The sequence below is a fragment of the Infirmifilum sp. NZ genome, assembly GCF_022693705.1.
Classification (GTDB): domain Archaea; phylum Thermoproteota; class Thermoprotei; order Thermofilales; family Thermofilaceae; genus Thermofilum.
In genome coordinates this window covers 263,185-319,549 of sequence record NZ_CP094288.1, presented here as the reverse complement: position 1 = coordinate 319,549, position 56,365 = coordinate 263,185, and the positions used below count along the sequence as shown (strand labels likewise).

57 protein-coding genes (1 of these 57 cut by a window edge) are annotated in these 56,365 nt (G+C 58.1%); 29 read left to right on the top strand and 28 right to left on the bottom strand.

Annotated features, from left to right (window positions below):
• The 5 genes from MOV14_RS01705 to MOV14_RS01690 all read right to left on the bottom strand — a co-directional run.
• Positions 1–140: the 5' portion of a hypothetical protein gene (locus tag MOV14_RS01705; RefSeq protein ID WP_318537503.1), read on the bottom strand. 415 nt of this gene lie to the left of the window's left edge; 140 of the gene's 555 nt are visible here — the first part of the coding sequence; it begins with the start codon at positions 138–140; the stop codon falls past the left edge of the window.
• Between the two features lie 476 nt (positions 141–616).
• Positions 617–766: a hypothetical protein gene (locus MOV14_RS01700; protein WP_318537502.1), complete on the bottom strand. Its 150-nt coding sequence runs from the start codon at positions 764–766 to the stop codon at positions 617–619.
• Between the two features lie 182 nt (positions 767–948).
• Entirely contained in the window at positions 949–1,071 is a 123-nt protein-coding gene (locus MOV14_RS09925) for a hypothetical protein (RefSeq protein WP_326403748.1), read from the bottom strand.
• 55 nt (positions 1,072–1,126) lie between these two features.
• Entirely contained in the window at positions 1,127–1,603 is a 477-nt protein-coding gene (gene bcp / locus MOV14_RS01695; protein WP_318537501.1) for a thioredoxin-dependent thiol peroxidase, read from the bottom strand.
• A gap of 50 nt (positions 1,604–1,653) precedes the next feature.
• Complete coding sequence (locus MOV14_RS01690) at positions 1,654–2,712, bottom strand: SPFH domain-containing protein (protein WP_318537500.1); 1,059 nt, start codon at positions 2,710–2,712, stop codon at positions 1,654–1,656.
• Positions 2,713–2,809: 97 nt separating this feature from the next.
• Here MOV14_RS01690 and MOV14_RS01685 point away from each other — a divergent pair, with 97 nt between their 5' ends.
• Together MOV14_RS01685 and MOV14_RS01680 are read left to right on the top strand one after the other, a co-directional pair.
• Positions 2,810–3,799 carry a 2-hydroxyacid dehydrogenase gene (locus MOV14_RS01685; protein ID WP_318537499.1) on the top strand — a complete coding sequence of 330 codons (990 nt, stop codon included), beginning with the start codon at positions 2,810–2,812 and terminating at the stop codon, positions 3,797–3,799.
• 77 nt (positions 3,800–3,876) lie between these two features.
• Positions 3,877–4,704 (top strand): hypothetical protein, encoded by an 828-nt coding sequence (locus MOV14_RS01680; protein ID WP_318537498.1) that lies wholly within the window; start codon positions 3,877–3,879, stop codon positions 4,702–4,704.
• Here the strand turns inward: MOV14_RS01680 and MOV14_RS01675 are convergent.
• Positions 4,701–5,636, bottom strand: coding sequence for a metallophosphoesterase family protein (locus MOV14_RS01675; protein ID WP_318537497.1), 936 nt, complete (start codon positions 5,634–5,636; stop codon positions 4,701–4,703). The two genes, MOV14_RS01680 and MOV14_RS01675, sit on opposite strands and share 4 nt — an antisense overlap.
• A gap of 8 nt (positions 5,637–5,644) precedes the next feature.
• Positions 5,645–7,240 carry an APC family permease gene (locus tag MOV14_RS01670; protein ID WP_318537496.1) on the bottom strand — a complete coding sequence of 532 codons (1,596 nt, stop codon included), beginning with the start codon at positions 7,238–7,240 and terminating at the stop codon, positions 5,645–5,647.
• Between the two features lie 295 nt (positions 7,241–7,535).
• Between MOV14_RS01670 and MOV14_RS01665 the strand changes: the two genes are divergently transcribed.
• Positions 7,536–9,005 (top strand): xylulokinase, encoded by a 1,470-nt coding sequence (locus MOV14_RS01665; protein WP_318537495.1) that lies wholly within the window; start codon positions 7,536–7,538, stop codon positions 9,003–9,005.
• Here the strand turns inward: MOV14_RS01665 and MOV14_RS01660 are convergent.
• From MOV14_RS01660 to MOV14_RS01630, 7 genes are all read right to left on the bottom strand, one after another.
• Entirely contained in the window at positions 8,979–10,004 is a 1,026-nt protein-coding gene (locus tag MOV14_RS01660) for an alcohol dehydrogenase catalytic domain-containing protein (RefSeq protein ID WP_318537494.1), read from the bottom strand. The genes MOV14_RS01665 and MOV14_RS01660 overlap by 27 nt on opposite strands.
• Complete coding sequence (locus tag MOV14_RS01655) at positions 10,001–10,792, bottom strand: class I fructose-bisphosphate aldolase (RefSeq protein ID WP_318537493.1); 792 nt, start codon at positions 10,790–10,792, stop codon at positions 10,001–10,003. The genes MOV14_RS01660 and MOV14_RS01655 overlap by 4 nt, the downstream gene beginning before the upstream one ends.
• Before the next feature lie 204 nt (positions 10,793–10,996).
• Complete coding sequence (locus MOV14_RS01650; protein WP_318537492.1) at positions 10,997–11,302, bottom strand: nucleotidyltransferase domain-containing protein; 306 nt, start codon at positions 11,300–11,302, stop codon at positions 10,997–10,999.
• A complete protein-coding gene (locus MOV14_RS01645; protein ID WP_318537491.1) occupies positions 11,286–11,681 on the bottom strand; it encodes a HEPN domain-containing protein in 396 nt (131 codons plus the stop codon). The genes MOV14_RS01650 and MOV14_RS01645 overlap by 17 nt, the downstream gene beginning before the upstream one ends.
• Positions 11,682–12,118: 437 nt before the next feature.
• The gene (locus MOV14_RS01640; RefSeq protein ID WP_318537490.1) at positions 12,119–12,769 is read right to left on the bottom strand and encodes a cyclase family protein; all 651 of its coding nucleotides are present in this window, start codon (positions 12,767–12,769) and stop codon (positions 12,119–12,121) included.
• Positions 12,770–12,884: 115 nt separating this feature from the next.
• On the bottom strand, positions 12,885–15,047 hold the full coding sequence (locus tag MOV14_RS01635; protein ID WP_318537489.1) for an alpha-amylase family protein: 2,163 nt from the start codon (positions 15,045–15,047) through the stop codon (positions 12,885–12,887).
• 3 nt (positions 15,048–15,050) lie between these two features.
• Complete coding sequence (locus MOV14_RS01630) at positions 15,051–16,064, bottom strand: TrmB family transcriptional regulator (protein WP_318537488.1); 1,014 nt, start codon at positions 16,062–16,064, stop codon at positions 15,051–15,053.
• A gap of 285 nt (positions 16,065–16,349) precedes the next feature.
• Between MOV14_RS01630 and MOV14_RS01625 the strand changes: the two genes are divergently transcribed.
• The 5 genes from MOV14_RS01625 to MOV14_RS01605 all read left to right on the top strand — a co-directional run bounded on the left by MOV14_RS01625 (position 16,350) and on the right by MOV14_RS01605 (position 20,076).
• Complete coding sequence (locus MOV14_RS01625; protein ID WP_318537487.1) at positions 16,350–17,660, top strand: ABC transporter substrate-binding protein; 1,311 nt, start codon at positions 16,350–16,352, stop codon at positions 17,658–17,660.
• Positions 17,661–17,764: 104 nt separating this feature from the next.
• Positions 17,765–18,523: a carbohydrate ABC transporter permease gene (locus MOV14_RS01620; protein WP_318537486.1), complete on the top strand. Its 759-nt coding sequence runs from the start codon at positions 17,765–17,767 to the stop codon at positions 18,521–18,523.
• Positions 18,524–18,530: 7 nt separating this feature from the next.
• Positions 18,531–19,334 (top strand): carbohydrate ABC transporter permease, encoded by an 804-nt coding sequence (locus MOV14_RS01615; RefSeq protein ID WP_318537485.1) that lies wholly within the window; start codon positions 18,531–18,533, stop codon positions 19,332–19,334.
• Positions 19,335–19,519: 185 nt separating this feature from the next.
• On the top strand, positions 19,520–19,678 hold the full coding sequence (locus MOV14_RS01610; RefSeq protein ID WP_318537484.1) for a hypothetical protein: 159 nt from the start codon (positions 19,520–19,522) through the stop codon (positions 19,676–19,678).
• 146 nt (positions 19,679–19,824) lie between these two features.
• Positions 19,825–20,076: an AbrB/MazE/SpoVT family DNA-binding domain-containing protein gene (locus MOV14_RS01605; RefSeq protein WP_318537483.1), complete on the top strand. Its 252-nt coding sequence runs from the start codon at positions 19,825–19,827 to the stop codon at positions 20,074–20,076.
• Positions 20,077–20,270: 194 nt separating this feature from the next.
• Here MOV14_RS01605 and MOV14_RS01600 read toward each other — a convergent pair whose 3' ends face one another.
• The 3 genes from MOV14_RS01600 to MOV14_RS01590 all read right to left on the bottom strand — a co-directional run bounded on the left by MOV14_RS01600 (position 20,271) and on the right by MOV14_RS01590 (position 22,929).
• On the bottom strand, positions 20,271–20,858 hold the full coding sequence (locus MOV14_RS01600; protein ID WP_318537482.1) for a hypothetical protein: 588 nt from the start codon (positions 20,856–20,858) through the stop codon (positions 20,271–20,273).
• Between the two features lie 49 nt (positions 20,859–20,907).
• Positions 20,908–22,197, bottom strand: a complete 1,290-nt coding sequence (locus tag MOV14_RS01595; RefSeq protein WP_318537481.1) for an SLC13 family permease — start codon at positions 22,195–22,197, stop codon at positions 20,908–20,910.
• Positions 22,198–22,287: 90 nt separating this feature from the next.
• Positions 22,288–22,929, bottom strand: a complete 642-nt coding sequence (locus MOV14_RS01590; RefSeq protein ID WP_326403757.1) for a metallophosphoesterase — start codon at positions 22,927–22,929, stop codon at positions 22,288–22,290.
• Between MOV14_RS01590 and MOV14_RS01585 the strand changes: the two genes are divergently transcribed.
• Positions 22,862–23,125: a hypothetical protein gene (locus MOV14_RS01585; RefSeq protein ID WP_318538163.1), complete on the top strand. Its 264-nt coding sequence runs from the start codon at positions 22,862–22,864 to the stop codon at positions 23,123–23,125. The genes MOV14_RS01590 and MOV14_RS01585 overlap by 68 nt on opposite strands.
• Positions 23,126–23,367: 242 nt before the next feature.
• On the opposite strand, the gene MOV14_RS01580 is transcribed toward MOV14_RS01585, so the two are convergent.
• A complete protein-coding gene (locus MOV14_RS01580) occupies positions 23,368–23,583 on the bottom strand; it encodes a hypothetical protein (protein ID WP_318537480.1) in 216 nt (71 codons plus the stop codon).
• A gap of 566 nt (positions 23,584–24,149) precedes the next feature.
• On the opposite strand from MOV14_RS01580, the gene MOV14_RS01575 reads away from it, so the two are divergent.
• The 11 genes from MOV14_RS01575 to MOV14_RS01525 all read left to right on the top strand — a co-directional run bounded on the left by MOV14_RS01575 (position 24,150) and on the right by MOV14_RS01525 (position 35,280).
• Positions 24,150–24,389: an AbrB/MazE/SpoVT family DNA-binding domain-containing protein gene (locus MOV14_RS01575; RefSeq protein ID WP_318537479.1), complete on the top strand. Its 240-nt coding sequence runs from the start codon at positions 24,150–24,152 to the stop codon at positions 24,387–24,389.
• Entirely contained in the window at positions 24,376–24,795 is a 420-nt protein-coding gene (locus MOV14_RS01570) for a type II toxin-antitoxin system VapC family toxin (RefSeq protein WP_318537478.1), read from the top strand. The genes MOV14_RS01575 and MOV14_RS01570 overlap by 14 nt, the downstream gene beginning before the upstream one ends.
• A gap of 129 nt (positions 24,796–24,924) precedes the next feature.
• The gene (locus tag MOV14_RS01565; protein ID WP_318537477.1) at positions 24,925–25,389 is read left to right on the top strand and encodes a pyrimidine dimer DNA glycosylase/endonuclease V; all 465 of its coding nucleotides are present in this window, start codon (positions 24,925–24,927) and stop codon (positions 25,387–25,389) included.
• Positions 25,390–25,689: 300 nt separating this feature from the next.
• The gene (locus tag MOV14_RS01560) at positions 25,690–26,400 is read left to right on the top strand and encodes an RNA ligase family protein (protein WP_318537476.1); all 711 of its coding nucleotides are present in this window, start codon (positions 25,690–25,692) and stop codon (positions 26,398–26,400) included.
• A 143-nt stretch (positions 26,401–26,543) separates the two neighbouring features.
• Positions 26,544–28,655 (top strand): FAD-dependent oxidoreductase, encoded by a 2,112-nt coding sequence (locus tag MOV14_RS01555; protein WP_318537475.1) that lies wholly within the window; start codon positions 26,544–26,546, stop codon positions 28,653–28,655.
• Between the two features lie 67 nt (positions 28,656–28,722).
• The gene (locus tag MOV14_RS01550; protein ID WP_318537474.1) at positions 28,723–29,385 is read left to right on the top strand and encodes a DUF3782 domain-containing protein; all 663 of its coding nucleotides are present in this window, start codon (positions 28,723–28,725) and stop codon (positions 29,383–29,385) included.
• A 340-nt stretch (positions 29,386–29,725) separates the two neighbouring features.
• Positions 29,726–30,550 (top strand): CPBP family intramembrane glutamic endopeptidase, encoded by an 825-nt coding sequence (locus tag MOV14_RS01545; protein WP_318537473.1) that lies wholly within the window; start codon positions 29,726–29,728, stop codon positions 30,548–30,550.
• 228 nt (positions 30,551–30,778) lie between these two features.
• Positions 30,779–32,257, top strand: coding sequence for a hypothetical protein (locus MOV14_RS01540; RefSeq protein ID WP_318537472.1), 1,479 nt, complete (start codon positions 30,779–30,781; stop codon positions 32,255–32,257).
• A gap of 183 nt (positions 32,258–32,440) precedes the next feature.
• Positions 32,441–33,343: a hypothetical protein gene (locus MOV14_RS01535; protein ID WP_318537471.1), complete on the top strand. Its 903-nt coding sequence runs from the start codon at positions 32,441–32,443 to the stop codon at positions 33,341–33,343.
• Between the two features lie 108 nt (positions 33,344–33,451).
• Positions 33,452–34,762 carry an AAA family ATPase gene (locus tag MOV14_RS01530; RefSeq protein ID WP_318537470.1) on the top strand — a complete coding sequence of 437 codons (1,311 nt, stop codon included), beginning with the start codon at positions 33,452–33,454 and terminating at the stop codon, positions 34,760–34,762.
• The gene (locus tag MOV14_RS01525) at positions 34,729–35,280 is read left to right on the top strand and encodes a hypothetical protein (RefSeq protein ID WP_318537469.1); all 552 of its coding nucleotides are present in this window, start codon (positions 34,729–34,731) and stop codon (positions 35,278–35,280) included. The genes MOV14_RS01530 and MOV14_RS01525 overlap by 34 nt, the downstream gene beginning before the upstream one ends.
• Positions 35,281–35,415: 135 nt before the next feature.
• Here MOV14_RS01525 and MOV14_RS01520 read toward each other — a convergent pair whose 3' ends face one another.
• The 3 genes from MOV14_RS01520 to MOV14_RS01510 form a co-directional block, all read right to left on the bottom strand.
• On the bottom strand, positions 35,416–37,197 hold the full coding sequence (locus MOV14_RS01520; protein ID WP_318537468.1) for an ATP-binding protein: 1,782 nt from the start codon (positions 37,195–37,197) through the stop codon (positions 35,416–35,418).
• Positions 37,187–37,684, bottom strand: a complete 498-nt coding sequence (locus tag MOV14_RS01515) for a hypothetical protein (RefSeq protein WP_318537467.1) — start codon at positions 37,682–37,684, stop codon at positions 37,187–37,189. Before MOV14_RS01515 ends, MOV14_RS01520 begins: the two co-directional genes overlap by 11 nt.
• Positions 37,685–37,922: 238 nt before the next feature.
• Positions 37,923–39,080, bottom strand: coding sequence for an MFS transporter (locus tag MOV14_RS01510; protein ID WP_318537466.1), 1,158 nt, complete (start codon positions 39,078–39,080; stop codon positions 37,923–37,925).
• Positions 39,081–39,180: 100 nt separating this feature from the next.
• On the opposite strand from MOV14_RS01510, the gene MOV14_RS01505 reads away from it, so the two are divergent.
• Positions 39,181–39,561 (top strand): hypothetical protein, encoded by a 381-nt coding sequence (locus MOV14_RS01505; RefSeq protein WP_318537465.1) that lies wholly within the window; start codon positions 39,181–39,183, stop codon positions 39,559–39,561.
• A gap of 124 nt (positions 39,562–39,685) precedes the next feature.
• Here MOV14_RS01505 and MOV14_RS01500 read toward each other — a convergent pair whose 3' ends face one another.
• Both MOV14_RS01500 and MOV14_RS01495 read right to left on the bottom strand, forming a co-directional pair.
• Complete coding sequence (locus tag MOV14_RS01500; RefSeq protein ID WP_318537464.1) at positions 39,686–40,063, bottom strand: class II SORL domain-containing protein; 378 nt, start codon at positions 40,061–40,063, stop codon at positions 39,686–39,688.
• Between the two features lie 84 nt (positions 40,064–40,147).
• Positions 40,148–40,525: a 2-oxoacid:acceptor oxidoreductase family protein gene (locus tag MOV14_RS01495; protein WP_318537463.1), complete on the bottom strand. Its 378-nt coding sequence runs from the start codon at positions 40,523–40,525 to the stop codon at positions 40,148–40,150.
• A 283-nt stretch (positions 40,526–40,808) separates the two neighbouring features.
• Between MOV14_RS01495 and MOV14_RS01490 the strand changes: the two genes are divergently transcribed.
• Positions 40,809–42,044, top strand: coding sequence for an MFS transporter (locus tag MOV14_RS01490; protein ID WP_318537462.1), 1,236 nt, complete (start codon positions 40,809–40,811; stop codon positions 42,042–42,044).
• 485 nt (positions 42,045–42,529) lie between these two features.
• Here the strand turns inward: MOV14_RS01490 and MOV14_RS01485 are convergent, their stop codons facing one another.
• Complete coding sequence (locus MOV14_RS01485) at positions 42,530–44,308, bottom strand: alpha/beta hydrolase family protein (RefSeq protein ID WP_318537461.1); 1,779 nt, start codon at positions 44,306–44,308, stop codon at positions 42,530–42,532.
• A gap of 677 nt (positions 44,309–44,985) precedes the next feature.
• On the bottom strand, positions 44,986–45,504 hold the full coding sequence (locus MOV14_RS01480) for a hypothetical protein (RefSeq protein ID WP_318537460.1): 519 nt from the start codon (positions 45,502–45,504) through the stop codon (positions 44,986–44,988).
• 411 nt (positions 45,505–45,915) lie between these two features.
• Here MOV14_RS01480 and MOV14_RS01475 point away from each other — a divergent pair, with 411 nt between their 5' ends.
• The 5 genes from MOV14_RS01475 (at position 45,916) to MOV14_RS01455 (ending at position 50,417) form a co-directional block, all read left to right on the top strand.
• Positions 45,916–46,338: a DUF3782 domain-containing protein gene (locus tag MOV14_RS01475; protein WP_318537459.1), complete on the top strand. Its 423-nt coding sequence runs from the start codon at positions 45,916–45,918 to the stop codon at positions 46,336–46,338.
• A 24-nt stretch (positions 46,339–46,362) separates the two neighbouring features.
• On the top strand, positions 46,363–46,611 hold the full coding sequence (locus tag MOV14_RS01470) for a hypothetical protein (RefSeq protein WP_318537458.1): 249 nt from the start codon (positions 46,363–46,365) through the stop codon (positions 46,609–46,611).
• Between the two features lie 124 nt (positions 46,612–46,735).
• On the top strand, positions 46,736–48,535 hold the full coding sequence (locus MOV14_RS01465; RefSeq protein ID WP_318537457.1) for an NEW3 domain-containing protein: 1,800 nt from the start codon (positions 46,736–46,738) through the stop codon (positions 48,533–48,535).
• Positions 48,535–49,470, top strand: a complete 936-nt coding sequence (locus MOV14_RS01460; protein WP_318538112.1) for an ABC transporter ATP-binding protein — start codon at positions 48,535–48,537, stop codon at positions 49,468–49,470. Before MOV14_RS01465 ends, MOV14_RS01460 begins: the two co-directional genes overlap by 1 nt.
• On the top strand, positions 49,464–50,417 hold the full coding sequence (locus MOV14_RS01455; protein WP_318537456.1) for an ABC transporter permease: 954 nt from the start codon (positions 49,464–49,466) through the stop codon (positions 50,415–50,417). The genes MOV14_RS01460 and MOV14_RS01455 overlap by 7 nt, the downstream gene beginning before the upstream one ends.
• A gap of 476 nt (positions 50,418–50,893) precedes the next feature.
• Here MOV14_RS01455 and MOV14_RS01450 read toward each other — a convergent pair whose 3' ends face one another.
• Positions 50,894–51,427: a hypothetical protein gene (locus tag MOV14_RS01450; protein WP_318537455.1), complete on the bottom strand. Its 534-nt coding sequence runs from the start codon at positions 51,425–51,427 to the stop codon at positions 50,894–50,896.
• Between the two features lie 48 nt (positions 51,428–51,475).
• Here MOV14_RS01450 and MOV14_RS01445 point away from each other — a divergent pair, with 48 nt between their 5' ends.
• A complete protein-coding gene (locus tag MOV14_RS01445) occupies positions 51,476–52,858 on the top strand; it encodes a hypothetical protein (RefSeq protein WP_318537454.1) in 1,383 nt (460 codons plus the stop codon).
• Here the strand turns inward: MOV14_RS01445 and metG are convergent.
• The gene (gene metG, locus MOV14_RS01440) at positions 52,851–54,353 is read right to left on the bottom strand and encodes a methionine--tRNA ligase (RefSeq protein WP_318537453.1); all 1,503 of its coding nucleotides are present in this window, start codon (positions 54,351–54,353) and stop codon (positions 52,851–52,853) included. The two genes, MOV14_RS01445 and metG, sit on opposite strands and share 8 nt — an antisense overlap.
• 97 nt (positions 54,354–54,450) lie before the next feature.
• The gene (locus tag MOV14_RS01435) at positions 54,451–55,608 is read right to left on the bottom strand and encodes a serpin family protein (protein WP_318537452.1); all 1,158 of its coding nucleotides are present in this window, start codon (positions 55,606–55,608) and stop codon (positions 54,451–54,453) included.
• Between the two features lie 263 nt (positions 55,609–55,871).
• Here MOV14_RS01435 and MOV14_RS01430 point away from each other — a divergent pair.
• The coding region (locus MOV14_RS01430) for a hypothetical protein (RefSeq protein WP_318537451.1) at positions 55,872–56,365 on the top strand (494 nt) is incomplete at its 3' end.

Below are 56,365 nucleotides of genomic sequence, written 5' to 3'. Positions count from 1 at the left end.
CGCTTTTGCGCGTCTGCCTCGCTGCGCGCCTTTGCTAACTCGTCGAGCGAAGCCTCGTAGAAAAGCTCGGCTTCCTCTAACAGGATGCTCATGGCTTTATCACGCCTCGACTCCGACGTAAATCTTGTAGCAGTAGTCATTACGACATTATATGCGTTGAAACATATAAGCCTGACACGTGGTATGGCTCCTCCTTTTCTGCCCCCACTGGCCCCCCTTAAATTTTTCGTCATCCTTCTTCGGCCTCGGGGTCGCCCCACGGGGGCGGCGCATCGCCCGCTGCGGGCCTGCCCCCTCTCGGGGCCTCCGGGGAGGAGCAGCCGGCGGCCGCCACGCCTCAGCGGCAGCGGCGGCCAACAGCCCTACCCGTTACAGGCGGTGCTTCAGGGGTTTATCTCCCTTTCGCTGTGAACGCTGAAAGTGACCCACTCGAGCACCTCCCAGGAAGGTGCAGAGGGCTTAAAAGCGGGCACCGGCTGGTGAAGGCGTTGCCGGAGGTGGGACACCTACCACTGGTACAACGTGTGGACAAGCAAAGGGAAATATGGGTGCGACTGCCTCTTCCGCGCCTACGGCTACGTGCGCAAGGCGAAAATATGCTCGCACATCGCCACCGTCATGCTGCACCGGAGGCAGCTGAGGCTCCGCGCCGAGTGAGCCTCAAAGCGGCATCGCCGCAGGCCAGCTCCTCGAGGCTGTAGCCGAGCAGCACAAGCAGTCCGCAGGCCCTCTCCGTCAGGTAGACGTAGCGCGCATCGCCGACCACCGCCTCCCTGACGAGGCCAGCCGTGCGGAGCCTCTCCAGCGCAGCGGCGATTTGCCTGGTGTTTCGGGTGCCGAAGGCCCTGCTGAGGGGCTTCGGATCGCGGAGCTGTGTCAGTGTATCTCAAAAGAAAGGTTCGCTTTTGAGTTACTCGGCGTCGCGCTTGCATCATGGTGGCCTTTCCTTCAGGCGGGCTGCTTCCCGGAGAGGGCTTTCTCCAGCCGGTCGAGGGTTTTCCTCATCTCGTGGAGCTCCCACGCGATCCAGACGGCGACGATGAAGAGGAGCAGGAGATCGCTGCCGTCCACTTCTTGCTCCCGTGTTTCCCGGCGGTGAGGTTCCATATAAACGTTCGCTGCGCGCTCACCCGGGCTTTGAGGCGAGCCTTCTTAGCTCCTCGAGGACTTCCCTGGCGTGGTCGTCGACCTTGACGTTTGTCCAGGTTTTCCGTATGATGCCCTCGGGGTCTATCAGGAATGTGCTCCTTATCGTCCCCTCTGCCTCGCGGCCGGCCACCTTTTTCCTGCCCCAGGCGCCGTACTGCTCGATGACCTTGTGCTGGGGGTCGCTAAGGAGGATGACCTTGAGGCCGTGCTTCTCGCGGAATCTCCTGTGGCTTTGGGGGCTGTCCTTGCTCACGCCGACCACCGCGGCGTTAAGCTTCTCGAACTCCCCGATGAGCTCCGTGAACTCGAGGGCCTCGCGGGTGCAGCCCGGCGTGTTGTCCTTCGGGTAGAAGTAGAGCACGAGCCACCTGCCCCGGAAGTCCGAGAGGCATACCTCGCGCCCCGCGTCGTCCTTCAGGCAGAACTCGGGCGCCTTGTCGCCGGCTTTGAGCATGCTAGCTTAGCTCGCCGGCGGGTTAAAAAAGTTGCCTCGTGCTTCTGGGGCTACCCTCGGGTGGTTGAGCCGCCCTGGCCGGGCTGGAGGATGACTGGGACGGACTGGCCCGCGGGGGTTACAACGATGACGCTCGCTCCGGTCTTCGCGACCTCCTGGAGGCCGAGGAGGTAGAGGTATATCCTCGCCAGCTCGGTGTCGTTGAACTGGGACACGACCAGGAGCATTGCCGCGCGGGTTGCGTTCGCCCTCAGGAGGAGGCTCTTGGCCTCAGCCTGGGCCACGGTTAGGGTTGCGTTCGCCTGGGCCTCGGCCTCGAGCACCCTCCTGGTGTAGTTCGCCCTCGCCAGCTCCTCGATCCTCTGTCTCTCGTACATAGCCTTTATGGCCTGCTGCTGCGCCGCGATCTTCTGGTTGATCGCCGTGGTTATCTCCTGCGGCAGGATGAAGTTGAGGATGTTGACCTCAAGGACCCTGACCCGCCCGGCGAGCTTGCTCTCCCTGCCGACGGCGTCGAGGTATGCCTCCTGGATCCGCCTGGAGATCACGTCGCGGTTCGTGATGAGCTCGTCGAGGCTGACCTTGCTGATCTCGTCCCTGATCACCTGCCTCATCAGCGGGACCATGATCCTGTCGTCGTAGTCCACGTTGGGGAAGTCCCTGACGAGCTGGTCGAACGTGCTGGGCTCGAGCTGGTACCTCACGACCACCTCCACCGTGACGCTGACGCCGTCCCGGGTGAGGACGGTCGGCGGAGCATGCACCCACTCCTTTACGGCCGCCTCGGCCTGGGCGAACTCGATCGTCTCGACGGCCGTTGTGTCCCTGACCGTGTAGGCCCACGGCGCCTTTAGGAACACGGCGGGGCCCTGGATCGGCTTGGAGACCGTGCCGAGGAGGGGGTCGACGACCACCGCCACCTCGCTGACGCCGAGGGTCGAGACGGAGGCCGCGAGGAGGGCGAGCGCGACGACCGCGGCGAAGATGACTACCAGCAGGAGGGTGCTCCTTGGCTGCCTTACCTTGATCCGGACGGGGGTTTCCACGCCTCCCACCGCTATTCCGTCAGAGCGCGCTGTATATAAGCTCGCTTCAGGGCGAGCTCCCATAGCGGGGCAACCGAGCGTACTAAGCTTTAGGCTTTACAGCGCCACCTGGGGGGTGCTTGCTTGAACCTTTAAATTGCTGGGGCGGCTTGGTATCTGCGTGAAGCCGAAGGTTTACCTGTCGTGGAACCCACTGGAATGGGAGCAGGGTATCCTGCGGAAGGTCCTCGGGGACCACACCGTGGTTTCCTGGCCGTCGCTCGAGCCTGAAGGCTACCGCGACGCCGAGGTGGCGCTGATCGTCGGGGCGCCTAGCTTCCTCGGCTCGATGGAGCTCCTGCGCTTCATACAGGTGAGGAGCGCGGGTGTGGAGCCGGGTGTCCTGGAGCTCGCCTGGGCTAGGGGGGTGCCCGTCGCGTCGAGCAAGGGCTGCAACGCTCGCGCGGTGGCGGAGATGGCTTTCGCCCTCCTGCTCGCGCTCGAGAAGAGGGTCACCCTGCAGGACAGGAAGCTGAAGTCCGGCGAGTGGGTTCCGTACGCTCGGGAGACGCTGGTCGGGGACCTGGAGGGCAAAACCATGGTCATCCTCGGCTTCGGGGGAATCGGCCGGGAGGTTGCCAGGATCGCTGAGGCGTTCGGCATCAGGGTGGTCCCGGTCGCCTCGAGGGAGAGGCAGGAGGGGAAGTGGAGGGTGCTGGGCGTCGACAAGCTTGTCGAGGTCGTCAGGGACGCCGACTACCTCGTGGTCACGCTGCCCCTGACGCCTAGGACGAGGCGCCTGGTGGGGAGGGAGGTGCTGTTCAGCATGAAGAGCACCGCATTCCTGGTGAACGTGGGCAGGGGCGAGGTGGTCGACGAGGAGGCTCTCTACGAGGCTCTAGCCACGGGGCGGATAGCTGGAGCCGGTCTCGACGTGTGGTGGAGGTACCCTCCCGACCCCTCAGCCCCGTCCCCGAGGGGTGTCCACAGGCTCGAAAACGTGGTAGCCACCGCGCACAAGGGTGGGTGGACCAGGCTCTCACTCGAGAGGTGCCTCAGGTTCTCAGCCGAGAACGTGAAGAGGTTCCTACTCGGCGTGGAGCCGCTGAACCTGATACGCCCGGGGAGTGGTACTAGTGCGGCTGGTTGTGAACTGTGGCTAGTCGTGTAGCGGGTTCAAGGAGAGAGGTTAGAAAAAGTAATAAGCTGAGCAAGCGCATTTTTGTCCTGACAGGAGGGGGTGAGATTTTGTCGAAGCGAGTATCCCTGGCCCCGCAGGAGTTCGCCGAGTACGTGAAGGGTCTTATCCGCGAGGCCCAGAGTGCCGGGGTGATCTTGCGGGCTATGGGCGCGGTCGCGATTTACATCCGAGTTATGGGGGATCAGCCCTGCCTAGACCTCTACCGTGCTATTGGTAGGTTCTCGGACAAGGAGTTCGCTTTTACTGATCTCGACCTGGTTGGCCTGAAGAAGCAGAAGAGCCTCATTGAGAGGTTTTTCGCGGAGAGGGGCTTTAAGCCGGACTACTACGTGAACGCGTTTTTCAGCGACCGAAGGCTCATCTTCTCCCATCCCGAGAACCTTTTCTCGCTCGACGTCTTCTTCTCTCCGCTTGAGTTCAGCCACGTGGTAGACCTCGGCAAAGACCCCGAGAGCACGCGCCTCCTCCTGGAGGACATCACTCTGTCTCCGGCGGATCTCTTGTTGCTTAAGCTTCAGATCCACGACATTAACAGGAAGGACTTAGCCGATATGGCCGTCTTGCTCGCCTGCCACGAGACCTCTCTCTCCGATGAGCCAGGCAGGCTGAACGCTAGGAGAATAGGGGAGGTCTTAGCGGACGACTGGGGTTTTTGGTACGACGCGACGAACAACATGAACGCTTTGAGGCAGTTTATAGGCGAGTACGTCTCGAGGGCGGACTTCGCCGACCACCGACAGCTTCTCGAGAGGGCGCTGAAGAACCTGGACTTCATCGCGAAAACTGTCGATGAAACGCCTAAGACCAAGGACTGGCTCAAGAGGGCAAAGATAGGGACGAAAAAAAGATGGTATAATGTGGTCGAGGAGGTTTAGCCCTTGATCAGGTTTACTCCTTTAACTCTGTCTTTGTCCAGCGTTATGAGGGCCGCGTAGAGTATTCCCTCGTTGTAAGCGCTCCCGGCGTTCACGATAGTTGTTCTACCGATCTTTTCGATGCTCCTCGACTCGTGTATGTGCCCGTGCAGGCCCAGGAGTGGCTGGTGCCTTTCGATGAACTCCCTTATGCTAGCGCATCCCACGTGCTCCATGACTATGCCTCCTCCGCTTATGACTGGCTTAAGGTCCTCGTCGAGCTTAGGCGCTAGGTCTAGAGTCGTGCCGTAGGGCGGGCAGTGTGCGTTGAAAATAAGTCTGGAGTAGTCGCGCACGCCGCTGAGAAGCTCTGACAGCTCCTGCCTCATTACATCCTCCTCGACGTCTCTAGGGCACTTCCAAGGAGTGATGTTGGTCTTGTCGTACCCGAATAGCAGGTAGTCGCCGAGCTCAACTACCCTCCGAGCGTGGTTGATGAAGACGCCGCTTTTCTCGATAGCGGCGTCGACTGTGTAGGGGTCGTCGTTGCCGGGCATCATGTAGACTTTCACGCCGCTTTCCCCGAGCTTGGCTCGGGCAAAGTCCGCCCATTCGAGGATTCTCTTGGCCATCAGCTCCTCAAGGACTTTGTCGAGCACTTCGTCGAGCTTTTCGAGCTCTGAGGGGTCTTCGACTATGTACTCGTAGAACCCGTAGGATGTCACCTGGTTTATGAGGTTTTTCAGCTCTTCCCCGCTCTTGGCCTCGTATCTTGTGCCGTAGATTTCAGTCTCGTACTTGCCGTCTCGCTTGACGATCGGTGCTATTCCCTTGCCGGTTATGTCTCCTCCGATGACGACGGCATCAGCCTTGTAGATGAGGGATGCATTGATCAGCTTCTTGAACATGAGTGTGGAGCCGTGGAGGTCGCTGGCGTATAGTAGCTTGATCATCTAAACCACTACTCGACCGGTATCTCCTTGTAGAGCGTGGAGATGTCGATGCCCTCCTTCCTTAGCCTGTACCAGCGGACGATGTAGTACCAGGGTATCGGGAGGAGGAACACCGCGAGGTTGAAGAGGAAGGAGAGCCACTGGAGCCCTCCAAGGGCCGGGGCGGTGATGGCCGAGTAGGCTACCCAGGCGTGGAGGACCGTTGCGGTTAAGCCGATAACCGTGATGAAAGGTACGCCTGCGATCCTCCTCTTGGCGAGCGCGGGGAGCGTCTCGAATATCTGCTTGTTCCTGAAGGGTAGCAGGGCGCTGCCCAGTGCGACGATGATGAGTGCTAGTTGCATGAAGAAGAAGGTGTTGACGATCATCACCTGGTAGGAGGCGAGGCCGACAAGGAACATCAGCGGTATGGCAACTATGCTGAGCGCGATGATGTTGTAGATGGGGGCACCCCTCTTTACCTCCCGTAGCCACTGAGGGGCTAGCCCGTCCACAGCCCAGGCGAAGACGTTCCTCGAGACGATAAGCAGGTTGGGGGGCGTGAGGTAGATGCCGCTGGCTAGCCATCCTATTGCGATGAGGAGTATGAGTAGCTTGTCCTCGGTCATCAGGAAGGCGTAGTTCTGCGGGTAGGGAGGGAACGGTAAGGGGTACTTGTCTGGATGCCACTGGTAGAGCCACGTGAGCGCGGAGTGCGCTTCGTAGCCGAGCACGTTGTACACGGACTGGCCTAGGATGACGTACCACGCTCCCATGACGAAGAGGCCTCCCACGATTCCTATCCAAGCGTTCCTCTTCACCTCCTTGATCTCACCCGCCACGTAGGCTGGGAAAGCGGCCCAGCTGTAGTTCTGGAACGGGAATACTAGGGCCATGAGGGTTGCGGGTATTGAGATGGTGAGGCCCGTGAAGCCCAGCGAAGTGGCTAGGCTCAGTATCCTCTCGGGGGTCGTGCCGTTTGCCAGCTGAGCGAACTTGCTCGCGATCGTGGAGGAGGGGGTGGCAAAGCTGAGTGCTATGAAGACTAGGCTGCCGAGGAGGCTTAAGCCGAAGAACACCTTCAGGAACCAGGAGAAGACCCTCATCCCGTACACTATCAGGACAGCATAGAGCACTAAGGCCAGTATACCTATTATCATCGAGCCTTCGAAGCTTGAAGCCCACTCAGCTAGGCTTTGCATCCCTAGAGCTTGGAAGAACGTCCCCAGGAAGAAGGGCCCAGTCGTCTGGAGGTTCATCGCGTACCAGTTCAGCATGACGAATGTTAGGAAGAAGTTCACCATGAAGCCAATTATGGGGTGGTAGGCTCTGCTGAGCCAGACGTAGTCGCCGCCGGATCTAGGCATCGCTATGACCCAGAGTGTGTACACTACTGCGATGGGTAGAACGGCGAAGATCCCGAGGAAGTACGAGAGCGACAGAAGGGCTCCCGCGAACATCGCCGCGCCCCAGGTCCAGGCCCAAAGGACTCCCTGCGGTGGGCTGCACATGGCGACGTTGAGGTTGAGGGTGTCGAAGGCTCCGAGGCTCCTTACAAGACCAGAGGCTCTCCGGTACTTCACTTCAATTTTTCCGCTCATCGGTATGTCGGTTAACTCTACCATATTTAAGCTTTTTGTGTGATATTTAGAAGCATCTATTCTTTAATGATATCAATGTAGAATGATAAAACATCATATGTAAAAATTTGAAGTATGGTAATTGTTTACCCGCTCTCACTGGATGTTTGAACAGTTAACGGAGAGGATAAAGAGCCCCTTTGATTTAGGAGACGTAAAGGTTCATCCCGTGGATCGCGCAGTTATTGATACCCATATTTCAAAGTCCAGCACGATGATTAACCAGTTTTACTCCGAGTCGTTTTTAAGATTTTTCCGGTTTGTTGAAATGGTGACCCTTTTGAGTGATTCAATTGTAGTGGGGGTCGATATTGGGACCAGCAGCATCAAGGTCGAGGCCTTCGATAAGACGGGGACCAGGCTATGGAGTGGGCGCGAGCCCCTAGAGGTGGAGTCGCCGAGAGATGGGTGGTTCGAGCAGGATCTGAGGGCTGTCTACTGGAAGGTGGAGGGGCTCCTGCGGGAGCTGTTCAGGAGCGTCCCCGCGCGCGTCGTTCTAATGGGCCTCAGCTCAACCTCGCCCGGCTTGGCCGTATTGGACTCGCGCGGCGAGCCTGTGGGTAAGTCGATCCTCTGGATGGACAGGAGGGCTGTCGAGGAGGCACGAGAGATCGAGCGGAGGCTGGGCCTGGAGCACGTGTACAGGAGGACTGGGCTGAGGGTGGACCCGATATTCACGGCGGCGAAGATCCTCTGGTTCCTTCGGAACTCCCCGAGGCCCGAGGCGAGTTTCTTCGTCCAGCCCAAGGACTACGTCTTCCACAGGCTGACGGGGGAGAGGCTCACGGACTACAGCAGCCTGAGCGAGACGCTCCTCTACACGCTCGACGGCACCTGGTTCGCGGAGATGCTGGACCTCCTGGGGGTGAGCGAGGACTCCTTCTTCGCGCCGGAGGAGTCGACCCGCGTATACCCCCTCAGGGGGGATGTGGCTGAGAGGCTTGGCGCCACCGGACGCGAGGTATACGTGGCGCTCGGAGGCGTGGATAGCGCCTGCGCGGCGCTCGGCTCTGGAGGGGTGGCGAGCAGCGTCGTCGTCGACACGACTGGCACCTCCGCCTGCCTGGACCTGGCCACCGAGAGGCCCGTGGTGGACCGGCTGATGAGGTTCGAGAGCTACAGGCACGTGGCTCCCGGCCGCTACCTGCTCGAGGCGTGCACTCCGACTGGGGGAGAGGCCTTGAGGAAGGCGCTGGAGCTCGTCGGCGACCCGGGTGGTAGCCCCGACGCTCACCTCGACAGCCTGGAGCCCTCTGGCCTGCTCGTCCTGCCGTTCCTCTCGGGGTCCAGGAGCCCCGACTGGAGGCCCTGGCTGAGGGGCGCGGTGTACGGGTTATCGCTGGCGACGCGCAGGAACGACCTGGTCAAGGCGTTCATGGAGGGCGTGGCTCTGTGGGAGAGGGCTGTGCTCGAGTCTGTGGAGGAGCTGGGCTTCCGCGTAGGGGAGGTGAGGGCGGTCGGCGGGGGAGCGACGCTGAACTGGGCGAGGATCAAGGCGAATGTGACTGGGAGGAGGTTCGCCATACCTGCGGAGAGGGAGGCCTCAGCCCTCGGGGCCGCGCTGCTGGCGGGGGTGGGCTACGGGGTCTACCGCGGAGTGGAGGAGGCTGTCGGAGTGGTGAGGGTGGAGAGCGTGGTGGAGCCGGACGAGGGGGTGCGGGCCAAATATGAGCGCGTTTACTCGGCGTTCAGGGCTCTCTGGGAGATGCTGGGGAGCGCGGAGCTAGGGCTTGATCATGATCTTCATTGAGGAGCTCTTGTCCTGCCACGCTTTGATCGCCTCGTGGAACTCCGCCAGCGGGAACCTGTGGGAGATGAGGCGGAGCAGGTTGACCCTACCACTGGCTATGAGGCTGAAGGCCTTCTCGTACTCACGGTACGTGTAGTTCGAGCTGCCAGTGAGCACCAGCTCGCCGTAGTGGATGAGGTTTGTGTCGATCGTGAAGTTCGAGGCCCCCTTGGGTAGGCCGGCGAATATCGACACCACCCCGGTCTTCGAGGCGATGCTCATGGCCGTGCTGAGGGTCTGCTGGTTGACCACGGTCACGAACACCGCGTCCATGGCCCCCGCGAGCGCCCTAGCGGGGTCCTCCTCCTGAACGTTGACGACACGGGTGGCGCCTATCTCCTCTCCGAGCCTGAGCTTCCAGTCAGTGAGCCCTATTAGCATCACCTCGTCCGCGCCGTAGATCCTGGAGAGGGCTACGTGCTTCAAGCCCATCGGCCCGTCCCCTATCACCGCCACCCGCTTGCCGGGCCTGACCCCCGCGAGCTCCACGTCGTGAAGGACGCACGCGAGGGGCTCTGTCATGGCGGCGGCCTCCAGCGGAACACCGTCCGGCACCAGGAACACCAGCCCCCTCTCGACGAAGCGCCTAGGCACGCGCACGTACTCCGCGTGGCTGCCGTCGACCTGGAACCCGAAGGTTATCGGGCTCTCGCAGAGGTTCTCCCTCCCGGCCCTGCAGAACCTGCACTTCCCGCAGTAGGCGTCAGCCGGCACGTTGACCCTGTCCCCGGGGGCTACGCCCTCAACCCCCTCTCCAACCTCCTCCACCACCCCCGCGAACTCGTGGCCCAGGACGACCGGGAGCTTAGCCGCGGAGCTCCCGTACATGTAGGTCTTTATGTCCGTCGGGCAGAGGCCGCTGGCCTCAACCTTGACCGTTATCTCCCCGGGGCCCGGCTCGGGGTAGGGTATATCCTCGACGCGCAGGTCACCGGGCCTGTGGAGGACCGCGGCTTTCACCTCGAGCCACCCAGAATCCTGCTCGCCTCCTCAATGGAGGCCCCCTTCTTCACGATTGCCGCCACAGCCTTCACCATGAGCTCGGGGTTGTCCCAGCCCCACACGTTCCTCCCCATGCACGTGCCGATCGCCCCGGCGTCCATCACGGCCTTCACGAACCTGAGGACGTCTAGCTGGGAGTTTAGGCGGGGGCCGCCGGCCGCCACGACGGGGGCCAGCGAGTACCTCACTATCTTAGGGTAGTAGCTCTCATCCTTCGGGAAGAACGTCTTCACTATGTCGGCCCCCTCCTCGCTTAGGATCCTGGCGCCCTGCCTCAGCAGCTCAGCCCTCTCCTCCTCCTTGGCCTTGCTCCACGGCTCAGCCTCCCCTATGACCGGGAGGCCGTAGTACGAGGCCTCGTCGACGACCTCGCCGAAAGCCGTCAGCATGTCGGCCTCCTTCGGGTGCCCGATGGTCACGGTGAACACCACCGCGTCCGCACCAGCCCTCACGGCCTCGAACACCGTTCCAACCAGCCTCTGGTCCTGGACGTCCGGCGACGTCACGGTGGCCCCGCTAACCCGGTAAACGACGCCGGCTCTGCCAGCGACGAGGTCCGCGACACGCTTCAGGAGCCCCCTCCTGACCAGCAGGGCGTCAGCGCCACCCGCTATGAGGGCCGACACGAGGTTCCGGAAGTCCTCCAGCTGCGGGAAGTAGCCCTCAATGCCGTGGTCTATTGGGACGATAACAGTCTTCCCCTCAGGGGGGACGATCCTCCTCAAACGAAGTAGCTTGCTTTCCATTTCAACCGAGTGTGGCAACGAGCTGGGTGGTTAAATATGCTTCTCAAAAAGCCTCATTAATTTCTCCTCGGAGCCTTCTACTCGAGGACCCGACTAGCGCCCGGCACCATCGCGCACCGAGTCGGTGCAAGCTAAAGCCAATTGAGATTCCCCGACAGGTGGATAAGCGCGCGTCGCTGAGCAGAAGTGGCTTGAGTGTTGCCTCTACACCTTCACCAGCTCGCTTTCCGGTATGAACCTCCTGTACCACTCCGTGTAGAGTCTCCTCGTTACCACGTGTAGCTCGACTGGCGCGTCGACCCTCTGGTACACCCTGGTCATGATCTCGTACTTCCTGTCCACTTTCTCGGTCACCACCAGTATGTCTATGTCGCTCGCCGCGGTGTAGTCGCCCCGGACGACTGAGCCGAACACGTAGACCTCCGCCTCCGGGTCTACCTCGAGCACAACCTTCTTCACCTCCGCGGCCACCTCCATGTACTTCTCGAGCGCCTTAAGCTCCCTCGACAACCCGCATGAACACCTCTTTAACGAACCTCATCAAATCCCTTGCCTCAGCCTCCTCGTAGGTGATCGGGAGGTAGCGCGAGGCGATGTAGGCCTCCTCAAGCCTGGCGATGTAGTGCAGCTTCCCCACGTCTTCGACGAGGGCCAGCACGCCTTCGTCCACGCTGCCAAGCTCCCTTATTAGCCTCCTAAGCATGCGCGTCCTCGGGTACGTGCCCTTAGCCACGAGTAGCCTGTACTTGAGGATGAGCTGGCAGTACTGCTCCAGGTTGAAGACGGCTAGGTCGTACTCCCCTTCATCGAGGAGCCTCTCTGCGTTGCGCAGAAAGGAGTGGGCCCGCCTCCTCAGCAGCTCCGCCTCTTCAAGGGGCAACGCCAACACCTAAGCAAATACATGTCTTTCACGTATATAAGCGCCTCAGGTCACCCCGTGCACCTGCGCACCTGGTGCCTGAGGCTAACGCATAGGTACACGCCCGCTTAAAGTTCCAGGGCTGCTGGAGGCCCGGCTTAGGGAAGCTTCCCCTAGCTCAAGCTTACATTGTTTTTCAACTGCCCTAGCTGAGGTTGCCCCATGGGCTTGGTGTACGTCGACGGCGTCGTCAAGCACTGGAGCGTGAGGTGAGGGCGAGTCCCCCTCGACTTAAGCCAGCCACACCCTCTCCTGGCGATTTCAATAATCACAGAAGTAATATCACCATGGTGATATTGCGGTTGTGATACTAATCTTTCCATCAGGCGATGCCATTTCACTAGAAGTCAGGAGACGGGCGCTCGAGGGGTCGGTCTGGACGCCTCAGAGGTCTCTGCCCGTGGTGCCTACTCCTCGAGCACCGCCACCGCCCTGACGGGGCTCGCGGAGCCGCCGAGGATCTTCAGGGGGAAGCCTGTAAACTGGAACCTCCTCCCCAGCAGCTGCAAGAGGTTCGTGAGGTTCTCGTATATCACGACGCCGCTGGGAAGCAGGGTTTTGTGGGCGGGGAAGGGGGGCTGGTCGATGCTCGGGGCGTCCGTGCCCACCGCATTCACGCGCTTCTCAGCGAGGAGGCGGGCCGCGTCCCCGCCTAAGCCGGGGTGGTCGAACCACTCGGGCGTGCCAGCCTTGGAGTCGTAGCCCGTCAGGAAGAGCACAACCCAACCCGGCTCAAGCTTGTCCAGTGTTGCGCCCATCCTTTCCCGTAAGGTGCCGGCGGTGACCACGGCTCTGGGGGGCAGGTCCCGCAGGTCCACGACCACACCCTCCCCCGTGAACCTCTCAAGGGGAACCTTGTCCACGGTTTCGGCTCCTTCGACGAAGTGGGCTGGCGCGTCGACGTGCGTGGACGTGTGCTCGTCGAACTGGAGGAGGTTCGAGTAGTAGCCGTGCTCGCGTATCGTCGTCCAGGTGTGGACGATGGGCGTGGGGTACCCCGGGAAGACAGGCGTCCCCGACCTGATCTCCATGGTAAGGTCTATAATTTTCTTTGTCATTGAGTGGCATTTCACCTCACTGGTATTTGGACGTAACGCGTTAGCTGGCCTCTGCGCTATCATGTAGTAAGGAAAGAGATATTGCGATTAAAATGTGTTTAAATTAGGTGAGAAATCACTCGTGTTCTACTACGAGGAATTCGTACTCGTTAAGGCCGACCTCAGTGAGGTAGTAATCATTCTCTTTTTCAACCCTGTACTCTTTGTTTGTGAGCGGGCTGTAGACCTTCCTGGGTGTCACCCCCCTAAAAACGAGCTTGACGCTCAGGGGGACTACCTTTGTGGGTGGGTGCACCGCGTCCGCGGTAGATGTCCAAGAGGTGTTCGGGCACGTGTTGGACCTGGTTATGATTCTGTCGGCGTAGGTGTGGTTGAGTAGGTGCACGAGGATTTCGCTACTGCTGGACTCGTATGCTTCAAGCTCGACGAATCCCGGGCTGAGTGCCTGAACCGGGGGAGGGCCAGCCGTGTAGATGACGGTGTTCAAGATTAACGATCCTAGGCTAGGCAGGCCCGTCCTCCAGTACGCCCGACCTACCTGTCCGCTGAAGTACACCCAGTTTTCAACTGCCAAGATCGCAGGATGTTCTGTCTTCACGGTAGGCGGAGGTGGGCTCCTCCCGTTCTCGTACTCGTTCCCGTACTCGCGGGAGGGCAGAACTATTCGGGCCAGCTTTTGGGCTTCCGATTCCACTAAGGTTTGCCAGCCGAGCTCGGGTGGTACACGCGAGCTCATGAATTCTTTGTCGAAGTCCCCGATCAATATCTCCCTTGCGTTGACCCCTTTAAAGAGAGCGTGGGTGGGGTCTAGGATCTCGAAATAGCTCCAATCAGCCCTCAGCACGCCGTTAAACCTGATCCCGAGCACCTCAGACAGGCGTGTTTCCTCGAGGTTTCCGCCATTCTCGTCCAGGACCCCCGTCTTGTAGGCCGCGACGATACCACCCCCCTTATCGGCGTAGCGTTTGAGGTTAGAGGTCGCGGTTCCCGAGAGGCTACGCACGTTCTCCATTATGATAGCCTTGTAACCGCTGAAATCTCCGCTGTCTAACGACGTGTCGGACACGTAGTTTACGGGTAAGCCCTCTTTTAGTAAGGCGTAGTAGTAGCCTCTAAAGCTGTCAGCTATGTGTTGCCCCAGGCTCCCACTCCAGTCTCTACTCCTGTTCGACCACACGATGCCCACATACCGTAAGGGCTTAGCGCGAGCCATGTAGTCCTCAAGCTTCTCGACCTCGCGGAAGGCAACGCGCACGGCTTCCTCCTGAACACCATTGAAGAAGGCGGATGCGAAAACCAGGAAGAGGGGCCAGCCCCCTCCAGCAAAGGCTTCTCGAAGACCCATGCGTATGGCTAGCGGGGACGTCTGCTGGGGCGTAAGCGTGGTGTGGAAGCTGTTTCGGCTCGCCCAGACGCTCTTTCCCGTAAGCGCCCTTGTCAGCTTCACCATTTCCGCGATAAACCCTGGGGGCTGGTAGTCGGCTTCGCTGCACTCGGCAAAGAACACGTCTACGGAGTCTTTAGCCTGCTCGGCTATAGTGTTTGCCCTCCCCCTCCACGCGTAAGGGTGGCTGTTATAGGCTAGGATTGCGCCTTTTCCAAGCGTGTGGATGTGAGCTTTGAGTTCTCGCAGCCTTCTCACGTTGACCTCAAGCCTCCACTTGAAGGCTTCCCTGTAAGCTTCGCTGTCGAGGTTCGCCTCCTCGGGGGGCTCGTATCCCTTCTCTTCTTTAAACAGGCGTCTGCACGCGTTGCAGAAACACGCCCTATCCGCGTCGGGCATGTACCTAAAGCTGTCTAGGAACACTCCCGATACACCGTACGCGAGCACTTCCTCGATCTCGCTTTTCACGTGGTCTATGAACGGCGAGTTCAGGCACATAAGCGGCCACGAGGGTTTATCCCGTCTCCTGAGCGGAGGATCTGTGTCCATTGTGATGACTTTTCCCTCCCTGTCAACCTGCGCCCAATCCGGGTGCTTGCTGTACAGCACAGGGTTTGTTGTGTGTCCCACCATCGCCACGACGTCTATTCCTTTTTTCCTCGCCTCCTCAACGACTTCTCTGAGTAGATCCCTTTTGCCGAGCTTAGCAATCTTAGGTGCTATTTTGCTATCATAAAAGGCTCGGCCAAACGCGTCTCGAGCGAACAGAGTTACCGTGTTCGCCCCAAGCCTCACCGCCAGCTCCACGATCATCGCTCCTGTTATCCTGTCGACTCCGTAAGCTTCCGCATCCTCGAAGTTAAACTGCAAAACCCGCGTGAACCTGAGCCCCACACCTCACACCTCGACGCATATTTCTTCACATGCGAAGTCCTCAACAATGGCATCAGGGGCCCCAACGGTGAAGGTCCCTCCGTCAGTCTTCACTTGGAGCTGCACTATCCCACTTGTAAGATCGTAAACCGCTCTCTCCACTCGTCCATTCAGGTGGTCTCTGCCACCTCCTTTCCACCTCCCCTTGCATTCAACTCTCAACGAGAGACCTCTCTTCAGTAGCCTCTCTACTTCAAGCACAGCCAGCTTGAAAGTCGTAAGGCAGAATGGAGGCGCGAGCTCCTCATCTCTTACGGTCCTGCTGTGAATCCACCTGTTAATGAAGTTCTCCTCAAGGTAGTCTATCAGCACAGGTTCCTCGACGACAACTCCGTAGGGGGTCATCTTATCTGCCCTAAACCTTCTTTGAGCGAGCACGCCTGTCTTCGAGTCGACTAGTACGAGGAGATCGCCGGAAACGGACTTCTTAACCTTTTTCAGACCCTCTGCCACGCCCTCGCTGAAGGGAAGCCCAGGTATCTCATAGATCAGGACATAGGAAATTACCCCTTTTCCGGAAACCTCCAGTATTTTTTCCCTCAACCTCTGGACGAAGTCAACGTCCCCGCACACGATGATATTTCTCTCCGCCTTCTCGATTGCCTCCATGTACCTCTTTAGCAAACCCTTAGAGCTCCTGTATATCCAAACACCGTGCACGCTTTCAGGCGCCTTTCTCGGAAGGTTTCTCAGGAAGCTCTCAGCTTCCTTCAAGTCTTCGTCTAGCTCTCTTCGTAAAACTTCGAGGAGCACATCGGGCGGCACTGCCCTATACATTGCAGGTTTCCCCCCGTAGAGCTCGATAAGCCCTTTACTGAACAGCCTTTTCAGAGACCCGTGAAGTTGAGCCCTGTGGGTTTCAAGCTCCTCCTCCAGTGTTGCCAGAGTAGCACCTCCCAAGGATAGAAGTGTGATGTAGACTCTTGCGTCAAAACTTGTTAGACCTATACTCTTCAGCAGATCCTGGAGGGATTTCATGCTCAACTTAGAAAATCATCATATGTTTTATTAATATATTTTTCTTCACCGCTATTTAACAAAATACTCTGTTATGACAGAAGCTCCTTGTACGCTGTATTCCTTGCTAAGGTAAAAACTGATCGCTGGTTTTTCTGCGAGACCTGCGATAATGTATCGAATTCTAGATAGTGCCTTCCCCATCACTGGGTTAGATCTCAGAGCATTCTTGGGAGAATTCTTGCCGAAAGCGGTTCCTTTAGAAAAATAGCATAAAGTTTATTAATACGTTTTTCCACCAAGCAATTGGAGAGGGCGAAAAGGATGAACAGGCGGGTTCTTATAGCCGTTGCCCTCGTCGCTATAGTTATAGTCGTTGGCCTCTTGTACTTCTTCTCTCAGAGGCCCCAGGAAGTTAAGACTCTTGGCTTCGCCAGTACGCAGCTTGGAGCTACCGCTGAGAAGGCTTTCCTACTGAACCTGCTGGGCAACTTTACCAAGGAAACTGGTGTACCCGTTGACTCTCTCATAACTTCTCAGTACAGTGATGTTCTCTCACGCTTAGAGGCAGAACAGCAATCAGGCAAGGTGACGATAAGCCTTCTTGGTGACCTCGAGGGGAACATCTACCTGTACGCTGACCGCGGATGGGTAACAGACATGTCGAAGTTCGGAACTCTTCCAGGACGCACATTCATAAGTTCATTGGAGGCTACTAGTATCTACAAAGGTCAGAAAGTCTTCATACCTTGGATGACAGCTACGTATGTGTTTGTAGTTAACGCTGAAGCGTTCAACTACCTGCCTCCTGGCCTTACCAAAGACGACGTGATTAGCGGGACGAGTAAGTGGACTTATGACGCTCTACTCGCTTGGGCTAAGAATATCTACGAGAAAACCGGGAAGAAAGCCTTGGGCTTCCCGGTGAGTCCCAGCGGCCTTTTCCACAGATTCCTCCACGGATGCATCTACCCGTCGTACACGGGGTATCAAGTCAAGGGGTTTGACTCACCTGAAGCTGTTGCGATGTGGGCGTACTTGAAGGAGCTTTGGAACTACGTGAATCCCGCTAGCTCAACCTACAGCCAGATGGCCGACCCGTTGCTGAAGGAGGAAGTCTGGATAGCCTTTGATCACATTGCCAGGATTAAGAATGCCGTAACGCAGAGCCCCGACAAATTCTACGTAGTTCCCGTCCCCGCAGGACCCAAGGGAAGAGGACTCCTAACTGTCGTAGTAGGCCTCACGGTTATGAAGGGTGCGCCTGCCCCAGACGAAGCCTGGAAGCTCATCGAGTTCCTCACGCGACCAGATGTGCAGGTGCAAACCCTCCAGGCAACCGGCTTTCTGCCTACAACCGTTGAAGCTGCGGGGAAAGTCCCGCAGGGACCCATAAAGAGTCTAGTAGAAGGGGTTAACCGGGAGCTTTCGCTACCAGATATAAAGACATCCTACATTCCTCCCCTCGGGGCTCAGGGCTCACAGTTCAGCCAAATATACAGGACTGCCTTTGAGCGCATAGTCCTCAAAGGCGAGGATCCGGGCGCCGTCTTATCGGAGCTCAAGCCGCAGCTGCTGAGCCTATTCCAGCAGGCAGGCGTCTCCCCCGACATCTAGAATTGGTACTGGAAAAGCGGTTGAGCAAAATGAAATTTTTTTACACACGGGCTCGGGTAAGAAGCCTTCTAATTGCTTTCTTTCTCTCGCCTTCGATTATCTACATGGTGGCCTTGCTGGGTTTTCCTCTGGTACTCAGCGTGTACATAGCTTTGTCAGACCCAACTAGCCTGCAGCGAGCATTATCCGATCCCTACTTCCTTCCAGCCCTTAGGAACACACTACTTCTCGTCGCGATTATCATACCCCTTCAGTTCCTACTCGCTCTATCGGCGGCTCTGCTTCTGAGCAAGCGTTTCCCAGGGTCTAGCATCTTCACATTCATCTTCATACTCCCCCTGCTACTCAGCGACATCTCTGCATCGTTGATATGGTACAACATCTTCAGCTATAACGGGTACCTTAACAGGTTCCTCCTGAAGGTAGGACTCGTAAGCAAGCCGCTACAGCTCCTGGGTTTCCAGTACCAGGCGACCGAGATGCTGGCTATAGTCGTAACGGAGGTATGGCGGGCGACTTCTCTCATCTTCATAATCATTTTCGCCGGCTTGCAGTTCATACCTAAGGAGTACTTCGAGGCTGCCGACGTCTTCGGCGCGTCGCGCTTACAGAAGCTCGTTTACGTCACACTGCCTCTCTTAAAGCCCAGTATTCAAGTTGCTCTTATTCTTAGGACTTTGTACGCGTTGCAAATATTCGCGCCGATGTGGGTGCTTACAGGCCGTGACGTTCCTGTACTAGCCGGTGAGGCTTACTACTGGTACACAATCCTGCTTGATCCCCAGGTTTCAACTATCTACTCACTCATAATCGCCGCTATCTCCGTAGTTTTCACAGCAATTTACCTGCGCGTAACGAGGTGAGAAACCTATGGCTAAAGTCCAAATTATCCTAACGTATCTCGCCGCTCTAGCATTAGCCTTCTGGGTGCTAACACCCATAATCTTAGTAACGCTCTCGGCTTTTGCTGACCCGAGAGACTACTATAATGTAATGAAACTTCTCCCTTCCTCGTTTACACTCGCAAACATCTATGAGTTGCTCTTCGTGCTTGGCACCTGGAGAAACGTGATCACAAGCCTAGCTGTGGCTGTCCTAGCGATACTTATCAGCATGGGTCTTGGAGTCCCTGCAGGCTACGTGCTGGCGCGTTACAGCTTTAGAGGGAGGGACACTTTAAAGCTGACAATTATGGGTCTACGGGCCTTCCCACTCATAGTTGTAGCGGTTCCGCTAACAGTGATCTTTATGCAAGTGGGAATAGCTGACAGCATCCTGGGAGTTGCATTAGCTCACTCCATACTTGCTATTCCAATTGTGATCTTCATGGCTTACAGTACTTTCGCCGGCATCCCGACCCAGATAGAGGAAGCGGCCTATATTGATGGCTTGGACGAGTTCAGCGCTTTTCTCAGAGTGACGTTGCCCGTCTCTGCCCCCGGCTTAGCGGCGATAGCCATCCAAGTATTCATAATATCATGGAACGAGACCTTCATCGCAGGGATACTTACCCTTAGAAACAGGACGCTTCCCCCCGAGATACTCGCCTCTATTCTCACCGCACCAGACCCCTACAAGTTTGCTGGGGCATTGATCATGATGCTACCGGCAGTTCTCTTCACGTTCCTGCTCAGAAAAAGACTCATCGCAGCATGGGGTATAACCTTAAGGTAGGTCTTTCTCGCAACACTCTTTCACCAGTTTTGAGGAACGTTCTCTACGGTCATGTGAACCCTGACAACCCTACGCGTACAAGCACTTGCTTTTTCAGGGCGCTAGTATCGTCCTACCTAGCCATTTCCAGAGAGCATAGTAACACTAAGTTTATTTACACGTAGCTTTTTTGAGTCAACGTGGCTATGAAGTGTGCGATTTGCGGCTCGGAGTCTGACAGCCTGCTCTGGGCGGTCCACAAGGAGCTCGGAGGGATATGGGTCTGCAGGAAGTGCTGGGAAGCGCTCTTCGAGAAGAACCTCCTAGTCCCGAGCGGCGGCGAGTCCGGCTGCGCCTGCTCTTAGGGCTTGCGGCGAGCTTGTTTCGGGAAGAACAGCTCAGCTGATAGAGACTGTGTAGCGCGCCAAGTTCTCACATGGAGGAAACCGTTAACCCCCGCACTCCGCGTGGGGTAAGTACTTATACTCGGCTCTCGACAGCTAAGTTAGCTATGGAGATCTACGTTAAAGTCGACAAAAGGGGGCGCTTGTTCATCCCATCGGAGGTCAGGCGCAGGCTGGGCATCAAAAGGGTACTCAAGCTCAGAGTTGAGGGCAGGAGGCTCGTGCTCGAGGCTCCGGAAGACCCGCTCGATAAGCTCGCGGAGCTCGTCGTAGAGGCTCCAACCAGCGAGGAGGTCGTAGAGGATGAGTTCGAGAGGGAGCTTGAAGCGAAGCTACTCAACGCTTCAGCGAGTCGCTAGCGCTTTACGGTCGTTGAGGCGGTGATGTTTGGATTACTTCGCTTGAGCGAGATGCTCAAGGGAAAAGTAGGGCGTGACGTACTTCTACGTCCTCCACGTTGCGTCAGCCTCTGCTAGCGATGAGACGATCGCGATCTATGACCGCGTGTACTCTGTCGTGGATGGCCTAAAGCACCTGGACTCTCGCCGGGCCCTCAATGCTTAGCGGAGCGCGCGTACTTGCAGAGGTCGGCTAGCGGGCACCGGTCGCACGCCGGCCTGCGGGGCTTGCAGACTGTGGCTGCGAGGTCCATCAGCGCGAGGTTGAGCTCGCAGGTCCCCGCGGCCCTAACCGCATCGGCTAGGAGCTCGCCCACTCTCGCCTCCTCGACCCCGAAGAACCTCGAGACCACCCGCCTCGTGTTCACGTCCACCACTGGGACGAGCATGCCCTTCAGGAGGCAGTCTATGAGGGAGAGGGCGTAGGGCCCGAGGCCGGGCTTCTCGCCCTTATCCCAGTTCTCCGCAAGGGCGTAGATCTGCCTGGCCCTGGTGTGGTGCAGGCCTAGCGGCCTGAGGAGCTCCTCGATGCCCTCGACACCCAGCTCCAGCGCGCGCTGCGGCGAGCTTATCGCGGCGACGATCCTGCTGTAGTGCTTCGCCACGCTCTCGGCGCGCGTCTTCCTCAGGAGTATTGCAGTGAGGGCGACGACCCACTCGTCCCTCATGCCGACCCTCCAGGGGAACTGGCGCTTGTTCACGGAGTACCACTTCATCACCCTCCTGGCGAGCTCCTCCGTCAAGGGACCACCCCGCTGCCCTCGCTCAACGGGCGCGGTGAGGAACGTTCTCTCAGAGGTGGAGCAGGAGGTAGAAGTACGCGAGGTACACGGCGGTGTTTATGGCCGTCACGACTGCTCCGTGCTTGAGGAACTCCGTGAAGCTGATGGTCTGCTGGTACCTCGTCTCGAGGGTCTCGATCACGATCACGTTCGAGGCGGCGCCGAGTATCGTGAGGTTGCCGGCGATCGTGGCGGCCATGGCCAGCGCTACCCACTCCGCAGTGTTGCCCGGCCCGAAGCCAAGGGCCTTCATGTAGTCGATGAAGAACTTGGTGAAGGGGACGTTGCTGAGGAGCTGGCTGAGCGCCAGCGAGGCTAGGGTTATCAGGAGCACGTTCACCCAGGTTTGGGCGAGGGGGTTTAGAGTGAGCGCCCCGATCGCCTCCTGGAGGACCCCGGCACGCCAAACAGCCTCCATGGTTATGAACATGGAGATGAAGAAGACGACAGTGCCCCAGTCGACGCCGCCGAGTATCCTCCTGGGGTCGCTCGACGCCACGTAGAGGGTTGCGGCAACGACGAAGGGTATGAAGCCGATGCTCTTCACGTGCGGTAGGCCCGCCAGCTGCAGCAGGTCGTTCACTAGAAGCGCGGCCACCACCGCGGCGAGCCCGAGACCTCCCAGGTAGGCGTCGCGCCTGTTGGTGATCTTCTCCTGGGGGAGCGCGAGGAGGCTCACCGGCCTGTCCTCGACTCTGAACGCCCTCAGAAGGTACGCGGCGGTCAGGTAGATGTTGATGAGCGAGGGTATCGCGAGCCACTTCAGGAACTCCACGAGAGGCGCCCCGATCCCCGACTCCACGGCTATGAGCATGTTCTGGGGGTTTCCAATAGGGGTCATCACCGAGCCGATCGTGAGGGAATAGGCGAGCAGGAGGAACATCATCCTGTAGTCGACGCCCAGCGCCCTAGCCACAAGCACGGCTATCGGCGGGCCGATCAGTGCAACCGTGTCGTTCACCGCGAGAGCCGCCATGAGCCCGAAGAGGTAGGCCGAGCCGAAGACGGCCGCCTTCCTGCTCCTGAACCTCGACACGAACCACAGGGAGGCGGCCTCCAGGAGCCCCGACGACTCCGCGAGAGCGACTATGGAGAACATCCCGATGAGGAAGAGGACGACCTCGATGTTCACAGCCTGCCCCAGCTCGTCCAACCCTATTAGCCCGAACGCGACAGAGAAGGAGGAGGCAAGGGCCATCAGAGCCCAGATAGGCACCTTTGGGCGCCTCGACCTTAGCACGAGGGAGAGCGCAAGGAAGGCCAGCAGCGAAGCGGCCACGGCCTCTCTGAGGCCCAGCATGAATCCTCCCACCCCCTGGAGCGAGCTAACCTTTTAAGCATTTCCCAAAGGCTGGGAAAGCCCCCTGGGCGGCGCCGGGCCGCGGCGCGCTTACAGGTGGATCAGCGGGAGCTCCCTCCTGCAGTTGATCCTCACCGGAAGGACCGATTCTCCCAGGCCGCGGCTTACGTACAGGTAGGATTCGCCCAGCCGGAAGAGCCCGCTAGCGAACCTCGTGCCGTAGCGGCTGGGCACCCACAGGGGCCCCAGGAGAGGGAGGCAGACCTGGCCGCCGTGCGTGTGCCCTGCGAGGACTACGCGGGCTCGGGGCGAGAGGCCCGCGATGTCGGGCGTGTGGGAGAGGAGGACGTCCGCCTCGCCGACGCGCGAGAGGTAAGACCTCGCGAGGCCCGCCTCGTCCTCGTACCAGTCGATCCCCCCGAACCTGACCCTTTTGAGCTCGACCGCCTCGTTGAGCAGCAGGCGGACGCCAGCGGCCTCGAGAGCGGCGATTCCCTCCTGCAGGGGGAACCTGCCGGTGGCCCAGTGCTCGTGGTTCCCGAGGACCCCAAGCTTCGGGAGGTCCAGCGGCTTCAGCATCCTTTCTACGAGCTCGAGGCTCGGCGTCGCCTGGTCGTACGTGTCCCCGAGCACCACTGCCACGTCGGCCCTCCGAGAGGCCTCGATGAGCGCGTCGAGCACGGCCTCTTCCCGCCAGCCCCAGCCGTGGAGGTGGAGGTCCGTCACCACCATCACCGTCAGCCCGAGGCCCAAGCCCAGCTCCACCTCCGTAACCTCCGGCGCCCACGTGTCACGCAGGGCTGTCACTGCAGTTGCGCCAGCTAGCCCTGCTGCGAGAGCAAGGAAGGATCTCCGTGTGAGTCTGACGCGCATAACCTACCACGCGAAGCGCTTTTTCGTGCTTCTATTTCAGGGCTCTGCATTCTAGGTAACTCCCCGCATTAAAAACTTAGCTGGGAGTGAGGATCAAGGGAAACCCCAGCATGGGATACGCGTACAGGCAAGCGCCTGCGATTCCCCAGAAGAGCGCGTGGGATTCGGCGTGCACATATTCTTGGGAATTACCGACGGTATCGCATCCGGGGGTCAGCGGCGATCCCGAGCCCGTTTAGGCGGGTCTTTAAACGTTAATGCCGTTGCGAGAGCCACGGTACCCTCTATCTGCTCGGTCTAGCCTTCATCGTGTTCTGCTTCTTTCTCTTTCAGAAATGTCCTCCTCATGTACCACTCTACGCAGTTGACAACCGAATAAGCGTCCTGAAGCGACTTACCTGCGCACTCCTCCAGGACTCTCTTAGGTATGTAGAACACCCTCTCTTCCCTGAACTCCCTGCCCGGTATCCTTGCGATCACGGTGATGGACACTGCCACGTACTCCTCGCTCACAGAATGTAGAACGCATCAACCAGCTAAAAACCTTTAACCTGAAAATTCTCAAAAACGGAATGGAAAACACTTGCTAGCTTTAAATACTAATGGTGCAGATCGGACGCAGAATGATGCTGCGTATTGACCCATTTAGTCTCGAAAAACAGGCTTGTCTGAACGGTGAGCCCGTTAACAAGTATAAAGTCTCAGTTCACTTCACATTGGATAGCTCAGTTCAAATCACCTCTCACCGGCACCTATTTTTAGAAGTGTGGGTGGAGGTGCTATTCGGTTCGAGTCTCTCGTGGGTTCAATAGAGTAGCGAGTAACCTTTCCGCTTTTTAACAGCCCGCTTAGGTTAGAGCGGTTAACTAGCTCTCTTACCTCGGACTTTCTAGCCGTGAAGAAAACAAAGTAACCGCATTTGTGCAGTGATCGTTTAACGAGTGCGGATCTTGCTAGTGGCCCAGAGGCTGGAGTTTTGTCTAGGTAAAGGTGACAGCAAAATTTTAGTTTTCCATGGTGAGCTGCTTTTGACGATAAACTTAATTCACATTCCATTTTCTATAAAAATGGTGGTTTCAATGGTTGTGGAGATAATTAGGCATATGGATAAACAGGGAAGATTGGTGTTACCCAAGGAGTGGAGGGAAAAGTACGCAGAAGGCGGCCTTATTGTGGTGAGGATTGAGGGCGAGAGAATAGTCTTGGAGCCGCTAAAGCTCCCCGACTTAACGAAGTTCTTCGACTCCGTGGAGGTCGACTTGGAGTCTGATTTATCAGACTGGAAATCTGTCAAGGGAGAGCTCCTTGAGATTCGTTGATGCTAGCGTTTTCGTCCACGCTTACCTGAAACCGAGGAGGATGCTGAGTCAACATGAGCGGGATATTAAGGACGCAGCCAAGGAAATGGTTAGGAGGATTCAGAGAGGTGAGAGGGTTGCGCTGACGGTTGTTCAGCTAGCCGAGATTGCCAACATACTCGAGAAGTACATGCCACCGCGTGCTGCTCTCGACGTCGGGAAGTATCTACTTTATGCTCCTCACGTGACCATCTACGGGGTGGATTTGGGTATGTGCCGGGAAGCGTTGAGGGTCGCGGAGACCAATCACATCGGATTTAGCGACGCGGTTGCATATGTTGCAATGCTGAGGAGCGGTATTAGGGAAATATACTCATTCGACAGGGACTTCGACAAGCTTAGTGGGATAAAGAGGGTAGTGGGGTAGTCCTTACTAAAGCTGAGCCCCTCCCTCGAGATAAATCAATCCTTTTTCCAGGCTCGTTGCGGGACTAGCAAATGCGGCGGTGGATTGAGATCAAATTTTTAGTCTGTAAAACGTCGAGGACGATGGTTGGTGCGCTGGCTCATGCGCTTGTGGTCGATTCACCCCAAGTACCTTGACGCAAAAGGACTAGTGGCTCTGTGGCGGGAAGCGCTCCTGGCGAGAAAGGTTCTCGAGGGCGGGACGAAGGGGTACAGGAACCACCCGCAACTTGAGAGGTTTAAGGCCTGCGAGAACCCGATGGAGTGCATAGACGCGTACATTTACTACGTGTGGCTCGAGTCGGTAGAAAGGGGGTACTCCTTCGACGTGAGCAAGGTGTGGAAGGTGGTGAAGGTCAGCGTTATCCCTGTAACAGAGGGGCAGGTGAGCTACGAGTTCCAGCACCTCCTGGGTAAGCTCAGGGCAAGAGATCTCAAGAGGTACCAGGAGCTGGTAAACTTGCACGGAGTGGAGGTAAACCCCGTTTTTAGGGTTGTACCCGGTGGGGTCGAGCCCTGGGAGAGAGTGAGGCCTACGAGAACTAGTCTGCTGTGATTCACGAGGCTTCCGGTTTAGGTCACTACCTCGGTGCAAGGCAGGCACTTAACATACGCAATCTCCCCTACATCGTCGTTCACATCAACGCACTGTAGTTTTCCTCGGCGTCGTCACGTTTTCAGCCACAGGTGAAGGGCATTGCTCATCGTCTTACTCTGGATTCGTCCGCGTCAGAGCTATGTGAATTCACGTGATGGTAAGCAGGAACTACCCGACTGAGCTCGTTCTCGGGATTTTTCTTGGGACTCGTGTGCAAAGATTATATCTTTACACAGCTGAAGCACTTACGGACGGCGTTTGTCCATTCAGAGGCCTAGGTATCCTCGCATATACAGGATACCGCACCCCAGTGGCTTCAGGCACGGTGGCAAGCGCTACCTCACCTACCCTGAGCTTCTACAGCTATTCAACGGCTCTGTGCACGTAGAGGAGAAGCTGGACGGTGCCCAGTTCTCGGTGATGAGGGAAGGCGGGGAGATTGTCGTCTACCAGCGTGGCACGAACATCGTCGATGGCTACGAGCCCGGTGTTTACAGGGGAATTTGGCGTCTCTGGGTTTATCCCCACTACGAGAAGCTCCAAGAGCTGCCTGAGCGCTACGTCCTCTATGGCGAGTACCTTAGGGTCAGGCATACTGTCCCCTACGATCGGCTGCCAGACTGGGCTGTGGTCTTTGATGTGTACGATCTCGAAAGGCAGGCGTTTCTCGGGTACGAGGAGAAGATCCGTGTGGTAATGGATCTCGGTCTCGAGCCTCCCCCGCTCCTTAAGGTTCTCGAGCTAAACTGCCGTAGCGAGCGTGAAGTGGACGAGATTATCAGGGAGCTAGCAAGTATCATAGAGGGCAAGTCCGCTTTCTCGACGGAAGCTATGAGCATGGAGGGTGCTGTTGTGAAGAACTACGCTAAGGGGTTGTTCGCCAAGATAATCAACCCCTGGTTCGACGTGGAGGTAGACGAGCACAAGCTCCTCGCGGATGGACTCAAGTACAACAGCTTGAAAGAGTAACCTGATGTGTGAGAGGGGTACGTGAGATTCCCGCGCGAGCACTCAGCTTAGGCCACCACTTCGGCGCACCGCTTAAGCCTGGCTCGCTCATTTACCAAGAAAAAGAATATGTAGCGCTAAAGTAGTAGAGTGTTGCCTAGACTGTGGAGCGTGGGAGAGTGCCGGGTAGAGTGCCGGGGATGCTTTACATCCTTGCCTCGTTCACCCCGTGGATCCTGTACTGGGTTCTCAGCGGGCTTGGGTTTGAGATCGGAGTTGCTCTAGCTCTGATCCTCTCGGCAGTCCTGGCTCTCCCGCAGCTCCTCAGAAGGGAGCTAAGCCCGATGGACGCCGCCTTGCTTCTCTACTTCACCCTTGCGGCTCTCGCCACCTACGCCCTTGGCTCCAGGCTCTTCATCGAGGAGAGCGGCCTTCTCGGCTACCTAGCGCTCTTCCTCATGGCTCTCACCTCGCTGGCTTTGGGGAAGCCCTACACGCTTCAGGCTTCGAAGAGGGACTACCCTCCCGTCTACTGGAGCGACCCGTCGTTCCTTCTAGTCAACCGCCTGCTCACAGCGGTGTGGGCCGCGGTCTTCCTGGCGAGCGCCCTTGCCTACGCGTTTCTCGGGTTCCCGCTGAGCCTGTTGCTCTCAAACGCCTTGATCGCGGCTGGCGTAGCTCTGTCTGTCTTGCTGCCAGCGTGGCTCCCCGCCTACCTGGCAACAAGGGAGTTCAGGAGGTACGACTGGGTCGTGAGGGTCGAGCCCGGGGCTCCGAATCGCGAGGACGAGTACGACGTCATTATCGTTGGCTCAGGCGTGGGCGGCTTGACCTGCGGGGCCCTGCTGGCGAAGTGGGGCTACAGGATCCTGATCCTCGAGCAGCACTACCAGGTCGGGGGCTACTGCTCCTCCTTCCGCAGGGGAGGCTTCACCTTCAACACGGGAGTCGAGAACGTGAGCGGTCTGTGGGCTGGAGGGCCGGTCAGCTACCTGCTCAGCGAGCTGGGCTTTAGCAGGGACGACCTCTTCGTCAGGAACAGGGTCCGCTTCATCTACAAGGGCAGGGAAATCGAAGCCAGCAACCTGGAGGAGCTCACGGCCGCGCTGGTGAGCATGTTCCCGGATGAGGAGGGCTCGATCCGCGCCTTCTTCGAGGAGGCGAGGAGGGCGTACGAGGAGTGCTACAGCGACCTAACGTACGGCGTCCCGCTGCCTGCTGAGCTGATAGCCAAGGTTCAAGGGCCTAGAAAGCTCCTCGACTACCCCCGGGAGCACCCCCACTTCTACGACTGGATGAACAAGACGTACAGGCAGAAGCTCGACGAGTTCTTCAGGAGCGAGGACCTCAAGACGCTCCTCTGCGCGCTTCTCGGGTACCTCGGGACCAGGCCCGAGGAGACTCCGGCCAGCGGCGCTCTGACAGCCGTGGTGTCGTACTACCTCCACGGCGGCTACTTCCCGAAAGGCGGGGCTCAGAGGTTTGCCGACGCGCTCAAAGACTACATTGAGAGCAGAGGCGGGAAAGTCCTCCTGATGCACAGGGTGGATAAGATACTCGTCGAGAACGGCGAGGTCAAGGGCGTCGTAGCCAAGGGGAAGGTCTACAGGAGCCGCGTCGTGGTGGCCAACGCCAACGCGAAGACAGCGCTGCTCGAGCTCGTCGGCGAGGAGCACCTACCCAAGGATTACGCGGAGCACTTGAAGAGCCTGAGGATGTCGCCCTCCGCGTTCATGGTGTTCCTGGGGGTAGACATGGACCTCTCGGGCTACCCGTCGATAATCGAGAACCTAGACGAGGGCTACAGCCTCGTCATAAACTCCAACGCAGACCCCGGGATGGCCCCCGCAGGTAAGTCCAGCGTCACGATACTAACGCTGGCCAACAGCCGCGACTTCCCCGATAGGGGCACACGCGAGTACCTGGAGAAGAAGCTCAGGCTTGCCTGGGAGCTAGTCAGGAAAGCCGAGAGAGTGATACCGGGCCTGGGCGAGCACGTTGTCGTCGTGGACGCCGCAACCCCGAGGACGTTCGAGAGGTACACCTCGATGCCGGAGGGCGCGATCTACGCTTTCGACCAGTCCGTAGGGACGAAGAGGCCCTACTTCAAGACCCCGATCAAGGGACTGTACCTTGCCAGCGCGTCAACCTTCCCCGGCGGAGGGATCGAGGCCGTAGTCATCTCGGGCGCGATCTGCGCGCACGACATAGCCGGTTGGAGGGCACGCTCAGAGCCCACAAAAGGTCCCGAGCCCAGCCTGCTAACCATCTCGTAAGTACTGCTTGGGCCAGAGTAAACCTTTTTATATACTCCAGAGGAGTCTTTAAAACGGGAACAAGGGGTTGCCTGTCTCGCGCGCGGAGCTCAGAGAGCAGCTACTCAGGCTTCTGATGGAGGACGAGGAGTTCAGGTACACTGTAGCCGGCATCCTCGGCTACCTCGACGTATTGAAGAGGCTTGAGGAGCACGACCGGAAATTCAACGAGATCCTGGCTGAGATTAGGCAGCTAAGGGAGGAGTTCAACCGGGTGGATAAGGTTCTGGCTGAGCTCCTCAAGGGGCAGGAGCGGCTGTGGAGGGAGTTCAACCGCTTGAACGCAAGGGTCGAGGTCACGATCGGGAGCATGGGCAGGAGGTGGGGGGAGGACCTCGAGCGGATGGTCCTGGAGATCTTCCGGGAAGCTCTGGAGAAGAGGGGCATCGAGCCGGGCAAGGTGCGGAAGCTGAGGCTGAGGGACGAGGACGGCAGCCTAACCGGCGTCAAGGGCAGGGTTGTCGACGTAGACGTATTGGTTGAAGACGAGAAGGTCTACGTGATCGAGGTCAAGTCTAGGGCTGAGCTGGAGCACGTCGAAGCGCTACCCCTGAAGTCTCAGGTAGTCGGCAAGGTCCTGGGCAAGCAGGTGGCCAGGACGATTCTCGTCGCCGTCAACGTGGATAGGGAGGCCTACGAGAGAGCAGGGGAGCTGGGGATAGAAGTCGTCTGCGGTCACGTAATAGAGTAGCGGGCAATCATTCCGACCTTCAACCCCGCTCACCGAACTTCGGGCTGCTCGTAAGGGGTGCTCTACTAGTTCGAGGAGCTCGGCGAGAAAATAATCTTTGAGCTTTTACTGGAACTTTCTCAGTATTTACGTGGGGGGTGGGACTGGCTCTCTCTTGCAACAAAATTATAAGAGTGCCGGGGAGTTGAGCTCGGCTCTCCAACTAGCTACTAGGTGAACAGGGTCCGAGACGTTGAAGGAGTACACGGCCTCGAACGAGATCTTCCTCCCGTCTTCGAAAAGCAATCAATATATGGTGGCGGAGTAGAGGTAGTGATGTCTCCCCCGCAGGGTGGCATCCATGGGGGTTGGGAAGGGGGAGGCTAGTACCCAAAAAGAGCCCGCGCTTCAAGGTAAAACCGCTGGGAGAAAAACCCTCTATGTTGTTCTGCCAGTTCTGCTTACTATCGTCCAAGCTGTGGTAGTGTGGATTTCCGAGCCAATCTACGTAAGAGACCCTCACCTTGGAAGTAGGCTCACCCACACAATCCTGGTAGTGCTCGCCTTCCTGGGTATAATCGCCTCCAAGCTTAGTTTAGCTGAAGCCGGCATCATTTCACCCAATCCACGGTATAGCCTCTACTGGGGCCTCTATCTTTCGATGAGTGTGTGCGTCCCCGCTCTCGCCTTTGTCAGCATTCTCAATGCGTCGGGGCTGGTCTCGCTCGAGACCAGTAGACTCAACGTATACATACTTGCTGATGCTCTAGTCATTAATTTTGTGTCTAATGCTCTCTGCGAAGAGCTTTTCTTCATGGGGTATGTGCTAGGGTCTCTAAACAGGGCCATAGGCCATGATGCATCTCCTATAGTGAGTGGCATAATCTTCGGGGCTGTTCATTTGGTTAGATATGCCAATCCTCTCACTGGAAAGTATAGCCTTGATGCTGGTGCTGTGGTGTGGGTGCTAATAAGCTGCTTTGTAGGTATATACTTCGGGTTATTGCGTAGAAAGTGCGGCGATATTTACTGTCCTACATTATTCCACGGGTCACAGGATTTTACAATGAATGTGATGAGCATACTTAAATGTCCAGAAAATGCTATAATCATGGCTATGGGCGTTGGCTGGGTTATTTTCCTGACCATAACCTACAGGCAGTTTAAAAAATCCAAGGTACACTAGTAAGTACGCACGTAGGCCATGGTAAGCCTATCGCCCCGAGCATGAGGCGATTCCTTGGCGCGAAGCAACAAAAACGCCTTAAGCCTATACTTCTAATACTGCAAGACACTGTAAAAGCTTTAGCCTGAAAACCACTTGGTGGAGACCTGCGTCGGAGATCTCGATGAGTCTCCACAGCAGCAATTTTTATGCTTTTGTTTGGGTGCAGGCCTTTCGGTACAGGACCCCATGGTATGTGTTGTCTCGAAGATTGATGGGAAGACCTACGTCATGGATAGAGGATCTGATACCATCGTATTTAGTTCAGTAAACGCTGCCGAGGCTATTCAGCACGCGTTCGATAGATGCGGTGAAGTCTACGTCGATGCAGGGGAGTACGTGCTGAACCGAAGGGGTTCATTTGTGGACCCTGAGAGCGGGGACGAGTACAGCTACTCCGTCGTCGTCCGTAGCGACGTCAGGGTTGTCGCCAATCCTCGTGCGGTGTTCAAGCCTGTTGACGTGAGTATAGGGATTCTCGTCGGTGAAGCGGGGTTCTACTGGCTTGGCGGCGTGTTCGACTGTTCGCTTCAAACCGTTCCGTACAGAGATGGGAGCGGCTTCATGCTTACGAGCGGTAGGTGCGGGATCGTAGTTAGAGACGTGGTTCTAAGGAACCAGAGGCTTGACGGTATATACATCGGCAACAATAGGTTTATCCGGTACGCCGCTGGAAGAGAGGTTTCGACGCCTTACAGCGAGTACGCCTACATAGAAAATGTGAGGGCTTACAACGTCGGCGGAGACGGTTCAGCCGGTGCTGTAGTCGTCGACGCTGTTGAGCAGGCTGTTGTGCGCAACGTGTTTCTCTACAGAACCCGCCGCGGCGTACACATATCGGCGCCAGAGGACAGGGCTATCAGGGGTGTCCTGGTGGATGGAGTACTGGCCTCGTCGCCCGAGGGGACCGTAGTGACGAACTATAACGGTAACGGGGACATCAGGAACGTGGTTGTAGTGGAGCCGCAGGCATTCCCAGTGATAAGCCTCAGCCACGGCATCTACTTCAACCTGAGCGATATACACGTATACGTCTCAAAGTTTCCTCCGAGCCCTCGGGGGGAGCTCGTAGGGCTACGCCTGGAGGGTGCAGAGTTCCATCTGAGCGGTTTCACGATCAGGATGCCCAAGACAGGCTCCGACCGTACCGTGGGGGTTAAACTCGTAGACACAGCTCCTTCAACAGTTGTCAGGGATGGGCACGTGGTCGCAGACTACGGCGTTGTGTTCGGGTACACAAGGGATACGGATGTGGGGAGAGCGGAGAACATCACGGGCGACACGACTCACTGCACGGTGTGCTCAGTAAGCCAAGACGGTAGGATCCACAAGTCTAGAGCGCTAGCATTCAACTGCGCTGGTAGACACCACGCCTACGCAGGGCTGCTGGTCGTCGACAGGCCTTCACCGCTCAAAACTTTTTCAGAACTCGGGGGAGGGCTCGTGCTTTTCACCGAAAACGGTGGGACTGCGGTCATACCGGCCTGGGAGACCAGGACGAGAGTGGAGCACCGCCTAGCATCAGCGCCCAGCAGAATCCTGGTAACACCACTATCACCTCCACCAGGAAGGCTGTGGGTCGAGAACATCACCAAAACAACATTCGACATAGCGACAGACGTAGCGCCGAGAGAGGAACTGAGAATCGCATGGCATGCTGAGCTCTAACCAAGGCGTGAACAGCCACCCAATGCCTCTACCAAAGCGCCGGAACTCGACCCCCTGTCCGGTGGCTTTCTCAGAGGTTTACGCGTATCTCCCTCTAGGTTGCACCTGTGAGCCGTGGCTGTCGCGAGGATACGTATCAAAGCTACGCTAAGTTTAATGGGACCAACCCTGCTTGCCAGCTCGATGAGGGCAAGAACCCTAGTACTGGTGCTGGCGCCCGTTTTGGCAGCCCTCGCCTCGCTGTTCATCCTCCTTGCCTTCTTCCCAGAACCCCTCCCTGGGGGTCACGCCTCTCAGAGGAGCCCAGCTTCCCCGGGGGCTTCGAACCCCACTCATGGGATTCACTCCCCGGGAAACGCCTGCCCGTCTTCGGAGCTCACGCTGACGGCTGGGAGAGGGGAGGAGGTGCTGAGCCTCGGCAGCATCAACTTCTCGGAGAGCTCGAACGTTATATTCAAACCAGAGGTCCAGCTGCTGTCCGGGAACGCCCGCTTCATACTGAGCGCAACCCTCGAGCTCGAGGGCTCCGCCCGGAGCTACAAGGTAGAAATGCCCTGCATCGCCGCGAGTGGGATGGAGTGCTTCAGGGTCATGATGCTCATCCCTGGGTTCGACGCCCCAATGCTTATCGAGAAGGGAGTGTACAGCGCTAGGCTGAGGGTCTCCTGGCAGTCAAGCGGGGACCTCAAGGTCAGGATCACGCTGAGGTACTCTCTCGGGGAGAACGCAGAGCTGGAGGAGCTCCCCGAGCCACCCGAGGCGCCCGAGTGGATCCCCTTCAACGGCTCAACCAGGAGCTACGCCGTGCAGGTCGACGGGCTCTCCTCAAAGGCGGGCGAGGACGGACTGGCGAGCTTCAAGCTCCTAGTCTGGGTCTACGTCCCGGGAGGGGCAGAGGGCGCCATGCAGGCGAAGCTCAGAGTTGAGGGCGACGAAGTGGTCGAGGAGTTCCCGCTGGAGCTGAGGGCCAAGGGACCGTACTTCGAGGGAGCATACCTCCTGAAGCTACCCCCGGGTGTGTACTCGGTCACCGTCACGCTGAGCGATAAAGCCCTGACCGCTATTCTAAGAGCTCTCACAGGCTAACTGGTAGAATCCTTATTATGAGATGACCTGCCAGCGGTATAGCTACCTTAAGTTTCCAAAGAGGGAAAAGGCTTAAGTGGGTAATTCAAGGTATTGTAGTCAGACCTCATGCGAATTACGGAGCTTTGGGTAAGGAACTTTAAAAGCCTTCGTGACGTTAAACTAAGCCTCCGTAGCTTCAACCTCGTTGTAGGTCCTAACGGCTCTGGGAAAACCAACCTCATCGAAGCGCTGGAGTTCTTCAGAGACGCCTTTACGGCCGAGGGCTTCTCAAGACCCTGGAGGAAGTGGTGGAGCCCGGAGAACGTGGTGTGGATGCGCGATGAGACCTTGCCCCTGACTTTCGGCTTCAGCTTCCAGTCACCCGTCTCTACCGGAAGCTACGAGCTAACGTGCAACGTGGCGGGAGGCGCGTTTAGGGTTGAGCGCGAAGTGCTGAGAATTAGCGGGTGGGGCACGCTGGAGAGAGCTGGGAATGTGCTCAGGGTGAGCTACGAGGAAGGCTTCCTAAGCCGCCTCGGGTCCAAAGTGGACGTAGCTGAAGAGTTTAGTATCAGGCTTGACTCCCAACGCTTCTTCCTGCGATTCCTCTCATGTATATCAGTGTATCCCATTAAGTATTCTATTCAAAAAGTATCAAAGGAAATATGGAAGATTCCCTTACCTGTAAAGTCTGAGATTCGAACAAAAGAAGGTAATATTTTGAATTCTACCGGACTCTATTCACCAGATGTCGTTGATCCTGATACGGGTCGAACCCGTATTTTAGTCCTTGAAACTGCTCGTAGACTCTCGAACATGATTGAGAAGATTACTATATTAAGACACCTAAACGTTCAGGAAATCAGAAAACCCCAGGAATACATGAAGACACAGAAGTTGGAGAGCGATGGCAGGAACCTTTACGTGGTTCTCTACAACCTATTCCTGAGGGAGAACAGGCTCCCTGAAATGGTGGCAGACGTGCTCTCTATGGCCCTTGGGGGCTACGAGCTAAGGTTCGACCTCACCCAGGATGGCAGGGTTTTCGCCCAGCTCGTTAACGGGGATCTCAGGCTGCCCCCGCCCTGCATGCCCGACGGGGTGCACAAGCTACTGGCGATGCTCACCGCTCTCCAGCTTAAGCCCTCCATCCTAGCGATCGACGAGCTGGAAGACTCGCTACACCCTGAATGGATCGAGCTCGTGATAGACCTCCTCAAGTCGAGCGGCACAACAGTGATCGCGACCACACACAGCCCAGCCGCGGTTGACATCGTCGATCCTCAGGAGCTGATCATCGCCGAGATGGGGAGAGAGGGGACGGTTTTCAAGGTCTTCGAGGACCCGGAGCAGGTGAAGAGAGAGCTCCGTGAGCTGGGTATAACTCTCAGCGAGAGGTGGCTATGGGGGGCTCCAAGGCTACGTCGGGCAGGATAGCTGTATTCGTCGAGGACGCGTACGGGAAGGAGTTCATCGAAAGGCTTCTAGCGAAGCTCCAGCCGTCCCATCAGGTAGGTGTGATCAAGAGGTTCGCTGGGCCCTGTAACACGAAGAGTACGAGGCAGCTTTTGAGCTCTACGCATGACCATGATAGGGTTGTCGTTCTCGTCGACGGAGACTGGAACCCCAGTGACGTCCGAAGGAGAATTGAAGAGCACATCGACGACATCCGAGACGAGGACAGGAGAAGAGAGGTGCGGAGTAAGGTGCGAATCGTGGTGGTTGAGAGCGAAATTGAGGAGTGGATTTGCCACTCTCTTGGGCTCGGGGTAGGAAGGGGTCAGAAGCCCTCAGAGGTGCTCTCCCAGTACCTGCAGCGTGAAGAGAGTAGGAATTACGGCAAATGGGAGCTTCCGAGGTACGCGGAGCTTGTAGCCGTGAATTGCGGGTCTCTCTACGGCAAGAACCCTTCCTTCAAAGAATTCTTAGACTGCCTAGGGTGCCGTTGCCCCTAGGCAGGAACCACGCATCCTTTAGGCCTTTCTAAGTTTAATCAATTCGAGCCCTCAATCTCACCTGCGCTCTTAGAGGCTTCAATGCCTATTAGCGCTCGCTTTCCCCGCAGATAAATCCCTAGAGGCCGTGCGGCCTCACTTTTCTTCCATGCAGCGTACGCTCGTCCCGGTAACCACGAGCTTTAAGCCGCTGCCGGCGATCCTCTTGTTCACTTCCTCAACCGCTTTGTCGACGTCCTGAGCGTACCTCAGTTGCTTCCCGAAAACTTTCTTAAGGGAGGGCGCGTTCTTCCAATCGGTGCGAGATCTGCCGTTGAGCTTCCTGCAGTCCTCTTTAACGAGGTTGTAGACGGTGACGTCGTACGAAACGGCGCTGGGCTTTTGCGTTATCAATTCAGCGATACGCGCAGCGGCCACATTGGCGACCCGTCTCAGGAACAGCTTCTGGAAGTCCACCTCGGGCCTTGGGGCGAGGAGCGGGATCAGTCGCGGCGTTGAGCGGGAGGCCTCTTCGCCCTTAACGCTCTTCTCCGCGAGCACGAGGGCCTCGTAGATCGTGTCCAGCTCGGGAACCTCCACCGGGACGACGACTGCCCCCGGTATTTCCTTAAGGGAAAGCTGCACCGCCTGGTCGGACACCACCGCGTAGACGAGCCGGTACCGCTGAGCATCACGACCCAGCCTCACCCAGTCCTCGTAAGCCTCCTTCGCAACCGTCGAGGGGTCTCCCTTGACCTTCACGTCGATGCACACATCGTCCACGAAGATGTCGCACCTCAGGTTGCCGACAGCGTGCTGGCTCTTAACGGGCTTGCTGAAGCCCCTATTCCTGAGCTCCTCGGCGAGCGCCTCTGCGATCATGCCCTCGAGCCTCCGGGACGCCTCCTGGTGCAGTCCCGCGAGTGATTGCGCAGTGCCACGCCCCCTCCTCAGCTTCAAGTACCACTCCAGGAACATGCTCCCGAACCTGAACTTGTGGTTTGAAACAATTTCCCTGTATGTCCAGGCTACCCACTGGTTGCTAATGCCAGCACCTCCGAGCCAATTGATCACGGCTTCGTCCGAGACGGGCATAATATTATCCATGCCTATTTCTTCAAGTCTGAACCTCTCGAGGCCTCCCGCGTAGGCGGTGATCTTTCCTTCGATGTGGTCCCTCAGGATTTCCAAAGACCCCTTGCTGTAGAGGTGTAGGATCACCATGAAACCTGCCAAGATATCCCCGAGTGACTCCCTCCACTGCCTGACCACGCCGTCGAACACCACGGCCTTTAGCCTCTCAAACCCCTCCTTGCTGTCTATGTCGCCGACGACGCTGGTCAGCTCGTCGAGGATTATGAAGTAGCTGAGCTCGCCGAGCCTCAGCAGCGAGAAGAACGCGGGGAGAAGTGCCGGGTTGTGGGTAATGTGGCTCTTCACCTCGTGCAGGAGGTTGGTGAGCCTCCTCAGCTGGTCGAAGTCCACGGAGTCTGTGAACACTCTTGCCAGCGCGTTCAGCGTCTCGCTCTCGATGGCCTCAGAGACCTTGCTGATCAAGTATGCCTGGTCCCCCGCGTTCTCAACCCTAATCTTAGCGAGGTTCACGTACACTGGCAGTATCACGGGCCCGGTGCACTCACCCCTCTTCCTCCTCTCGATCTTAGACTTCGCCTCCGTGAGAAGCTCCAGCTGAGTACTCCTAGCCAGGAACGATTTACCCGTCCCAGCCTCGCCGTAAACCAAGATCAGAGGTTTGGGGCCGAAACCGCTCTCAGCCTCCCTTATCAACTCCCTTACCTTCAGGTGGCTGGTTGTCAGCACGTAGCCGCAGTCCGCGAGGGCGCCCAGCTGGAGGTCCTGCTCCGAGGCCGTGAGCCTCAGCAGCTCCAGAAGTTTCTCAGCGTCGCAGCGCCGCTCCCCGCCTTTCTCAGCGCTCAACCCTGACCACCGCCCCCTCCACGGCCCAAGGGGGGCGCACCATCACTGCCTTGGGCCCCGCGAACGCGAAGTGCCTCTGCCACTCGCCCTTAACCCTCTCAGCGAGGACCTCCGACGGCCAGCCGTACTCGAGCCATAAAGCCAGGTAATCTCCGCTCACGCCCTCAACCCTCAGCGCGCCCACCTTCACCAGGGTCCTGATCACCCTGTCCGCCTCGCGGGCGGAAGTCCTCAGGAGCTCGTAGACGCAGTCGCCCCTCCCGTTGCAGAGCTCGATGGCCGCCTTGAGGTCTGAGACCTGGAAGCCCCTGGTGTCGGCCGACACGAGGAGCCCCCGCGAGGCCTTCACCGCGAGCCCCGACCTCAGCAGGCGGTTGAAAACGGGCAGGGCGCAGGGCCCGTAAGACTCCCTGAGGGACTCGTAGGTGATGAACCCTCTTCTGAAAAGGATTGACAACGCTTCAGCGAAAGCTTGGTCGCACTTCACAAATACTAAACCTTTTTAGCATTATTAAACCTTTATGCGCGTCATTAAAGCCCTCAAGGAATCCACCGAGCATCTCAAAAACAGAATCTTAGGCCCAAGGGCGCCTCAACGAAGGTGACCATTCTTACAGTACTCGTGAAGGCTGGCGCGCAGTTTTAGGCTTGAAATTCTGCGATTCTTCAGTGGGTGTGCTTACAGGTTCGCGCTCAATGGGTAGCATGTACGTCAGCAAGCAACTTCAATTGACGGGTCTGTGATAAGCGCTCAGCGCGATGATGGCTACTAATCCAAGGGTAAGGGAGGCCAGGAAAAACGGGAGCCTAGGGTCAAGGGTATACAGCATGGCTCCTAGGGCAGGCGCGGGCACCGTCGCGAGGTCCCACACTACGTACACGAGCGCCACAGTGGTGCCCCTAGCACTAGCGGAGGCACTTGAAACCACCATAGCCCTGTACGCGATGTTGAACACGGCCCCGGCACCCGAAGCCGCTAGAAGCGCCAGAGCCGCGTAGGGACGCCCTAGCGCTGCGAAGCCAGCTACCCCGGCTGACTGAATCAGGAGTACCGCGCACGCAGCTCTCGGAGCCCCCAGCTTGTCCACGGCGGAGCCGGCGAGGGGGTAAATAAGGGCCTGCATCACCGGGATCGCCCCGTAAACCAAGCCCACCTCCCTCTCCGCGAAGCCCTGCACGTCCTTCATGAACACGGGGTAAAGGTTTAGGGTGGAGTCGACCTCCACCGCCATCAGGACAGTCAGGGAGAGAACCGCGAGAGGTACGCTGCCCATCGACTTGAACCACTCGGCAACACGCTCCCCGCTCCCCCGCACGCTCAAAGCGCCTCTCCCCTGTGCGGTCTCCTCTAGGAGAGCGCTCGACGCAAAACAGGTGAGCGCTACCGCCAGCACGAGCGCTCCTACGAGCGCCACGTCGCGCTCAGCGGTGAAGCCAAGCACTGCGGAGCCCGCTGATCCAGAGAGGGCGCCTGCCACGAACACCGCGGCGAGAGCTCTGCCCAGAGAATCCTCCTCCGCGGACTCGTAGAGCGCCGAGTCCATGGCTGCGTCACCGAGGTGCTGGAGGCCGAAGAGCAGCAACGCGGACAGCGCGAGCGCTCCCGCGCCGCAAAGCGGCGCTAACGCCACTAGCAGGGCACCGAGGAGCATTGCCGCTGAGCCGGCTACGATCACAGGCCTTCTACCCAGGCTGTCGCTCAGCGCTCCCCCCACCAGCCCTGCGAACCCCGATAGAGCGCAGGAGGCAGAGTACGTCAGACCCAGCGTGGGAAGGCCGAGGCTCTCCTCTATCGTGATGGGAAGGTACCACGTGAGGAAGCCTAGCACGAACATCTGGGAGGAGCGGGCAACGGCGATGAGTGTGATGTTCCTCAATCTCAAGGCCTACCACCCCACGTCCCACAGAGTCCTCCCCTAAGCCTATTCTAGATGCTGAGAAGGAGTATCTCTCTTTTCGACTGACCGAGGGTTAATATTATTTTTGGAGGTTAAGGTAAAAGGCAGGTCAAGCAGCGTTTCGGGAGAGTCTCTGGTTCTCGTGCCCGCGAGAGCGGCGCAATTAAGCTTGCTGGCCATAGACGCCTGCACCGAGATCCCAGAATTCATCTTCATCCCACATCATGGGCGTACAGAGGAGCTGAATGTAAGCCTGTATTGCCTGAACTTAGCCTGCCCTACCAACGTTGCTTTGAACAGCTCCCTGGCATGCCCGCATCCAAGCCAACCCTCCTTTTCCCCACAGATTGAGGAAAGGTTAAAGGGAGGTTGTACTGTCAAAGCCTGTACTGTGAACCGCGGAGGAGCTATAAGGTGGTGTGATGCAACCTCGCCGCGTAGAGCAACCATAGATGAGGTGCCCTGAAGGCAAAGCTTACGGAAGTCCCTTAGAGCGGGCCTCGGAGCGAGGCTGTGAAGGGCGGATGACTAAGGGGGCCTGGATAAAAGGAGGAAGCCTAAAGAAGCAATTTAACTAGGGTGCTTCCTTGTTACTCAACTGTTATCTCTTTCCTCGCCTCCCACAGGCCGTGCAGGTTGCAGTACCCTACAGCGTATATGGTTCCGCTCTTCTTCAGCTTGACGGTTAGGGTCACCTTGGGTTCAGCGTACTCGGGCTCGAGCTCCACCGTCGCGATGTGAATCGGGTTGAAGGGCCTCCCCTCCTCCGCGAAGTAGACCTTTATCTTCCTGATGGAGTGCTGGACGGTGTTCGGGTGGGGGCCAACGGTGATCGTGACCTGGAACTCCTCACCGGCCTTAACCTTGTCCGGCGCGGTTATCTTGGGGGTGTGCGTTTCAACCTTGCTGACAGCCTCTCCCGTCGCCCTCTCGGGCGTATATATTAAATCGCCAAAAGGCTTTGACATTGTTTATCACATAGAGTTTATCCAGCCGTCATATAAACTTACCTCAGTCTATGCCGAGCCCGGAGCCCGGGGGTTCTGCTTGAGCTACAGCCACCTCTCCTCAATGATTTCCCTGAGGCGGGGTTGCGGGTGGTCGCCCGCGAGCCCCTTGCCTGGCGGATTCTTGACCGCGTCGGAGTCGTAGACCATGAACCCGCTGTCGCGTAGCCTTCCGAGGTGTCTGTCGACGGTGTCTTGGTTGAGGGCGACGATGCCGTCGACGGTGTCCCAGTGGGCGAACATGCGCTCACCTCTCCTGGTTGTGACTATTGAGAAGTTGTGCCCACCCCTGATCAGGCTCTGGTAGTCGTCGTAGACGAAGGAGTGCCAGCCCCACCTCGACAATACCCGTGCGTAGGTTACCCCGAGGCTCCTCACGCCGTCTCCAGCCGCTCCACTGAAAAGAACAGTTATCTGCTCCATCGCCTTTTAAACCCTGTTAAAGCTTATTAACTTATCCATGTGTCATATTCAACGTAACCCCGAGAAAGCCGTTAATTTAATCCGAAAACTCCCAATATACCGAAAAATCCAGCGAGCAGACGCAACTGGGGTTGCATTTTCCTAACAGCGTAAGTAGTGGGTAGCCCCCGTGCCCGCACGGAACCATTATAAGCAGCCTCGAATAACATTTTTCTACAGCCACAGCCCACGTCGAAGCATAAGTGATGGTTGCCCGTGCTCTGAATCCCATGTGGTGAGCGCTATGCCCACCAGCAGAGGTCATCGAGCCGACCTTCTCTCCGGGCTGAAAGGCAACGTCATCATACTCGGCGCTACTACCTCGTTAACCTACTTCGCCGAGTCCATGGCGTACCCGTACGAGCTGCTCTACCTGCAGGCCCTCGGGGCGCCGGCGCTTGCGATAGGGCTCTTCGGCTCGCTCGCGTCATCTCTCGTTCTGGTTTCGAGGCTGCTTGGCGCGTACGCCGCAGACAGCCGCGGAAGGAAGGAGGTCGCCGTTCTAGCGACCTTCGGTGTAGCACTGTCGTACTCCGTCATCGCAGCTGCTCCGTTCTGGTGGATCGCCGCGGTGGGCGTCGCGCTGGTGGGGGCGTTCTCCTCGCTCTCGCTCCCAGCCCTCCAGGCGCTCACAGCCGACTCGGCCGCGTCGGGGAGAAGGGGGCTGGCGTACGCCCTCGTTGATACGCTACCCTCGGCTTTATCCGTGTTCGCACCCATCTCGGCGGCCCTGCTGGTTGAGAGAAGCGGGCTCGTTCAAGGGGTGAGGCTGGTCTACGCGCTGGGAGCGCTCCTAGCCCTCTCAGCCGGGCTCGTGAGGGCGCTCTGGCTTGAGGAGACGCTGGTCCGCGCACCCGAGCCCCCTAGCCTTTTTGCTCGCCTCGTGTCCTCGGTGAAAGGGGCTATCGCGACGCTGAAGGGCGTGCAGGCACCCCTCTTGCCCCTCGCGGTTGCCCTCGTCGTGAACTCCTTCGAGGAGTCGATGTTCCGGTTCATGCCCCTCTACGTGGTCGACGTCGCTGGCATCGGCGAGACTGAGTGGGCTCTGCTGAGCTCAATATTCTTCGCGGTCCCGCTCGTAGCCGGGCTACCTCTCGGCCTCCTCGTGGACTCCATAGGTAGGCGTAATTCCATGCTGCTGGCCTACGCGCTCTGGGTTCCAGCCACCCTCTACTTCGTCCAGTGCCGCAGCACGCTCGAGATGGCGCTCGTCTTCACAGCCTTCTCGCTGGGGGCCTCGCTCTTCAACCCAGCCTACCAGGCAATGCTGGCAGACCTGGCACCCAGGGAAGCCCGCGGCAGAGTAATGGGAGCGGTCGGAGCTCTCAGGCTGCTCGCCTCCATCCCCGCCTCAGCCCTGGCAGGCCTTCTCTACAGCGAGGGGCCAGCATACCCCTTCTTGCTTGCAGCAATCCTCGGCGTCGCCAACACGGCTGTTATAACTCTACTCATCGAGGAGCCCTCTGCACACAGAGAATAGATCACTAACCTGCCATTCTCGCTCAGCCTTCGGCACACTGGAGAGGTTTATGGGCAGCTCCAAGCCCGGCTCTAAAGTATGGCTCCCTTAACTGCGCAATGCCCCATCACCCTGCTGGAGAAGAGAAATGCTCTCCAGTCTTCACGTGGGGGCACACATCAGCTACGCCTTTAAGGCTCCGTCGAAAGCATTATCGGCGTTTATCCTTAGCATAGCGTCCTGACCCTCAATCCGGCGTGCACCTTTTGAACATTTAGCCTAATTTAGGAGCATTTGTAGCTTACATGGCCCAGGATGCCCGAACTCTACGGGGACTATGGGCCGTCTACCACGCACCCTGTTCTCCTAACTGCAGGCGCACGCTTAAGCTCGGGCATGCCTACCCCAGCTCCTTCAAAGGGCTGTCGGAGAGGGCTTACAGCGCAATATACGTAAAAGATAGAAAAGCGAGGAAAATATAGTAAAAAAATTATTGTTACTTATCCTCAGGGTGGCATCGGTATGTGGAAGGCTGCGAAGGCCACATTGTACCAGACGATTAAAGTGGTGATGAGGAATACACCCGGCCAAACGCTTCCGGTTTTCCGGTAGAAGTAAGTGAGGACGCATACAGCTATGATGCTCAGTATAGGTACGACAATGTAGTATATCATTGCAAGAGGCACTCCTCCGAACACGTAAGCCCAGGTTAGAGTCTGAGGCATTCCAGTGTAGAGAGGTACGTAGTAGTAGAGCAGGAACGCTATGGATCCCAGGGAAATGATGATCGAGTTGATGAGCATTTCCATGTAGAGGCTGGCCCGCCCCTCTCTGAACCTCAGGAACCCTGTGAAGAGGACGCCTAACGTGAGGTAGTAGAACAGGAAAGGCAGGTAGTAAGTGAACATGTAGTTGAATCTTACAGCGCTCATAGGTCTAAGCACGATGGGCTCGGGAAGGCCGGCTAGAGTGATCGGTGTACGGAAGAGACCATAGCAGTACGTCACGGTGAGGTAAAGCGGTAGAAGAGTCAGCGCGGCAAACGCTAAGCTTTTCGCGATATGCATTGCAGGCTTCTTGATGCCTGTGTGCTCTAGTGTGAAGCCGCTCTTCCTGAGCGAGAGGTAATAGAACACTAACAGCAGGATTACCGTGATTAACGCAACTGTGTCCATCCAGGTCATGTACCTGTTCGTGGGAGCCTGCGGGAAGAAAATGTTGAGCAGGATTGGGCTCATCCCCCACTCGATGAATGATGGGAGGAACACTAAGGGGCCGAGGATTGTGGTTATTAGAGCGGCTATCCAGTACCCTGCTCCTTTAAAGCCCTTGTACTCTGGAAGCTCTCCGACGAGGTCGCGGAAGGTGTTTGTCTCCAACAGGTATGATCCGAAGAAGAAGATGAATGCCATTGAGGCTATGAAAGCTAAACTTGTGAAGAGCTGCTTAAACGGGAATATCAGATCATTCCTCGGTATGCTTTTGCCGCCCTTAAGCGTCATGCCCATCCACTCTATGACGTTCCCGATGCTTTCGGGATCATCTGTTGAAGCGGCGTGGTCTATGTGTGGCGAGTAGAGAATCCTAGCGGTACCTTTCTCGATGTCACCGTAAACTTTCCCAGGGATTATATCCTCGCTCACCCCGAAGATAGTCTTCAAAACCGGCGATTTTGGGATATCATTCCCCGTTGGTACTTGTAGCCAGTAAGGCGTGAACTCGTCAGCGAATGCCATCTGGATAGCTACATTCTTCAAGTTAGGTGCCAGCGTCGGGGGGAGAACATACGAGTCCATGTAAAACATTGACTTGTAGCCGTCGGGAATCTGAAGGGCTGCTGCCTGTATAGCCCACCCACCCATCGACATGCCAACTAAACCTATGTTGTTTTTATCAACGTAGGCGAGGCTACGCAGGTAGGTTAACCCTGCAACGGCACCATACGAGAATGATCCGGAAGCCCCCTCTGAGAAGCCATGACCCGTCATGTCTATTGAGAGAACAACGTAACGTCTCCGCGCAAGCTCTAACGCTGTATTCGTCATGTAGTCTTTCTGGTTGTTATACCCATGAATCACTAGCACGCCAGGTGCGGGGTTCTGAGCTGTAGCATCTGCAGGAACGTATAGGTGTGCGCTAATCATTTCCCCGTTGGGTCCGTAGAATCGTACATCCTGCACTGTTACATAGCCGAAATCCGTTATGACGAGGTATGCCAGAAAGCTGAAGATAACGACGAGAGCGAGAGAAGCAATGGCGGCAATCAGGTTCTTATTTTTTGTCATACACCTTAATGTATGATACCCTACTTTTATGAATTGTTTAATAATAAATATGTATATTTTTTATTAAAAATTTAACCCTTTATTAGATGATAATGTAATTAATTAATGAAACTCAAGGATAATATCTTTGTCAAAATCTCTAAAAGTCCTTCCGCTTGATGTGATTCCTCACTTAAGTAAAAACCTTCACCATTATATTAACAATTAGAACACTCAGATCGTCTGCCAATAGCCTTAGGCGGTAATGCTTTAAGGTTTACAATCTGCGCAACGCAAGGCAGGTATCTAGTGACTGGGCAGTTGATAACACAAAGCGATAAAGTCTTCCAAGAACAGGTAGCGGAGTATTCGAAAACCATAAAGGCGCTACAGGCTTAAACTCACGAAACGTCTGCAGGAGTTTAAGTACCTCGCGTACTCTCTCGGTGAAGGGGCATTCATAGCCCCCCCGGAGGAGAGGTGCACGTTTACCTGACTAGAGAGGCTCTGGGTGGCGATTACACAAACTTTACGTCAACAGTCTTCGGAGTCTACACGTCTAAAGCAACGCCCCCCTCAAGTTCTGATTCTATAAGCGGGGTCTAACTCCTCCACCTCATTATTAACTTGCGCTCCGGGAACCTCCTTTAGGAGCCCGCCGTTTCACGGGCTCAACTACACCTACCCCCTAACACAGCTTAGGGATATCGAGGAGAGCTCGATGCGCCCAGCTTTTCAGCGAGAACGCGCACAAAGCTTGCTAGCTCACCTTTCTCCAAGGACTCCTCGAACCCCCGGTAGAGCATAGCGTAGAGCTCGACAGGTATCTTGACTCCCCCGAAGTCAGGGTCCTCCTCTATTTCTCTCACCTGCTCCTCGAAGCTCTCCACGAGCACCCAGCTGTAGCCGTGCCTTTTAAGCAGCTCGGAGGTCTTCCTCTCGATGAAGTGAGCCAGAACCTCCTCAAGGAGCGCCCTACCCTCCACACTGGCTCCTGGGATTTCAGCAAGCTCCTCGGCATAGGCATGCGCGGCCTCGTGTATAAGCACGTGCGGCAAGCTCTCCAGGAACCCGCACATACTACTCTCAAGCTTCTCTGCGTTCATGCCTCCTAGCAAACCCGACATGTAGGCCAAAGCCTCGAGAAGAGCCTCCTCGGCTCTCTCGAAGTACTTCTCCAGAAACAGGGCTATTCTCCGGCTCTCCGGGTAACTCATCCCCGTCCCCCGCGCTCTCAGCCTTAATGCTACTCACATAAGGCCCGTAAATACCTTAGCTTTTTAATTACAGAGCGAGAGAGGGGGCACAGGGGTTTTTCCTGAAGCTGTTTACGAGAACCCACACCTACTTGGCACCGCCTCAACTCCTCTCCTAGGTAGTCGCGCTTCTAGCCCGTCCTAGAGAATTCACACCTGTAGCGGGGAACCTCCCTGCTGAGCTGGCTCACCGGCGACCCCAAACCCCGGGGGGTTTAAGCATTCGTCTCCCCTCGACAGGCCTCCCTGCCTTCAGCGCGGCTCATAGATGTACCCCGTGTCTAGGAGAGGGCGCGTGGCAGGCGACTGGCGGGCTTGCGCGTAGTTGCGAGCATGTTTATAAGCGAGACGCTCCGTTTTCCATCAGGGGGAATGCTGAGCAGAGAGGCGCTGAAAGCGGAGATCCTCAAGTTGCTTGAGGAGGACAAGGAGTTCCGTTACAGCGTAGCCGGCCTGCTGGGTATGCGTGAGGTGCTGGAGAGGCTAGACGAGAACACGCGCGCTATCCGGGACCTCCAACGGGAGATTAAAGCCTTGCAGGAGCAGGTTGCCGATAACACTAAAGCGATCAAGGCGTTGCAGGAGCAGGTAGCGGAGCACTCGAAAGCGATTAAAGCGCTCCAGGAGCAAGTGGCGGAGCACAGCAAGGTGATTGCGGAGCACACCGTAGCCATACGCGAGCTCCAGAGGACGATCTCCGCGCTCGGGGCCAGGTGGGGGCTGATGAGCGAGGAGGCCTTCCGCCGGGCAATGGCCGACATCCCGCGGAGCTTCGGCGGGAGAGTCGAGAAGTGAGTCTCCTAAGACGAGGAGGGCTTCGTGTACGGGCACCCCTCCCCCGTCGAGACAGACGTCGTGGTCAGAGACGAGGAGCACATCCTCGTCAAGGTGAAGTCCAGCGTCTCGCGGGGAGACGTGTACGAGCTCTGGCGCATCGCCCAGCTCTACGAGAAGAAGACGGGCGTCAAGCCAAAACTGGTGATCGTCACGCCCTTCGCCGACCCAAAGGCGCAGCAGGCCGCGCAGAAGCTAGGCGTCAGGGTGATTTCCGGGACTGGTGGCGCATAGCTTTACGACGCGAGGCTAGGGAGAACCCGCTACGCGAGCACAGGCGCGTGGTTCCATGCATTTAAGTGCCACTCTGGATGCAAAGGTAAAAAGGGATAAATATTTGTTCGATGCAGGTGGAACGATGGTTTCCACACTTAAACGCGATCAAACCGCTTTAAGCTTACTCCCCTTAGCGTTGCTGCTACTAGTGCTTGTCGTAGCCTCGCCGTTGCAGGTGCTCGCGCAGTGGGGCAAGGTGAGCGTCTACGGGAGGGTCGTCGACCCTGAGGGCAGGCCTATCGGTGGAGTGGAGGTCTCAATCTACTCCGCGGGCGCGGCCGGCGGCATCGGGGCATTCGTCCTCCGGACAGTGGCCTCCTCTACAGGCGGCTTCACTGCGATGCTTGACCCTGGCGTCTACACCGCCGTGTTCGACAGGGTCGGCTACGAGCGGAGGGAGTTCACGTTCACCGTCCCCAGCGAAGCCTCCTACCAGCAGCTCGGCGACATCACTCTGGGCTACAGCCTTGCCCTTACGCCTCAGGTGGAGAGCGTTGAGGCGAAGTGCCTCTCTGTGGTCACCGTTTCGGTTACGCTGCACGAGAGGGGCTCGCGCGAGGAGCGTGTCTCGCTCGAGGTGAAGGCCCCCGAGGGCTGGAGCGCAGCCCTACTCCTAGACGACGTCGCGGTTAGGGTGCTAACACTGAGCCCCGGGCAGTCGCAGACCCTGCGGCTGAGGGTCGAAATACCCTTTAACGCCTCAGGCACGTACAACGTCACGTTAACGGCATCAGGGTACACTGTTCAGAGGAGGGTTATCACCTTCCACGTCGAGCACGCCGACCCTCAGCTGCTGGCTACCACTAGCCGTTTCATCAGGGTGGTGCCGGGCTCGACCGCGAGCTTCGAGGTCTCCCTGTCGAACACGCTCGGCAGGGAGGTCACAGCCCTGCTTTCCGTCAGCGCCCCCAGCGGGTGGGCCGTCAGCCTGGTCGATGCGGCGAGCGGTAGCCCGCTCACAGGCGTCTCCCTCAAGCCCGGAGACGCGCTGAGATTGAGGGTGGCAGTCAGCCCCCCCTCAAGCACGCCCCCGGGGAACTACACGGTGGCGGTTCTCCTGACGGGCGTGCAACCCTACTTCGTGACGCAGCTTCAAACAACTCTTATCGTCGCGAAGGGGCAACCTCTCATCAGGCTTCAAACCGACACGCCGCACCTGGACGCCTACGCTGGTCAGAGCGCGAGCTTCCCCGTCACCGCTAAAAACCTGGGCGACGGCGACAGCGAGGTGGATCTGAAGGTTGCGGGGCTCCCCACGGGCTTCACGTGGCAGATCAGAGACACCGCGGGGAACGTTGTCTCTAGGCTCTACCTGCGCGCGGGCGAGGAGAAGCAGGTTAGGGTGGTGGTGAGCGTCCCGCCGCTAGCTGAGCCGACCGCGGTCTCCTTCACCCTCGAGGCCAACGCCAGCGGGTCAACCTCCAGCCTGCGGCTCGGCCTGGGAGTACTAGGCAGCTACAGCCTCGGCTACGAGACCCAGAACTTCTACGTCGAGAACACGGCCGGCCAGGAGTCCACCTTCCAGGTCGTCGTCAAGAACACCGGGTACAGCTCCCTCACGAACCTCAAGCTCGAGGCTCTCAGCGTGCCGAAGGGCTTCTGGGTAGCGGTGTCCCCCGACGTAGTCCTCATTCTCAAGCCCCAGGAGACGGCCTCGTTTACTGTTACTATCACCACCCAGTCGGACGTCAGCGCAGGAGACTACTACATTCTCCTCAGGCCTTCAGCCGACCAGCTAACGCCGGATCAGGCGACCGCCCTGGCGAGGCCTCTGCACGTCTACGTGAAGCCCAGCGGGACAGCGGTCTACATCGGCGCTGCGGCGCTCCTGATACTGGTAGCGCTAACGTTTATAGTCTACAGGAGGTACGGTAGGAGGTGATGCACGTGGACCTAGCCGTGGAAACACAGGGGCTGGTCAAGGTCTACCGGGAGGGCAGGTCGGAGGTAAGGGCGCTCGACGGAGTCGATCTCAGAGTCCCCCGGGGCAGCGTCTTCGGCCTCTTCGGCCCCAACGGCTCCGGTAAAACCACCCTCATCTCGATTCTCGTGGGCCTTTTGCTCCCGACCAGCGGCACAGCGAAGGTCCTGGGGCTCGACGCCGTGAGGCAGTCCCTCGAGGTGAGGAGAAAGGTGGGGCTCCTGCCCGAGGGGTTCGGCTTCTACGAGTACATGACCGCGCTCGAGAACCTCGTTTTCTTCGGGATGCTCGACGGCCTCCCAGAGGCTGAGGCTAGGGCCAGGGCGCGTGAGGTGCTCGAGCTCGTTGGGCTGGGCGAGCGGGCTAACACCAGGGTCTCCGCCTTCTCCAGGGGGATGGTGCAGAGGCTCGGCATTGCGCAAGCCTTGCTCAAGGACCCGGAGCTCCTGATCCTCGACGAGCCAACCGTTAGCCTCGACCCGGACGGCGTCGCGCAGTTCAGGTTGCTGGTGAGGGAGCTAGCGAGGAAGGGGAAAACGCTCATGCTCTCTACCCACATGCTCCAGGAAGTCGGGAGCGTGTGCACCCACGCCGCGATCATCAGGAAGGGGAGGATTCTGGCGCAGGGTAGCTTGGAGGAGCTTACGAGCCAGGTACGCGCCTACGAGGTCAGGGTGAGCGCCGGCGCAGAGGCGCTGGCAAGGGAGCTGAGCTCCCAGCCAGGTGTCGCCGCCTGGCTTACAGGCACCGTTGTGAGGGTTGCGGCGCTCCGCGAGGTCGAAGGGGATGTGGAGAGCGTTGCCGCCAGGTGCGGCGCGAGGGTTGAGGCTGTGGTGCGGGTGAGCCCGACCTGGGAAGACGCCTACCGCCTGCACCAGGGTGGTACGGGATGGTGAGCGGGCTGAGTGTTCTATTTAGGAAGGAGTTCAGCGACGCGCTGAGGAGCAGGAGGTTCTGGGTGGTGGTGGGGATATTCCTGGCGCTCTACGTGACACAAGTTTACTTCGTCTACCAGAACTTCAGGCTCTTGCAGACCTCCACTGGGGTACGGCTGTTTTTGAGCATAGGTCAAGGCATCGCGGAAGCCGTGCAGCTCGCCGCGCCTCTGCTGGGCGTAGCGCTGGGCTTCGCGGCCGTGAGCGGCGAGAGGGAGAGGGGCACTCTGAGGCTGATACTGGCCCGCCCCGTCTACCGTGACACCGTCGTGACCAGCAAGATGCTCGCCGCCCTGGCGGTCACCGCGTTCTCGATGACTGCGGCGTCCCTGCTCGCCGTCGCAACCGCCGCTTTCCTCGGCGTCGGCATGGAGGCCGGCGACGTCCTCCGCCTGCTGGTGTTCACCCTGCTGGCAGTACTGTACACGATGGCCTACTACTCGATCTCCCTCTTCATATCCGTCCTCTCTAGGAGGTCCAGCCACTCCCTGCTCCTGAGCCTCGGGGTCTGGGCCTTCTTCACGATAGTGTTGCCGATCGTCGCCACACTCGTGGCCTACGCAGTCATAGGCCCACCGCCGCTACCCGCTAACGCCACGGCGCTCAACGTGACTCAAATCGGTGAGGCCTACGCTAACTGGACCGCTAAGGCGATCAGCATCTCCTTTTCAATGCAGTTCTTCTCCCCCAACCAGCGCTTCAGTGACATCGTTAACCCAATCTTCGGGACGCGATTCACAGTTAGAACCGAGGAGGGCGGCAGGGTGACCATAGGCTACGAGTTCGGTGAGTTCAACCCGCTCGAGGAGCTAGCTCGGCAGTGGACGGGCATAGCCGTTCTGCTGCTGTACCCAGCCGTGTTCCTCACAGCATCCTACATGGCGTTCGTCGCTAGACAGGAGAAATGATCGCATGAGAATTCGGAAATACTTCGAAAAATTTCATTTTTCTAATCAAAAATATTAAGAGGTTTGGCAAGGACTCTAGCGTACGAAAAGCAACAGTATCAAGAAAATCGCTGCCAGGGCTTTGATCGTGGCTGTTGGGAACAGTGCTCTGGGTCTATGCACTCCTCCTGCTCATCGCGCTTGCTGACCGGCTTTTCGGCTTCCACCCGGAAGCCCTCGTTCACCGCGTCCAGGAAGCCCCATCGAGGGGCTGAGGAACGTGGACTTCAGGGAGCTCAGGAGGGAGTGCGTAGCGTGAGGGGGTCAGCCAACAGCTTATAGCTCATCCCGTAGAGGTCGCGGGCCGCAGGCTCATCACGCCGTCCTATATTTCTCTCCTGGGGGAACGGTTAAAAGCTATTCCCTGTTTTAATCCCAGGCGATGAGGCCCTGGGGACCTCTCCGAGAGGTGAGGAGGCCGGTTTGCTGCCGAGCCGCTAGGTGACCTGCTCGTACGAGTCCCCGCGGTGCAGGAACAGCCTCGCCTCCGGGTGCAGCCTCCTCGCGGCCTCGAGCACCTCTAGCTCGTCGTCGTGGACCTCGGCCACGCTGGGGATCCTCGCGAGCACGCTCGCCTTGAACTCGACGTCCCTCCTCCTGTCGCCCCTCGGCCTCATGCTCACCACCACCCGGTCAACCGGGACGCCGAAACCCTGGAGCTCCCTGAGTGTAGCCCTGTAGAGCCTGTACGGCCTCCCCGTCAGCACAATCACCACGCCCCTGCCCAGCCGGTCGAGCAGCAGCTGTATGCCCACGCGGCGAGGCCTGTCGAGCGCGAGGAGCTCCTCCGAGAGGAACACCTCCCAGAACCTCTGCCTGAGCCGGGGGTCCAGCTCCCCGGGCGTCGAGGCACTTGAGACCCTGAGCCTCCGGAGGGCCTCGCGCAGCCTCTCAGTTGCGTCCACGAGCACCCCGTCGACGTCGAACACGTACACGTCGCCTGGCGGTAGTAGCATAGCTTTGTACCTCAAGGAAGAAATATTTTTGTATTTGTTTTTGATTGTATATTTAACAGAGCAATGAGGGTGCGTGGATTCCTGTCAGCGAGTCTTGCGCTGATCCTTGTGGTTACTCTTGTTTTCTCCTGTTTTCAGGCCCGAGCCATTCCCCCGGGCAGCTATCTTGTCTATAACATAACTACATGCGATGCCGACCAGGGGAGGATACGCACCGAGGCGCTAGGTGAGGTCGGGAAGCACAGCTCTGGAATAGAGCTCGTACTCGGCCTTTACAATTTCTCAACAGGGGAAGAGCTCGAGGCTTGCGATGTTAGCGCGGATTCAGGCGAGGTCAGAGTAGATATCCTGGGAGCAAACTCCAGCTTTTACACCGTGCGATATTCCCTAATCCTCAGGAACGTGACGCTCGCCTGCTACCCGCCCGCAGAGGGATTTAATATCCTGAAGGGCATTGAGTGGCAACGCAACGGCAGGCTGCTACTGGCCCGCCTGGAGACGCTGAACGTGACAAGAATGCTCTACGTCTCCAGGGTCGACAACGGTGTTTACGACGAGGCAGGCCGCCTGCTCGGGGAGTGGCTCTTCTGGCTCCCGGAGCGCTCCCGAGCGCAGAGCTACACGGTCGTGCTCGCGCACGTGGCATCAATGATAGCGCAGATCACGCCGGGGCTCGAGGGCAGCGGTATTGCAACCCTTGTCGGCGTAAACCTCTCGAAAGTGGAGCCCGGAGAGGGCTTCACAGTGGGAGGCATCATGGTCCCGCCGACAAGCCTCATCCACGGTTACGTGCTCCCCTACGGGGTTGTGTCGATCCGCTACGAGTGCCTTGACGAGGCGTCGACGAGCAACCTCCTCGGGATGCTGAAGGGCTACTACGCGTCCATGCCCCCGGAGTTCAAGGTCGCCAGATCTGGGAACACGATCGTGGTCAACTACACTCCGCTCTCGCTGTTCAGCTCGACGGGGCTTGAGCGGAAGCCATGGCGTTTCACCACCGTCACGGAGGCCAGCAACCTCACGCTGTTCAAGTGCAAGCGCGTTGACACGCTTCCCGTCGCGGAGCTCGGAGGCAGGCTTCTCATGGTGGCCGCCTTCTCCTACGCCCGCCTCGTCTGGGAGAGGGGCACCGGTGTTCTGCTCGAGGTTTCTCACGGCGGGATGTTCGAGGAGTCGCCCATGGGAACCGAGAACCTTGCCGTCCTCTCCGAGTACCTCGGCTGGGAGGGCGAGGACGCGATCTACTTCACGCGGGGCGTCAAAGGCTTCACCTCGCTGAAGCTCGTCGACACAAACGCCCTCAAGCCCCCCGAGCGTCTGGGCTCTCCCGGGAGCCCGGAGGCGTTAGCTGAGACCACCCTAGCTTTGCTCGCGCTCGTGACAGTAGCGCTTGGGTCTGCAGTCTTGCTACAACCGAAGAGAAGGAGCTTAGCTTCAGCTACTTGACTTTCTGGAAGAGTATGGGGGCTTCCGCGACTCTGTACTCCTCTACTTGGCCGAACGCCAGCTCAGCGGGAGGGAATAGCTGGAAGCCGAAGGCCCTGGACACCAGCTCGCTCGTCACGGGCATGACTGGGTAGAGGAGATTCGTCGCGACCCTGAGCGCCTCCAGGGTGTTATATAGGGGCCGCGTGGGGTCGTCGAGCGCCCAGGGCTCCGTCCTGTTCATGTAGCTGTTAGCCTCCCTGAGGAGGTCGAAGGTTGCTGTGAGAGCCTCCGACACCTTGACCTCTGCAATGAGCTCCGCGACCCTCTTAATCGTGCTGCTGGCCAGCTCCGCCAGGCCGGGGTCAGGGTCGGCGCGGGGGACTCTGCCTCCGAGCTTCCGGAGGGCGAGTACGCCAGCCCTGCGGACGAGGTTGCCGTAGGTGTCGGCCAGCTCCCCGTTGTAGATGCTGTCGAGGAGGCTCTGGTCGAACTCCACGTCCTTCTCCAGGTTGAGGAGCCTCATCAGGAGGTACCTGACCGCGTCGGCCGACTTGTACCTCTCGAGGAGGTCGTCGATCATCACCACGTTCCCAGTGCTCTTGCCCATCTTCAGCCCCCTGTTGACGATGTAGGCGTGTACGATGAGCCTCTTCGGCGGGTCGAGGCCGAGCATCCTGAGCACGGAGAACCATATGGCGCTGTGGAACCAGAGGATGTCCTTCCCGATGATGTGGTGGGCTTCGGGCCAGTACTTCTGGAAGCTGTCGTCGTCCCTCATGAAGCCTATCCCGGTGAGGTAGTTGAGCAGAGCGTCGATCCACACGTAGGCCACGAAGTCCCTGTCGAATGGGAGCTCGACGCCCCAGTAAACCCTTGTCTTCGGCCTGGCGACGGAGACGTCCTTCAACCCCTCCTTCCTGATCCTCCCAACGACCTCCCTAGCGTAAGCCTCGGGGAAGACCGTTCCGCCGCTCTCGATGATCTTCAGCACCTCGTCCTGCACGGCCGAGAGCCTGAGGAAGTACGTCTCCTCCTCCACCCACTCCAGGGGCTTGCCGTGGATGGGGCAGAGCTTCTGCCCACCCTGCTCCACGTACTCGCCCTCGCTGTAGAACTTCTCGCAGCTGACGCAGTACCAGCCGCTGTACGAGCCCTTGTACACGTAGCCCTTCTCGTACAGCCTCTGGAAGACCTTCTTCACGAGCTCCTCGTGGTCGGGGTCAGTGGTCCTGATGAACCTGCTGTACTCTATCTCGAGGAGGCTCCAGTACTTCTTGAACACCGGGACCATGCTGTCCACGAACTCCTTCGGCGTCTTTCCGACCTTCTCGGCGGCCCTCTGGAGCTTCAAGCCGTGCTCGTCGGTGCCCGTCAGGAAGAACACGTCGTAGCCGTTCAGCCTGTACCACCTGGCCAGCACGTCCGCCAGGACCGTCGTGTAGGCGTGCCCGATGTGGGGCACGTCGTTCGGGTAGTATATGGGCGTCGTCACGTAAAACGCCTTCCCTGTCACCAGACCACCGAGCCTAAAGGACAGGGGAGAATAAAAACACTGTGCTGTGATAAACCGGAGTAATCGGCGCGCCCCTCCGCACCCCGGGATTGAAGGCTCACTTTGAAGTGGGGTCGACTACTCTGCCGATGAAGAGCACGAGCCCCGTCTCCCTGTCCCTTATGAGGAAGATGAACGGGTGGTCCGCTACGAAGGTCTTCGACGGCATGTAAGCCGTGAGTTTTACGCCGACCGCCGTCGCGCCGGCGGCCTCGGTTCCCTCCTCGTCCACCCTAACGTACGTCTGGTGGATAACCCAGGCGACGTACAGGTCCCTCCTCCCGTCGATGCCCGAGAGGTCCGCTTCATCGCCCTGGAAGACCCTCCTAAAGCCGAGGCTCTGCAGGTTCTCGTTGAGGAGGTACTTCCTTTCGAGCTCGAAGCGGGGCAGGCAAATCCTGTCCAGCTTCTCCGGCCTGAGCGAGGAAAGGTAGCCCTCAAGCCTCTCGCGCGTCAGGCCCTTCTCGAGCTCGCGGAGGCCGCCCTTCGGCAGGATGACGACCATGCTCAGCCTCCCGCCCGTGTAGGGTAGCTCGAGCACCTGCGCGTCCCCGAGGTCGGCGTACATGAACTCCTTCCCAGAGGGCTCCATGCACATCATCGGCACGGTGACGGTCCTGTCTGCGGAGACCCTGAAGCTGGCCTGGGAGGTCTTACCCTTGTCGAAGGCGTAGAGCCACGAGCCCTTGAAGTACACCGCGTTCGTTATGACAAGCCTGACCCAGCTGTCTATGAAGTTCGGTGGTATCAGGTCCTTGATCCTCCCCCGGGTCTGCTCCTCAATGAACCTGTTTATCGTAACCCTGGAGCCCTCAGGGTCCCCCGCGAAGTCGAGGCTCGCCGCCCTAGCCCCGTAGAACTCCTCAACCACCCTGCTGTACTCGGGTAGAACGTCGAACCCCCTCTGGACCCAGAGCGCGTTCCCGGTCGCGAGCTCCACGCCACTAACGCTGTTCAGGGAGTTGTAGAGGTGGGCGTAGTTGGGCCTCAAAACCTCGACGCTGGGGTAGCCCAGACTGCTCCTGAACTCCTCAGCTGTGTTGCCCCTGGCCCCCTCGTAGAGGATCGCCAGCGCGGAGTACACGCTGAACGGCGAGATGAACACGTTGCCACCCTCTTTGAGGGCAACGTCCCTGTAGAGGTTCGCGGCCAGGAGGTTGCTTGAAGCGACGACCGCCTGGAGGTTGCTCTCGGTGTAGTCGGACTCGCTCGCCAACGGAGGTCTATGTGGATGGTAAGGGTAGAGATATAAAGTTGCCACTGCAAGCGTCGCTATGAGCAAGGTAGCGGCGGAAAACACAACTAATCTGGCCCTACTCGCACTCATCTCCTCTCAGATAATAAGAGCTTAAGCTTGAGTAAAAGGATAGCGTAACGTCGCGACGTACTGAGAGTACACCTGCAACTATAACCATGATATGCAAAAGACGCAATGTAATGTATATAATTCAGGTAAGCGCACTACCAAATGGTAAACCTATGAGCTTGGAGTTACCGGGAGAGTACTTTTCCTGCTTAGCCGAGCTCGAAGAATGGGTCGCAACCTTTCTCGAGAGGCTATCAGAGGTGGTTAAAAGCGGCTACCTGCGGATCCTGCTTCGCCACATAGCTAGGGAAAGCCGAGCCCACAAAGAGCTCCTGCTCTCCGTGCTAGAGGCAACCGGCAATAAGCCTGAGGTCGCGGACTGCGCGCGGCGCATAGGGGAGGCCGGCGTCTCAGCGATCAGCAGGTACAGGGAGCTCGTCGCCAAGCTCGACTCAGGCTGGGTTCCAAGCCCCGAGGAGCTGGCCACTATGCTCGAGGATGAAGTAAAGGTGGAGAACCTCGCCGGTGAGGAGAACTACGCAAAGCTCGGTTTCAGGGTGGCCTCGCTGTCCCGCTGCGTCGAACCTCTTCTCTTCGAGGAGCTCGCCTCCGAGGAGGAGTACCACAGGAAGCTCCTGGAGAAGGCCATCGCTTTTCTGCGAAGACG

Excerpts from the sequence above, each read along its gene's own strand:
- MOV14_RS01480 (WP_318537460.1), bottom strand. The coding sequence starts at position 45,504 with ATGAGTTACCCGGAGAGCCGGAGAATAGCCCTGTTTCTGGAGAAGTAC.
- MOV14_RS01585 (WP_318538163.1), top strand. The coding sequence starts at position 22,862 with ATGAGCGCGTCGAGCACGGCCTCTTCCCGCCAGCCCCAGCCGTGGAGG.
- MOV14_RS01495 (WP_318537463.1), bottom strand. The coding sequence starts at position 40,525 with ATGGAGCAGATAACTGTTCTTTTCAGTGGAGCGGCTGGAGACGGCGTG.
- MOV14_RS01595 (WP_318537481.1), bottom strand. The coding sequence starts at position 22,197 with ATGCTGGGCCTCAGAGAGGCCGTGGCCGCTTCGCTGCTGGCCTTCCTT.
- MOV14_RS01455 (WP_318537456.1), top strand. The coding sequence starts at position 49,464 with ATGGTGAGCGGGCTGAGTGTTCTATTTAGGAAGGAGTTCAGCGACGCG.
- MOV14_RS01465 (WP_318537457.1), top strand. The coding sequence starts at position 46,736 with ATGGTTTCCACACTTAAACGCGATCAAACCGCTTTAAGCTTACTCCCC.
- MOV14_RS01620 (WP_318537486.1), top strand. The coding sequence starts at position 17,765 with ATGGTGGCCTTGCTGGGTTTTCCTCTGGTACTCAGCGTGTACATAGCT.
- MOV14_RS01475 (WP_318537459.1), top strand. The coding sequence starts at position 45,916 with ATGCTGAGCAGAGAGGCGCTGAAAGCGGAGATCCTCAAGTTGCTTGAG.
- MOV14_RS01690 (WP_318537500.1), bottom strand. The coding sequence starts at position 2,712 with ATGGGAGCTCGCCCTGAAGCGAGCTTATATACAGCGCGCTCTGACGGA.
- MOV14_RS01545 (WP_318537473.1), top strand. The coding sequence starts at position 29,726 with ATGGGGGTTGGGAAGGGGGAGGCTAGTACCCAAAAAGAGCCCGCGCTT.
- MOV14_RS01485 (WP_318537461.1), bottom strand. The coding sequence starts at position 44,308 with ATGACAAAAAATAAGAACCTGATTGCCGCCATTGCTTCTCTCGCTCTC.
- MOV14_RS01575 (WP_318537479.1), top strand. The coding sequence starts at position 24,150 with ATGGTTGTGGAGATAATTAGGCATATGGATAAACAGGGAAGATTGGTG.
- MOV14_RS01530 (WP_318537470.1), top strand. The coding sequence starts at position 33,452 with ATGCGAATTACGGAGCTTTGGGTAAGGAACTTTAAAAGCCTTCGTGAC.
- bcp (WP_318537501.1), bottom strand. The coding sequence starts at position 1,603 with ATGCTCAAAGCCGGCGACAAGGCGCCCGAGTTCTGCCTGAAGGACGAC.
- MOV14_RS01590 (WP_326403757.1), bottom strand. The coding sequence starts at position 22,929 with ATGGTGGTGACGGACCTCCACCTCCACGGCTGGGGCTGGCGGGAAGAG.
- MOV14_RS01445 (WP_318537454.1), top strand. The coding sequence starts at position 51,476 with ATGAGGGTGCGTGGATTCCTGTCAGCGAGTCTTGCGCTGATCCTTGTG.
- MOV14_RS01535 (WP_318537471.1), top strand. The coding sequence starts at position 32,441 with ATGAGGGCAAGAACCCTAGTACTGGTGCTGGCGCCCGTTTTGGCAGCC.
- MOV14_RS01610 (WP_318537484.1), top strand. The coding sequence starts at position 19,520 with ATGAAGTGTGCGATTTGCGGCTCGGAGTCTGACAGCCTGCTCTGGGCG.
- MOV14_RS01630 (WP_318537488.1), bottom strand. The coding sequence starts at position 16,064 with ATGAAATCCCTCCAGGATCTGCTGAAGAGTATAGGTCTAACAAGTTTT.
- MOV14_RS01500 (WP_318537464.1), bottom strand. The coding sequence starts at position 40,063 with ATGTCAAAGCCTTTTGGCGATTTAATATATACGCCCGAGAGGGCGACG.
- MOV14_RS01615 (WP_318537485.1), top strand. The coding sequence starts at position 18,531 with ATGGCTAAAGTCCAAATTATCCTAACGTATCTCGCCGCTCTAGCATTA.
- MOV14_RS01675 (WP_318537497.1), bottom strand. The coding sequence starts at position 5,636 with ATGATCAAGCTACTATACGCCAGCGACCTCCACGGCTCCACACTCATG.
- MOV14_RS01670 (WP_318537496.1), bottom strand. The coding sequence starts at position 7,240 with ATGGTAGAGTTAACCGACATACCGATGAGCGGAAAAATTGAAGTGAAG.
- MOV14_RS01490 (WP_318537462.1), top strand. The coding sequence starts at position 40,809 with ATGCCCACCAGCAGAGGTCATCGAGCCGACCTTCTCTCCGGGCTGAAA.
- MOV14_RS01460 (WP_318538112.1), top strand. The coding sequence starts at position 48,535 with ATGCACGTGGACCTAGCCGTGGAAACACAGGGGCTGGTCAAGGTCTAC.
- MOV14_RS01540 (WP_318537472.1), top strand. The coding sequence starts at position 30,779 with ATGGTATGTGTTGTCTCGAAGATTGATGGGAAGACCTACGTCATGGAT.
- MOV14_RS01605 (WP_318537483.1), top strand. The coding sequence starts at position 19,825 with ATGGAGATCTACGTTAAAGTCGACAAAAGGGGGCGCTTGTTCATCCCA.
- MOV14_RS01525 (WP_318537469.1), top strand. The coding sequence starts at position 34,729 with ATGGGGGGCTCCAAGGCTACGTCGGGCAGGATAGCTGTATTCGTCGAG.
- MOV14_RS01655 (WP_318537493.1), bottom strand. The coding sequence starts at position 10,792 with ATGGAAAGCAAGCTACTTCGTTTGAGGAGGATCGTCCCCCCTGAGGGG.
- MOV14_RS01640 (WP_318537490.1), bottom strand. The coding sequence starts at position 12,769 with ATGACAAAGAAAATTATAGACCTTACCATGGAGATCAGGTCGGGGACG.